Below are 57,671 nucleotides of genomic sequence, written 5' to 3' on the forward strand. Positions count from 1 at the left end.
TTTGGGATGGATTGATCCTATATTGTGTAAATGACAAAATACTGAAAAAGAAATACCATGTGATGGTAGAAAAGGAAACCGTACATATGCTGCACTACCTAAAATTTGCGGGGGCTTTTTCTATTACCAAAAAATCCAGGGATGTTGTTGAGTCGCTTAATTATGCCGCAAAATTATTGGATGACCCGCAAAACCTGGTACTCATCTTTCCGCAGGGTAAACTGTTTTCAAATTATGTAGATGACGTGCGGTTTGATAAAGGGGTATTCAGAATAATGCAAAAAGCACAGACAAATTTCCAACTATTGTTTGCTTCAACATTTATTCAGTACTTTAAGCATAAAAAGCCCACTGCAACCGTTTACTTAAAAAGCGATTCGCAAAAGTATACTAACGTAACCGAGCTGAAAGCGGCTTACCAGCAATATTACAGCAGCTCAAAACTGCTTCAAACCGAATTTGACATATAAAGTGACCGTAATTATATTAATCACCCTTTTCTTTATCATCCTGCGTTTTACGGTAACGCTGTTCAACTTTATATCCGATCCTAAATTGCGGCGCGTAGGCAAGCAATACAGTGATAAAGTATCCATCCTGATACCTGTTCGTAATGAGGCAGATAATATTTTAACCCTGCTCAACTCTATCCATCAGCAAGATTATCAAAATTATGAGGTTATCATTCTCGACGATGGATCAACCGATGGTACTTTTGCGGTTTGCTCCGCCTTCGTCAAAAAACATCCGGAGTTTAAAGTAATTAAGGGAGGAGAGCTACCCAACGGCTGGATAGGTAAAAACTACGCGTGCTACCAGGCAGCCCAGCAGGCCGATGGTAAATATTTGCTTTTTTTGGATGCTGATGAGCAAGTAAAACCCGGCCTTATTAACAGTGCCGTATGCCGCATGCATTTGAACAAGTTGGGCTTACTTAGCCTTTTCACCAACCAGGAAATGGTAACCATGGGCGAAAAACTGGTAGTCCCCCTGATGCATTTTATATTGCTAAACCTGCTGCCTGTAAGATTGATTTCACTGGTGAAAAATCCATCCATAGCGGCGGCCAGCGGGCAATTCATGTTATTTGACGCCATGATTTACCATCACGAGCAATGGCATAAAGCGGTTAAAGACAAAGTAGTGGAGGATGTAGAGATCATGCGGCTTATAAAGGCCAGGGCTTACAACGGCGAGGCTCTGCTGGCCAATGGAATGATAAGCTGCCGCATGTATAAAAATTATAATGAAGCGATTAACGGTTTCAGCAAGAATTTTTTAGCGGCCTTTAATTACAGCGTTATCGGCTTTTTAATTTATTTAACACTGGTTATCATTTTTCCGGTGATACTTATCATGACCTTAAATTTACCGCTGATCCTATTCATGTGGGGCCTCATTATCTTAACCCGTATTATGATTTCATTAGCATCTGGACAAAACGCGCTATATAATGTGGTGCTGCATCCCTTACAAATGATCAATATGCTGCTTATTGCCATATTATCTATCCAAAAGCATTTAACCAAAACAAACGTTTGGAAGGGACGCAGAATTTGAACAGTCATTTATCTACAGGCAGCGTAAAAACCGAACGCATCGCTATTATTATAATTGTGTTGTTTCATGTAGTGGGATTGATCGGTTTTGTCATTCCATCCTTAACGGTGTTGTTTATAAAATTAGTGCCCTGGCATTTGTTGTTGATGGCGGGTGTAATTGTTTACAGTTATAATCAGCTCAGCACAAAATTTTTATTATTTGGCCTGCTTGTTTTCACAATAGGCTTTTCGGCCGAACTCATCGGCGTACATACTGGCTTGCTGTTTGGCAACTATAGCTATGGCGAAACACTCGGCATTAAACTGTTTAATGTACCCCTGATGATCGGGGTAAATTGGTTCTTGCTTATTTTTTCAACAGGAGTACTGATGCAAAGAAGCCGTATTAAGAACATTTTTACCCGGGTTATAGTGGGGGCCCTTGTCCTTACTTTTCTTGATATGCTCATAGAGCCGGTAGCCGTTCATTTTGATTATTGGCATTGGATGGAAAATAGCATTCCACTTAAAAATTATTTCTGCTGGTTTATATTAAGTGCTGCAATGCTTTTCGTGTTCGAAAAGTTTCAATTGAAACCCCAAAGCAAAGCTGCTGCGGCATTGCTTATCATGCAGTTTGTGTTTTTTATAGTACTGGAATTGATGAACTAAAGACAGGGATGACCCTTCCCGGGTGTCGTGCAAAACAGCTACATCCTTGAGATCGTGTCAAATAATTAGCAAATGCAACAAAATCAAATAATCAACAGTTATATTTGCAACACCATGGGAACGTACAATTTACAGGTTACTATCGATCAGGACTCGGGCTTTTGCTTTGGGGTGGTTTACGCCATTGACATGGCCGAGGAAATACTGGCCGAAGACGGTTACCTGTATTGCCTGGGCGATATTGTGCATAACGATGAGGAAGTAGATCGTTTAAAAGCTCAGGGCTTAAGGATAATTGACCATAGCCAGCTCCAGGATTTGCATAACGAAAAGGTGCTTATCCGTGCGCATGGCGAGGCTCCGGATACTTACCGTACTGCTTTAGATAATAACATTACCCTCATTGATGCTTCATGCCCTGTTGTGTTAAAGCTGCAAAACCGCATAAAAACATCTTACGATTCCAATGAGAAGATCCTGATATTTGGTAAACATGGCCACGCTGAAGTAATTGGCCTTGAAGGGCAAACCAACAACGAAGCCCTGGTTTTCCAGGATATTGCCGAGCTGGATAACGTGGAACTGCCCCACAACATTACGCTTTACAGCCAAACTACCAAGAGTATGGAAAAGTTTTACAGCGTAAAGGATGAGTTGATTTCAAGGGGATATGATTTAAAGGCAAATGACACCATCTGCCGCCAGGTATCAAACCGGGATAAGGATCTGCCAAAGTTTGCAACCAGATTTGATAAGATCATATTTGTTTCGGGCAAAAAATCATCAAACGGGAAGGTTTTATATGAAGTTTGCCGCAAGCATAACCCCAATACCTATTTTATCTCATCGGCCGATGAACTGGACTCTTCTATGTTCTCGCAAAATGATACCGTTGGTATAGCCGGCGCTACATCAACCCCTATGTGGCTGATGCAAAAGGTAAAAGATGCCATTGAAAATCTTTAACAGCACGCTTTTTGCTGTTGTTTAAATCACATGCAAAAAAGTCCTTCAAATATTGGTTTATTGGTAGCAATCATCGTAATTGGTTGCTGGGTAACATCCATTACCTTATTAATGCAATGGCATTTCAGTTTTGCGAATCCGCTGGTTTACCTGCTTATTTTGGTGCAAATGCATTTGTACACCGGCTTATTCATTACCGCGCATGATGCTATGCATGGCACTATATTGCCAAATAAGGGTATTAATAACTTTATTGGCTATCTGTGTACTTTTCTATATGCATCGTTCTGGTATCCGCAGCTTTACACCAAACATCATTTACACCATAGCAACGTACACACCACGCAGGATCCCGACTATCATAACGGGGGTTTCTGGAGCTGGTATGTAACTTTCATCCGCAACTATTTGTCTATCTGGCAAATTGTGGTAATGGCTGCCTTATTCAATATTTTAAAATTGTGGATCCCGCAGGCCAACCTCTTACTATTTTGGGTGGCCCCGTCTTTATTGAGCACTTTACAGTTATTTTACTTTGGCACCTACCAGCCACATAAAGGCGAGCATAATAATAAATATTTCGCGCGCAGCCAGGCTAAAAACCATATCCTGGCCTTTTTCAGTTGTTATTTTTTTGGATACCACTATGAACACCACGATTCTCCGGGTACGCCATGGTGGATGTTATGGAAAACCCGAATCGAACAAAAGTGATCAAGGTAAATTATAGCGTTATGCTAAGCCTGTTGCCGGGCAGAAAACAGAAACGCAGTCTAAGTTTAACTTAAAAACAAAGTTTCCTTTATTGCGGGTATAAAGTTGTTTTTAAGCGCGGTATCAAAAAGTAGTTTAATGGCTTTTCTTCCTTCATCGCCCAGTTTAACAGAGTATTTGTTTACATAAAGTTCGATGTGCTTGTACATCACCTCTTCGCTCATTTCCTGGGCATGTGACCGGATAAACTCGAGGCCCGATTTTGGATTGGCAAAAGCAAACTCAACCGATTTTCGTAGCACTCTGTTCAATTTATGCTGAACATCTAATGGCAAGTTGCGGTTTGCCACAATACCACCCAAAGGAATAGCGCAGCCCGTTTGCTTTTCCCAATGATCGCCCAGGTCGATGATTTTTTTTAAACCCTTATCTTGGTAAGTAAAGCGATTTTCGTGAATAATAAGGCCGATATCTACCCTTCCCTCCAAAACAGCATTTTCAATGTCCGAAAAAACAAGCTCTATTTTGTTAGTTGCATTTGGGAAGGCATTGCCCAATAAAAAATTAGCGGTGGTGTACTTGCCAGGGATTCCGATTTTGAGGTTCGGGTTCCCGGTTTCGAGTTGCGTGAGCAATTTTTCAGGATCATCTTTACAGATCAGCATTGGCCCAACTCCAAATCCTAAGGCGCTTCCTGAATCAAGCAGCACATATTTATCGGCCACGTAGGCAAAGGCATGGTAACTTAGTTTGGTAACATCCAGTTCGCCGCGAAAAGCTTTTTGGTTAAGGGTTTCTACATCATCATAAAAAACCTCAAACTCCAAACCCTCGGTATCAATTTTATGATGAATCAGGGCGTCGAAAATAAATGTATCATTAGGGCAGGGCGAAAAACCGAGGGTTAGTTTCATGTTGTTAATGGGTTCGCGTACTATGCTGTACACTTAATGCACGCTGTATAACAAAAAGTTAAATGTAAAATCAGATCTATGAATTAATTATGGCATCAATCAGATCGATGGCAAAGGTATTCAGATTTTTTATGGCAAGACCTATCTGCCAGCTATCGCGGTTGCGTTTTTCTACATAATTTGACACAGCCCTGATTTGCATACATGGCGCATTAACCTGCCCGCAGGCGTAAAAGAAAGCAGCACCCTCCATACTTTCAAGCTGCGGATTTAAGCGGGCCTGCACTTTTTTTATAGAAAACTCATTTCCATGAACTGTATTTACAGTGATGGCCCGTACCTTTTTCAAAAAAAAATTGCTGTAAACTTCGTTAAGAGTAGTTGTAGGCTTATAAGTTATTTCGCCAAACCCCAATGTATTCATGGGTATAAATTGCTCATCATCTTCGGCACCCATTTCTGCAAAAGTATCTTCGGTAACTTCAAGCACATGGCCCGGCTCAATGTTCCTGTCAAAGCTGCCGGCAATACCCAGGTTTATAACCAAATCGTATTTTGAGTGTGCAAAATGATGGCCAAGGGCAAAAGCAGTGGGGACCATACCGGCACCGGTTACAAGCAAATCTATTTTATTACCAAAGTATTTACTAAGGGGGGCTACCTCTGGCGCCGTTGCGGCAACTACTAATATAAGCATATTGCTTTAAAATGTTTTATGAAGTTTTTTGGGTACTAATATAAAACAACTCGCCTGTTTTTGTTTTGTATATTTGCATCCACTTACTATTATGATGATACATATAACGCGCAAAGAACATTTTAATGCCGCTCACAGGATGTACCGTGAGGAATGGAGCGCTGAAAAAAACAATGAGGTATTTGGCAAATGTGCCAATCCTAACTGGCATGGTCATAACTACAACTTGTTTGTAACGGTTAAAGGCGAAGTCACGCATGCAACTGGCTATCTGATTGACCTTAAAGAGTTAAAGATTATCATTAACGAGTTTGTTATTGAAAAGCTTGATCATAAAAACATCAATAAGGATGTTGAGTTTATGGCAGGTAAAATGGCATCAACGGAGTTGCTTTGCATTGAGATATTCAATCAGCTTAAAGCGCCTATTGAAGCTTATGAGGGTGTGTTTTTACACTCGGTAAAATTATATGAAACAGAAAACAATTCGGCCGAGTACTTTGGCGGATAACTTTATAAAATGATTGACGAAAACCACATCCCCGACCGTGATGATGATATTGACGGTTATACTAAAATAGACAGGTACAATCCTCAACTGATTGAAAGCTTATCAGCCAACTACCTTAATGTTTTAAAACAGATTGGAGAAAATCCCGAACGCGACGGTTTGTTAAAAACCCCTGAGCGTATTGCCAAAGCCATGCTGTTTCTTACGCATGGTTATGATCTGGATGCGAAAACAATACTGAGCTCCGCGATGTTTAAGGAGGATTACAGCCAGATGGTTATCGTTAAGGATATTGAGGTATACTCGATGTGTGAGCACCATATGCTGCCTTTTTTTGGCAAAGCACATATAGCTTATATTCCTAACGGATATGTTGTAGGCCTGAGTAAAATACCACGCATTGTTGATGTTTTTGCCCGCAGGTTGCAGGTACAGGAACGGCTAACCAACGAGATTCGTGACTGTATCCAGGAAACACTTAATCCTTTTGGCGTAGGTGTTGTAATTGAATGCCGGCACCTGTGCATGAGTATGCGCGGGGTACAAAAGCAAAACTCAGTAACTACCACATCGGCATTTACCGGTGAGTTTTTAAAAGAAAAAACGCGCACCGAATTTTTGAATTTGATAAGCGCGAAACTGGGTTAAAAGCCCCCCGGCCCCCTAAAGGGGGAGTAGGATGGGTTAAGAAACAATAATTATAAACATAAAAATCCCCCCTTTAGGGGGTTAGGGGGCATATGAAAGCATATATTTTTCCGGGGCAGGGTGCCCAGTTTGCAGGTATGGGTAAAGATCTTTACGATCAATCAGAAAAAGCCCGTGAACTATTTGAAAAAGCCAATGAGATATTAGGTTTCCGCATTACTGATGTAATGTTTGATGGAACAGCCGAAGACCTGGTACAAACCAACGTTACCCAGCCGGCTATATTTCTACACTCGGTTATTTTAGCAACCGTTTTAGGTGACGATTTTAAACCAGAAATGGTTGCCGGCCACTCATTAGGCGAATTTTCTGCCCTGGTAGCTGCCGGTGCACTGTCATTTGAGGATGGTTTGCGCTTAGTAGCCGCCCGCGCCAATGCCATGCAAAAAGCCTGCGAGCTGCAGCCATCAACCATGGCCGCAATTTTGGGTTTGGATGATTTTATTGTTGAAGACGTTTGCCAACAAGTAAGCGATGTGGTAGTAACTGCAAATTACAACTGCCCTGGTCAACTGGTAATATCCGGTACTATTGCAGGGGTTGATGAGGCTTGCGAAAAACTGCTTGCCGCCGGCGCAAAAAGGGCTTTAAAACTTAAAGTTGGGGGTGCATTCCATTCGCCGCTAATGGAATCGGCAAGGGTTGAGCTTGAAGCCGCCATTGTTGCTACCGAAATTAAACCGCCTGTTTGCCCTATATATCAAAACATAGATGCCAAACCATATACTGATCCGGCGCTTATAAAACAAAATTTAATAGCCCAGCTTACCGGCGCCGTAAGGTGGACACAAACGGTTAAACACATGCTGGAAGATGGAGCAACCTCCTTTACCGAGGTTGGCCCAGGCAATGTATTGCAAGGCCTTGTAAAAAAAGTTGACAGGGCAGTGGTTACCGGCAGCGCCGCTTTACCACAATAATTTTTTAAAGGCACTGTATAGTGCCTTTTGTTTTTTTAATCGTTTTATCTGATAGTAATTTGACCACATCCGGAAAAATACGTTTGTTGCTTACCCTGATAGGTATTGGGTTATGGTTTGCGGCCATTGTTGTCCAAAAAACATACACGCCAATAAATAACCTGCTGCAAACCGCGCAAACACTTGAGGATAATCTGCATAAAAAAGAAGCTTATATAAATGCACAGCTAAACGACAAAGCTCGGTTTAGTAAATTTAAAACACTTACCGATAATGACCAGGATGCTCTTAATAGCATTAATGATTTTACCACTAAAAGAAGCATCTGGTTTGTAACTGCTTATAAAAACCGGTTAAGCTTTTGGAGCGGCATTAAAGTATTGCCAGATAGCTTAGGTGGGATTAAGGAGGGATATTCATTCATAAAACAACCTAACGGCGATTATGAAGCTATTAAAAAAACAGACGGTGATTTTTCTATCATCTTTTTCATTCCTGTAAAAATTAATTACACATTTACCAACCAATATCTTCAAAACACATTTGCCAGGGATCTTACTACCAGTAACAATATTGAGATTGCCAATTTTACAGATAAAGATGTTTATGAGGTACGCAGCAGTAATTATAGTTACCTTTTTTCTGTAAAGCAAAAGGCCGGCGGTGTTAATAATGCCTTTATTTATTATGAGTTATCCATCTGGATTTTAACAATCCTGACACTTTGTGTTTTGATACACAATATTTGCTGCCACGTGGCGGCAAATGGATACCCCTGGTCATCCGTAGTATTTATGGCGCTGTTTATTGTGCTGTTCCGCTATGTGAACTTACATTATCACCTGCCCGATTTTAATGGAATGCTTAAGGTATTCGATCCTAAGCTCTATCATTCGGGCGTTTTATATCCCTCTCTGGGCGATCTTTGCATCAATATATTATGTGTGTTTTGGTTTGTTGCTTTTGTGTATTTGCAACGGCGCAGGCTGTTCACCTTTGCATATGGCAATATTGCCGGCTATATTACGGTAACAGGCTGTATATTATTGCTCATTGCCGTTTCCACTTCTTTATTGAGGTTGTTTTATGACATTGTTGTTAACTCAGACATTAGCTTTAATGTAAACAATGTGCTCAGCCTTTCCTCATTCAGCGTACTGGGGGTTGTAATGCTCTGCTTTAGTTTCCTCATTTTTTATCTTATTGATGAGGTGGTGCTTTTTCTTTGCCTTAAACTAAATGTGCCAAGAGCGCATCAGCTGTTCCTGCTGGTAATAAGCATTATCATTACTACTGTTGTTTTTGCTTTTTATTATGAGTTTACTTTGTTTTACGTGTTATGGATGCTTTTGGTCATTATCAGGGCCTATGGTTTTATATATCAGCATAGTAAGCTTACCACCAGTTCGTTTTTGGTTGTTATCTTAGTATGCGCGCTTATTTCGGCCATAAAGCTTAATCATTTTGAGCGTGTTAAAGAAGAAAGTGTACGTAAGGGATTGATAAGTAAACTGGAGGAGCCGGATGACCGCTCGGCAGAAAGCTCTTTTAAACGAGTGGAAGGAAGGATTGTTACTGACACCGCTATCATACGCTACTTTAAAGAGAATGTACATAATATAGAGTACCTTAAAACACGTTTTCAAAAACTTTATTTTGATGGCTACTTATCAAAATACGGGCTTAAAGTACATGAATATGATGCAGTAGATCAGCCAATATCCGACGATAATTTTTCGCTGAATGTGTTTAAGGACCAGGTTGTTTATAGTTCATTTAAAGTATCATCTTATTTTTACCGCATCACCGAATCGTTCGGGTTTCAGAGTTACTTTGCTATACTGCCTATTAGCTATAACCACAAGAAATTGGGCACATTGGTAGTTGAGTTTAAATCAAAGCCGCTGCAGTCATTAGGAGCCTTTCCCGAACTATTGATTGATGATAATTTCAGAAGTGAAGATGAGCTTAAAGATTATTCATACGCTTACTATATTGACAATAAGCTGCAAAGCCAAAAGGGAAGCTATGTTTACTCCCTTAATAATACCGATTTTAACGGTACGCTTAAAAAGTATACTGTAAAGACAACTAAGAACAATAATCCTGAATGGTACAATACCTTTACCAAGTATGAGCACCTGGTATATAAACCCAGCAAGCGTAATTTAATAGTAGTGAGTAAAGAGGTAAACCCATTATATGATGGAGTAACCTCCATTACCTTCTTTTTTATGGCGCTGCTGATATTTAGCGCCTTCATCATAATTGCAAGAGGGGCCTGGGTACGAATCAGGATATTGAGCATCAAGGATGATAAGATCCGCTGGAATTTCAGGATGAATTTTGATAAGGTGCTCTATAAAACCCGCATCCAGTTTGTGATGATATTTTCGGTGGTTGTTACGCTTATAGTGGTTGGCTTTATCACTTTTATATCCATTAGTAACCAATACCACAATCAGCAGGACAGGCAGATACGCGATAAAATAACCCGCATTACGGAGGCATTTCAAACAGGCGCCCTAAATAAATATATTTATAATGTAAATGAAAAAAGCCAGGTAGATTTCAATGATCTGGCCAAAACCTATTCAACCGATCTTATTTTATTTGATACCAATGGTGTACCGCTGGTAACCACACAGCCCAAAATTTATGAATACGGCCTGGTAGCAAAAAAAATGAATTCAAGGGCTTATATCTTTTTAAGCAAATTGCAAAAAACCGAATTTGTGAATGAGGAACGAATAGGCGAGCTGAGCTATAAGGCGGCGTACGCCCCTGTGATGACCTCCGGCAATAAAACCATTGCCTATGTGCAATTGCCTTATTTCTCTAACGAGGCCGACTACAAAGAGAGGATCAGTTCGTTACTTAATGTAATGATCAATGTATATGCATTGGTTTTTATCGCTATTGGTTTGTTTGCCATTATAATTGCCAGGCAAATAACCGCGCCTTTAAGCTTTATACAGGACACCCTGAGCAAAACCATCTACGGCAAAAAAAACGAGCCTATAAAATGGCAGCGGAATGACGAGATTGGAGCCTTGGTTAAGGAGTATAATAAAATGATATCGGCCCTGGAAAACAGCGCCAACAGGCTGGCCCAATCTGAACGGGAAAGTGCATGGCGCGAAATGGCCAAGCAGGTGGCGCATGAAATTAAAAACCCGCTAACGCCGCTAAAACTGGGCTTGCAACTGCTGGATAAATCATGGAGGGATAAAGACCCTAAATTTGATCAAAAATTTGAGCGCTTTAGCAAATCATTTGTTGAGCAGATAGAAAGCCTGTCGTCAATAGCATCTGAGTTTTCGGCGTTTGCTAAAATGCCCGATACCCGCATTGAGCCTACCAATATTTTTGATATGCTAAACCAGGCCGTTACCATTTTTAAACAAATGGATAATATCCACATTTCATTTCAACCTCCCGAAACCCCCTTTATCATCAATGCCGATCGTGATCAACTGCTGCGGTGTTTTAATAACCTGTTAAAAAACGCCATTGAGGCCACGCCACCGGATAGAAAAGGGTTGATAGATATTAATTACCTGGTAACCAGCAAAAATGTATTACTTACCATAAAGGATAATGGTAATGGCATCCCCGAAAACATGCGAGAAAAAATATTCGAGCCCAACTTTACCACTAAAAGTTCGGGCACGGGCTTAGGACTGGCCTTCGTAAAAAACTCTATTGAAAATGCCAATGGCAAGGTGTGGTTTGAAACTACGATGAATATCGGCACCTCATTTTACCTTAGCTTTCCATCTGCATAAACTTAAAGCTTAAAGGCATTTTTTCCTTTAAGCTTTAACAAATTTCTTCACCGTTTCGGTAACATGTGCCAAATGATGGTTACTGTGCCATGCGTATAGCGCCAATCCCTTTTTAAGCGAAACGGTATCACCCGAGGCTGGGTGTACAAAAGAGCGTTCCCATTCATTTTCGGTAAAGCTTTCAAACAATGCAACCATATGAATATGTATCCCCTCAAGCATTTTTAATGACGACTCAACAGGCAGTCGATAATCTGGCAACAATGCCCAGTCTGCCTCTTCATAGGGTTTTATAACCGGGTTGTTTTCGGTAAGGGCCAGTTTAAAACGGGTAATAGAATTCATGTGACTATCGGCCAGGTGATGGATCACTTGTCTCAACGTCCAGCCGCCGGTGCGGTATGGGGTATCCAATTCCTGGTAATTTAGGCCGGCTATAGCATGGCGCAATTTGCCGGGCAATGTGCGTAGGTCATCAATCCATTCGCGAATGTTATCGTCTGTGTATGATGCCGGGGGAGCGAATTTCCCTATCGGGTATTTCATCTGTTCGTCTGTCATGGGCTTAAAAAAAATTAAATTAGCTATAATTTTATAGTACCACAAGCTTTTAGTATAAATTGCGTTTTGTACGTGTTATTTATACCGATGATAAAAAAGCTCCTTTTAGTACTATTACTATTAAAATGTTCATTTACATACGCGCAAACCATTAAAACCGATATTTTGGTAATAGGGGGCGGCCCAAGTGGTACAGCAGCAGCCATCCAGGGTGCTCGAAGCAAAATAAAAACATTGCTTATTGAACAAGGCCCTCAATTGTGCCCTTCATTAACTTCGGCAAGTATGCTCACTATTGTCCCCGGAAAAGATCTGCCATCAGGTATATGGGGCGAATTTCGTAAAAGAGTTATAGCGTTTTACAAAACCACACCCGGATATGATACCACCTATAATGCCCCCCTCCGCTTTGAGCCATATACTGGTGCTGCTATTCTTAAAAAAATAACAGACACCGTAAAAAATCTCAGCGTAAAGTTAAACGCCCCCGTTACCAGCATCAAAAAAGATGGAGATGGCTGGCAGGCAACTATCAGCCAGGATGGAAAATCGCAGTTGATAAAAGCCAAAATAATTATTGATGCCACTAAAGATGGCATAGCTACCCAAAAATTCAATCCAGACTTTAAAGCTTTTGATTTTTTTTCAGGAAATGATGGGTCAACAGCGTGCCGCACCAGCATAGCAACGGGAAACGGCTTCGCTGGAGAGCGGGGCGATTCCGTTCTACCCGAAAAGAATTACCCGCAATCGCCTGCTTACTGCATCCCGCTTGGTGCTATAGTTGCAAAAGGTGTTGACAATTTACTAATAACCGCTAAGCTTATACCCGAAGATGATATACAATACCTGCCCAATTACCTTACGCTGGGCCAGGGCGCGGGTACAGCAGCAGCCTTTTGCGCGTTCTTTAAAACAACAACTAAAAACTTAAATGTACGCGCGGTACAGGGAGAATTACTTGATTTTAAAGGATACCTGGTACCCTTTGCCGATATCAAACAAAGCGATCCCTATTTCAGATCTATCCAACAGATTGGAGCAACCGGTTTGTTAAAAGGAATACAAAAAGGAACCGGCAATACCTTGCAGGTGCTTTTCTTGCCCGATTCTGCCGTTCATACTGCCGAAATTGAGCCCGTTTTAAATGACATCTACTCACGTACCTTTTTATGGTTTAACAGGGAAAAACCAGCCGAAAAATTCACCGTTGGCAACCTGCTTTCGCTCATTAGCGAAATAACCCTCACTGATCCCAAAACATTGCAGATCAGCATGACAAAGACCTGGAAAACCCAATATAAATTCAACTCGGATTTTGACATGAACCGCCCGGTAACGCGACGGGAGTTTGCTGTACTGGTAAATAAATTCTTGAACCCCTTTGCACGAACGGTGGATATGGCTGGAAGATTGGTAAATTAGGTTTTGTATTATCGATTTGGTGTTCCATCGAAACGGGTGGAACAGTGCGGCGAAATCTGTCTAGTCTTTCTGTCAATCCCAGCCTCTTTTTACTATCCCATACACGTGCTCGTCTAAAATAACACCTTTCTTAAAAATGGCATTGGTCAAAACTCCTTCTTTAACAAATCCGGCTTTTTCCAGTACCCGCATTGATTTTGGGTTATTACCAAGCACCCCTGCCTGTATCCGCATAATATCCAGATTGTTAAATCCGTAATCAACTATCAGTTTTACCGCCCCCGGCATAATACCATTGCCCCAATATTCTTCGCTAAGCCAGTAACCTAATAAAGGCGCTTTTATGTAAATATCTACTCTAAAGTCGAGACCGATAACGCCGGCTACCTCACCATTGATAACGATGGGGAAATTTGTTTGTGGCGTTTCTGCCATCTTTATATCAATAAAGTCGATAGCATCCTGCAGGGTATAGGGCGACGGAAAGCGATCGAACAAAAAATCGGTGATATGGGTATTGTTGGCATGTTTTTGTAGTGATTCCGCATCTTCTTTTTGCCAATCGCGTAAAGTAAAACCCTTTCCTTGTAGTATCATTTTGTAACAATAAGATAGTTAAAATTAGCAAACTTAACCTAAACTGCTAAATTGCATTCGCGTAATTATTACGCGGTATAGTGACTGAAAATGAAAAAAATATTTACCTTATTATTAATAGCGAATACAACAGGTGCGTTTGCCCAAAAACTGGATACGCTAACTATAGAAAAGATCATGCGCGATCCCAAGTGGATCGGGGTGTCCCCTTCAAACATCCGCTGGAGCGATGATAGCAAAAAAATCCTTTTTAGCTGGAATCCGGATAAAACAGGTACGGATGAATTATTTTCAGCTACCCCGCTTAATACCAAACCCGAAAAAGTAAGCACAGCCGATAAGCGCACCTTGCCCGACAATGGCAACTGGAATAAAAAGCACACTCAAAAGGTTTTTGAAAAAAATGGCGACCTGTACTTAGAAGATATAAAACAGGGCAAAATAGCCCAGCTAACCCATACCGAACTGCGCGAAAGTTCTCCTGTTTTTAATGGTGATGAAACCCGGATCATATTTTCGCAAAACAATAACCTGTTTGCCTTAAAACTTAACGGCACCGGGCTTGAGCAGCTGACCAACTTTGTGAAAGCAAAAACTAAAAAAAGCAAAGATGATCTTAATGAGCAGGAGCGCTGGTTAAAAAAGCAACAGGTTGAGCTTTTTGATATTATTAAGGTGCAGGCCAGGGAGGAAAAGCAGGATTCTGTAGAAAATGCCAGCCTGCAGCCAAAGCAATTAAAGGAGTTGGCTTTTGGCGATAAAAGAGTTAGCCGGGTTAAAATCAGTCCGGATGAACGGTTTGTAACCTATAGATTGACCAAACCGGCGGAGGATGTCAAAAACGCCATAGTGCCTAATTATGTAACTGAATCTGGGTTTACGGAAGATATTCCCAACCGGTCAAAAGTGGGGAGGCCATCATCAACTTCAGAAACTTATATTTTCGACAGGCAACGGGATACAGTTTACCGCATTAATACCAATGATATTCCCGGTATCAAAGACCTGCCCGATTATGTGAAAGATTACCCTAAAGAGCTTGAGGAACTTAAAAAGCAAAATGCCGACAGACAAGTGACTATAGAAGGGGTGTTTTGGAGCGATAACAGCGCGAACGCGGTTGTGGTTATCGCTGCCCAGGACAACAAAGATCGTTGGATCATGCGTCTTACTTCCGCCACTGGCAAACTCACCCTGCTTGACCGTCAGCGCGACGAAGCCTGGATTGGCGGCCCCGGCATTGAAAACTCAGCCGCCGGAAACGTAGGGTTTATTGACGATAACCATTTTTATTTCCAAAGCGAAGCCAGCGGCTATTCGCACCTGTATACTATTGATGTAAATACGGCAGCCAAAAAGCAACTCACCAGCGGCAAATGGGAAGTGCAAACCCTGCAGCTATCTGCCGATAAAAAGAAATTCTACTTTACGGCCAATATTGACCATCCCGGTGCAACAAACTTTTACAGCATCCCGATTGATGGTGGTTCCCCAACTAAAATAACCGGCATGAAAGGCGGTAACGAGGTAACGCTATCGCCCGATGAAAAATGGCTGGCTATCCGTTATTCTTACTCCAACAAACCATGGGATTTGTATGTGCAGGCCAATAAGCCAGGCGCAAAAGCTGTGCAGGTAACCAATTCGGTAAGTGCTGAGTATCGGTCATACCCATGGCGCGACCCGGAGATCATTACCTTTAAAAACCGTTATGGCAGCGATGTGTATGCACGGCTTTACCTGCCTAAAAAAGCCGATCCGGCCAAGCCTGCGGTAGTGTTTGTGCATGGCGCTGGCTACCTGCAAAATGTAACCTATTCCTGGAGCTATTATTTCCGCGAGTTTATGTTCAACAACATGCTGGCCGATAATGGGTATACCGTGATTGATATTGATTATACTGCAAGTGCCGGTTATGGCCGCGACTGGCGTACCGGCATCTACCGCCATATGGGGGGTAAAGATTTAACAGACCAGGTGGACGGTGTAAAATATTTAGTTGAAAAATATGGCGTAAACCCAAAACATGTGGGGTTGTACGGAGGATCATACGGTGGCTTTATTACCCTGATGGGGATGTTTACCGAGCCCGATGTTTTCGCGGCCGGCGGAGCGATCCGCTCGGTAACCGATTGGGCGCATTACAACCACGAGTATACCGCCAATATTTTGAACGAGCCTTTTACCGATGAAATAGCCTACCGCAAAAGTTCACCTATATATTTTGCCAATGGCTTAAAAGGAAATTTACTGATGCTGCATGGTATGATAGATCAGAATGTAAACTACCAGGACATTATTCGCCTATCGCAAAAGCTGATTGAGCTCCACAAAGAGAACTGGGAACTGGCATCATACCCCGTAGAAGATCACGGCTTTGAACAACCCAGCAGCTGGGCGGATGAGTACAAGCGGATTTTTAAGTTGTTTGAGCAAACGTTGAAGAAATGATTGATAGCTGATATTAAAACAATATATGGACAGGCTTAGAAATACAGCTATCATTATTTTGGCCATTAGTTTATTTTCCTGTAATTCATCATCAAAAAAGCCTGTATTAAAACCGGAGGCGAAGTTAACCGCGCAAACAGATCAGAAGCATTTAGTTGATTCATCGAAAAATAAAACAGAAAATATTGATAAGCCCAATCAACAAAACACTAAATTATTTTTCACCTGCTTTACAGTCAATTTGCATGATTTTTTAATATACAGCAATTTAAATGGTTTAGGGGAGCTGAATTATAATGGTGATACATCTGAAGTCACCATCAATATTGATAAAAAAAATAGCTGGTCGGCCAGGATTAAAAAAGATACCCTTCATTTAAATGAAGACCCGGATAATAGCTTTAGAGATAATCTTATTGAAATATTATCCCTAAATAAAAAGAACAGGTTTTCAGTTTCTTATTCTTTAGGTATAAGCCTCGACGAACGAATGGATAGAGAACGGAAAATAAGATGGACGGGTAACACAGAGTATAAACGGTTGACGGATTCAGCCGGTTGCTTTTTCAAAGTACCGCTATCTGAATATGACGACGCCGGAAAGAATGAAATAAAAAAAAGATTGAATTTAAGTGATACTTTGGTTATTTATCCAGGCGAATTTGAAGAAAAGGCAACACTAATATATAAAAACAGGCCTTGCGTTTTCACTCCAAATACTATAAGCCTGCGTATTGAAAGGTTTGTTGGCAATACATTAAAAGAGACAAAGTTTATAACGATTCATTTTGACCAATCTGGTTGATCTATAAGTTATATACGTTGTATTTACCTAATTTCTGTTTAATTTTAAATATCGCCTATTAAAGCTGATAAACGAACATGAATAAACTATACTTTCCCATTGGCTGTGAACCCACAGTTTACCATTGTAAATTACGTTTCGGCAAGTTACCAGTGGAGGCACAGTCAATGGCGATAGCCTACCATTGCAAGCGGCTTTTCCGTAAGTTGCTTGTGAGGACACAAGCAACGGGGGAGGAAATGATGAGCTCCCAAACAAAGCAAGGCCAGGTGCGATTCCTTCCCTGGGGAACGGGAGGTAGGGGTTTAATAAACAATGCATATCAACTCGCCCGACGAAACCCCTCTCTGCCTTCGCGTAATCCATCGCCCCCCTCCCGTTGGGAGGGAATTACCATGGGGATTTCAACAATGTTTTTGGTAACGATAATGCTTTTCTCCACTGCCTGCTCCTCCAACAAAACCAGTAGCAACCAGGTCAAAATAAGCCTCACATCCGATAAACATTCCATCAGCATAACCGGTCTTGACCGGGCCATAGTTCAGGATATCAACCGCGATTCATTGGGCGGTAACTGGCAAAGCCTGGTGCCTGTATATAAAATGCCTGCTGATACCGATATGAAGAACTATCAGCCCATGCAGCCCGGCAAATATCTGGTTAAAGATAGTATTGTGGTATTTACACCTGATACCCCTTTTGTGGCCCGGCAAATGTATTTTGTGCGCTACTATAAATTTGATACAAATACAAAAGCCAATGATTATATCATGGGCCGTAACAAGCTGGGCGATTTACACTATACAGATTTGATTTTTAAGCAATAAAGGGTGTTTGATAGTTGAAAAATTAATAAATTTGATTATATTTGCATTCAATTAATAAAAGAGGGGGCAAATAGCCCCCTCTTTTATTTTATCAATTAAAAATTATCAATCAAAAAGGCGGGTAATGAACATTGAAAAAAAAGTAAGGGAACTGGTAGAAGAAAAGATAGCCGATAAGCCAAATTTGTTTTTAGTGGATGTTAAAATGCACTCAAACGGAAAGCTGATCGTTTTAATAGATGGGGATAACGGACTTGGTATTGACGACTGTGTACAGGTAAGCAGGCATGTAGGCTTCCATCTGGAAGAGGAAAATGTAATAGAAACTGCTTATAACCTGGAAGTATCATCGCCGGGTATTGATTATCCGCTATCATCGCCAAGGCAATATGCCAAAAACATGGGGCGCACACTGGCCATTAAAATGGCTGATGGCTCAAAAAGAGAAGGTGTTTTATCAGCAATAACTGAGGATGCCATCGTTATAGAAGAAAAAATAAAAGAAAAAGGGAAAAAGGCCGAAACTGTTGAAAGCGTTATCCCTATTAATCACATAACAGAAACAAAAGTTTTAATATCATTCAAGTAGAAAATGAGCAATATTAATTTAATTGATTCTTTTCAGGAATTTAAAGATTTCAAGAACATTGACCGCCCAACCATGATGAGCGTTTTGGAAGACGTTTTCAGAAGCATGATCAGGAAAAAATACGGCACAGATGAAAATTGCGACGTAATTGTTAACACTGATAATGGTGACTTAGAGATCTGGCGTACCCGTAAGGTTATGGAAGATGGCTTTAGTGAAGATGATGACCTGGAAGTTGAATTAACAGAGGCAAAATTATTTGATGCAGACCTGGAAGTTGGTGATGAGCAAATTGAGCAGATCACGCTGGAAAGTTTTGGCCGTCGTGCTATATTAGCGGCACGCCAAACACTGGTTTCAAAAATTTTAGAACTGGAAAAAGACGAGATCTTCAAAAAATATAAAGATCGCGTTGGTGAAATTGTTACAGGTGAGGTTTACCAGGTTTGGAAAAAAGAAACCCTGGTACTGGATGATGAAGGTAATGAATTGTTGCTTCCAAAAACAGAACAAATCCCGGCCGACTACTTTAAAAAAGGCGATAGCGTAAAAGCGGTTGTTTATAAGGTAGATATGTTGAACAGCAACCCTAAGATCATTATTTCGCGTACAGCACCAGAGTTTTTGCAACGTTTGTTTGAGCTTGAAGTACCTGAAATTTTCGACGGATTGATCACCATTAAAAAAATTGTTCGTGAGCCGGGCGAGAGAGCTAAGGTAGCCGTTGAATCATATGATGATCGTATTGATCCGGTTGGTGCCTGTGTGGGTATGAAGGGTTCACGTATACACGGTATCGTTCGTGAGTTGAAGAATGAGAATATTGACGTAATTAACTTTACCAACAATATCCAGTTATATATTCAGCGTGCATTATCACCTGCCAAAATCACTTCTATTAAATTAGATGATGAGAAAAAAACAGCAGCAGTATACTTAAAACCTGATCAGGTATCTTTAGCCATTGGTCGTGGCGGACATAATATTAAATTAGCTGGTAAATTAACCGGTTATGAAATTGATGTTTACCGTGAGGCTGACGAACATGATGAGGATGTGGATATTGAAGAATTTACAGATGAAATTGATAGCTGGATAATTGATGAATTTAAACGAATTGGTTTAGATACAGCAAAATCGGTATTGGCTTTAACTGTTGGCGAATTGGTAAAACGTACCGATCTGGAAGAAGAAACGGTAAAAGAAGTGCTATCAATATTGAATGCTGAGTTTGAATAAGCATAATAACCAAAATTAAAATCGTATTTTTGCGATAATTAGCAGAGAAAATATAATAAATGTCAGAAGACAAATCAATAAAATTAATTAAGGCAGTAAAAGAACTCAACATTGGTATGGGTACCATTGTCGATTTTTTGGCTACAAAAGGTTACAAGGTTGACAAGCAACCTATGGCCCAGCTGAATGGCGACATGTACAACGCATTGTTGAAGGAGTTTGCTGTGGACAAAAGCATTAAAGAGGAAGCTAAGCAGATCAGTATCGGAAAGATACGGAAAGAAGATCCTGCGCCGTTTCCGGAAAAGCCAGTCGAAAACCGCCGTTCAAGGGATTTTGAGAACGAAGAAATATTGATCAAAAACACCGGTCAGTACACTTCACCGCAAACAGAAAAACCAAAACCGGTTGAGCCTGTTGCACACGAAAAAACCGAGGATCGTAGCGATGTATTGCCAGGTGTTAAGGTAGTTGGGAAAATTGACCTTAATAACTTAAATGCGAAGCCACAACCTGTTGCTGAAAAACCAGCGGTTGTTGAGCCCAAAGTAGAGGCTCCGAAGCCAGAAGTAGTAGCTCCGGAACCGAAACCTGAGCCAAAAGTTGAGGCCCCAAAAGAAATAGTAGCGGAAGTTCCTGTTGTAGAAGCTCCGAAACCGGTTGTTGCCGAAACCCCCAAGGTTGAAGCTCCAAAGGTAGAGACTCCGGTAGTTGAAACGCCAAAGGCAGAGACCCCAAAGGTTGAAGAGCCTAAAGCTCCGGTTGTACAGGCTCCTGTTACACCGGCAGTGGTTGTACCAGCCCCGGTTGCAGAAAAACCAGCCGAAGCTCCTGTTGTTGATACTGAGGATGAAGTTATTAGGGCAAAAGCCGAAAGACTTACCGGCCCTAACATTATTGGTAAAATACAATTACCTGTTAGTGCGCCGAAGCGTAATCCTATAGCATCATCATCAAACGCCAACAGCGCTGATCATAAACGCAAAAGAAAACGTAAAGATAACCAGGGAAATCCACAGCAAGGTGGCGGTGGTAATCATCCTCCGCATAACCAGCAAGGTGGCGGCGGCGGTAACCATCCTCCGCACACACCGTCAGGTGGTGGAACTATTAATCCAAATCGTCCTGATTTCAGGAACAGGACTAATGGTGCGCCCGGAAATGGCGGCCCAAGCCAGGGTGGCGGCAATCGTCCTGATTTCAGGAATAACCGTAATGCCCCTCAAAGCACAGGCCCTAAGGAAGAACCATCTGAAAAAGATATACAGGATCAGATTAAAGCAACACTTGCCCGCTTAAGTGGTGCAGGAAAATCAGGAAAATTTGCACAACGGGCTAAGTTCCGTCGTCAAAAACGTGATGATGTTGCCGCTACCGCCGAAGAATTGGCAATGGAGCAGGAACTGCAATCCAAAGTACTGAAGGTTACCGAGTTTGTTACAGCGAATGAGCTGGCCAGCATGATGGATGTATCTGTAACGCAGATCATCTCCACTTGTATGAGCCTGGGCATGTTCGTATCTATCAACCAAAGGCTTGATGCAGAAACATTAACCATTGTGGCTGATGAATTTGGTTACCAGGTTGAGTTTGTTAAACCACAGGATGAAGAGGCCAACCTTGATCAGCCTGATGATCCGGCAGACCTGGTTGCACGTGCGCCAATCGTTACCATCATGGGTCACGTCGATCACGGTAAAACATCATTGCTTGATTTTATCCGCAAAACAAACGTTATAGGTGGCGAAGCCGGGGGTATTACCCAGCACATTGGTGCCTATGAAGTAACATTGCCTGATAATAAAGGAAAAATAACATTCCTGGATACACCGGGTCACGAGGCGTTTACCGCCATGCGTGCAAGGGGTGCACAGGTTACAGATATTGTAATTATAGTAATTGCCGCTGATGATAGCGTGATGCCGCAAACCCGCGAGGCCATAAACCACGCGCAGGCTGCAGGTGCTCCAATCATCTTCGCTTTCAATAAAATTGACAGGCCAGGTGCCAATGCGGATAAGATCCGTGAGCAACTATCGGCTATGAACATTTTGGTTGAAGAGTGGGGTGGTAAATACCAATCGCAGGAAATATCGGCTAAAACCGGTTTAAATGTTGACTTGCTATTAGAGAAAGTATTACTTGAAGCAGAGATATTAGAACTTAAAGCCAACCCTAATAAACGTGCTGTAGGTACGGTTATTGAAGCAGCTTTAGATAAAGGTCGTGGTATTGTTACCACTATCCTGGTACAGGCAGGACGTTTAAAAGTGGGCGATCCAATTTTAGCGGGTTGCTACAGCGGGCGTGTTAAGGCATTAACCAATGAGCGTGGCCAAAGGGTTGAATCTGCAGGGCCATCAACACCGGTACAGGTGTTGGGTATGCAAGGTGCACCAACGGCAGGTGATAAGTTTAACGTATTGGAAAATGAAGTTGAGGCACGTGAAATTGCCAACAAACGTTTACAATTACAACGCGAACAAGGCTTACGTACACAGAAACATATTACACTTGATGAAATCGGCCGTCGTTTGGCAGTTGGTAACTTTAAGGAACTTAATATTATTGTTAAGGGTGATGTGGATGGATCAATAGAAGCTTTATCAGATTCATTACTGAAACTTTCTACCGAGCAGATACAGGTTAACATCATATCAAAAGCTGTAGGTCAGATCTCCGAATCAGACGTATTGCTGGCTTCTGCATCTGATGCCATCATTATAGGTTTCCAGGTTCGTCCGTCAGGAAGTGCCCGTAAACTTGCCGAGGCAGAGCAGATCGATATCAGGCTTTACTCTATCATCTACGATGCTATCAATGAGATAAAAGCGGCGATGGAAGGTATGCTTGCACCAACATTTGAAGAGAAAATTGTGGCTAACGTTGAAATACGTGAAACCTTCAAGATTAGCAAGGTTGGTACAATTGCAGGTTGTATGGTGTTGGATGGTAAAATTAACCGTAACAGCAAAATACGTATAGTACGTGATGGTGTAGTAATTTACACCGGCGAACTTGCTTCACTGAAACGCTTTAAAGATGATGTGAAAGAAGTATTAACCGGTTACGAGTGCGGTTTAAATATCCACAACTTTAATAATATTGAAGTAGGCGACATTGTTGAAGCTTATGAAAATGTAGAAGTTAAACGTAAGTTGTAATACAATACTTACTCATAAATACAAAGGCCGGTCTTCAACAGATCGGCCTTTTTTTGTACCATTGGGCAGCCATTCATACATAGCGGCGTAATTTCCCAAGCCCCGGCACCAGGGAAGTCGCTTTTAAAAAGGAGGCGCCTACGGAGCCAAGACAATCACATCTGTCCTAAAATGCGGATTATTTAGGCTAAAGTCATCATTGTATATCCTTTCTATCCGTTGGTTGAAACCAACGGCAATGAAGAATTGAAGGCAAACAGTGGTTTAATTCATTGCCGTCCCATTTATGGGACGGATAAATAAAGAGCCTCGGTGGCTTTAGCCAAATTATAGCCATGCTAACAACCTTGTGTACATACAGTAGGGCTCGGCATAAGGCAACGGCCGTTTCTACCGGCCCATTGCGTAATTACAATGCTAAACAATCTGCACGTCTACTCTTGCAGCAGCCCTTCCACCAGCGCTTTCCACTGCGGGCCTGACAGCCCTTCCCGCGCGGTAAGGGCAATGACGGTATTTCTGACAGTATCATAAATATTAGTATCCCTATTATTAATTACTTCGTTACGCCCATGCACAGCAGCGCTAACGTGGTTTAAGTACCGCTCAACAATAAAAGTGTTAGTTGCACCATGATCATAAAAATTGGCGACTGCCTGTCCTGGTTTCCTGGGGTTCACCACGGGCCTTACGGTAATGGTTATAAACTCGCTTTCGGCTTCTGCATTTCCAACTTCCTGTATATCTTCAATCATAACCCAATCGAGGCCGCCCCCCGCTATAGAGCCTGGCGCAGGTAAATCAACATAAAAATAATCGCCTTTCTCCGCCATTCGGTATAATTCATTCCCCTGCGCATCTGTAAGCGAAAATTTTGATGAACCTGGTCCGCTGAGCTGATGCCAGTTGGATATATCCTTTAAACGGCTTTTAGCCAGTAAAAAAAGGGCATGTGCCTGTTGTCGGGTTTTCAAATCGGCAAAGTGAATAAAATCGGTTATTCCGCCATCGCGCTGTTCAGGAATACCTTCGTATGCATCGTCCATCTCTCTAAAATATAAATATTTAACATGCAGTGTTACAAAGGGTTTTAGGCTTGCGTAATATTATTAAGTGCTCATTTCGTGTAACATAATTAATACATTAAATATTAGATGGGTTTTCCATTCAATATTTGATTATTAATAAAAGTAATGTACATTTCATCTTTATAAAACCTAAATGATAAATAAACCACTCCTGTGCTTTTTTATCGTCTGCCTTTTTTTAAGTGACCGTGCCCTAAGCCAAACGGTGACCGACGATAGTACTATGCAAAAAATTGCGGTAGGCCACTTAGTTAGCACTTACAACTCCTCCATAGGCCAAATGTCTCGCCTTTACAACGGACCAGAATATGAGTTTTACGATCCATATATAAAAAGCAATGCCTTTTTTTTGGATATAAATGCATTCAGGCCAGGCTCGGTTAATTACGATGGCATATTTTACCCGAACATAGCCATGATGTATGATTTGAACAAAGACAAAGTTGTTGTATTGCTATATAACGGATTTTCTAAATATAGCTTGTTGAAATCAAGAGTACAAAGCTTTGATCTTCTTGCACATCATTTTGTATATGTGGCTCCGGATTCGCTAAACAAAGCGGCATCAATAGATACAGGATTTTACGATGAGGTATACAAGGGCAACCTCCAGGTTTTAACCAGGTGGTCAAAAAGTATTCAAACCATCTCTACGCAAACAACGCTCGAAACTTTTTTTACTGCTGCCTCCAAAAATTATTTTCTTAAAAAAGGCAATAACTATTACAGCATAAGCGGGCAAAGCTCTTTCCTGAAAATATTAAAGGATAAGAAAAAAGAACTGCAGCAATACATCAAGGCTAATAAAATTAAGTTTAGAGATAATCCTGAATTGGCCATGCGTATGATAGCTGCAGAATACGATCAACTGGTTAGATAAAGTTACGCGGTGTTATAAATAAAGTATAATCAAGATCTAAAGTCTTTTTTATGGTTTGATATTCCATGCATAAACCTTAAGGGGTATAGTAGTATAGTGTGAACATTAAAATATACTGATGAAAAAAATTTACTTTTTAAGTTTTTGCTTTTTGATCCTGCTAAAAGTGGGATATTCCCAACAAACAACGGTACAAACTATAAGTGTAAACTTTCAACAGGCCACTATTGAGCAGTTTGTTACCGAGCTTGAGGCAAAAACCGGATATCACTTCTATTATGAGCCTACAAAATTTGATAGTTTAAAGGTAACTGTACAGGCAGATAATAAATCTATAGAAACTGTGCTCGATGCGGCTTTTAAAAACACTGCATTTCATTACGCAATTACGGTTAATCACGAGGTTTTTCTCACAAAAGGACGCGAAATACAACTATCGCTTGCTGCCGGCTTTTTTGGAATTAAAACAGGAGCAGAAACCCAAAAAAATAATGTTGCCACACAAGTTAAAGATTTTGCCGATACCAAAGAAAAAGTTGTTCCTGAAGCGACTACAGAAAACAAGCTGTATGAAATTGGTACCAAGACAAACACAATTGGTGCCGGAAATGCCACCTTATCGGGCTATGTACGTGATGGCAAATCGGGCGAAGCCGTAGTAGGTGCCAGTATATATGTTACCAATACCAAAACTGGCGTAGCCTCAGATCAGTTTGGGTATTTTACCCTTTCGCTGCCAAAAGGAAGGCAAATTTTAAGTGTGAGGGGCTTGGGCATGCGCGACACACGCCGCCAGATTGTGCTTTATTCGGATGGTAAAATGATCATCGAAATGAAGGAACAGGTGACCAGCTTAAAAGAGGTAAAAATATCGGCCGAGAAGGTAGCCAACGTTCGTAATGTGCAATTAGGCGTTAACCGGCTCGATATCAAAAGCATTAAACAAGTGCCCACCGTTTTTGGTGAAGCAGATGTATTACGGGTGGTGCTAACTCTTCCCGGCGTACAATCAGTGGGCGAAGCTACCACAGGCTTTAACGTTCGTGGCGGTTCGGCAGATCAGAACCTTATTTTAATGAACGATGCTACCATTTATAATCCATCACATTTCTTTGGTTTCTTCTCCTCGTTTAACCCCGATATAGTAAAAGATATAGAGCTATATAAAAGCAGCATCCCCGAAAAATTTGGCGGGCGCTTATCATCCGTACTCGATGTTACCAACCGCGAGGGTAATAAAAAGAAGTTTACAGGATCGGCAGGCATTGGTTTAATTACCAGCAGGCTTAATGTTGAAGGGCCTATTTTTAAGGATAGAACTTCATTTTCATTTGGTGGCCGCACCACCTATTCCGATTGGTTATTAAAGCTATTGCCAGAAGCATACAAGCACAGCCAGGCCTCATTTTATGACTTAAACCTTGATATAAGCCATCAGATAGATGATAAAAACAATATCTATGTATCCACTTATCTAAGCAAGGATAAATTTAAATTAAACAGCGATACTTCCTATAGTTACAGCAACAGGAACGCCAACATTAAATGGAAGCATAATTTTAACGATAAGTTGTTTAGTGTTATAGGGGCAGGTATTGACAGGTACCAATATAATATAGCCAGTTTTGATAACCCTGTAAATGCATACAAACTCAACTTTGATATTAATCAAACTAATTTCAAGGCCGATTTTACCTATTATCTAAATCGTAAAAACACGGTTAATTTTGGATTGAGTTCTATCTTTTATAAACTGCATCCGGGTAATTACCAGCCCAATAATCCCAAATCACTGGTGGCGCCGGATGTGATCCCAACGCAGCGTGCGCTGGAAAGTGCATTGTATGTTGGCGATAAATATGATTTTACCGAAGATTTCTCCGTAAGTGGCGGCGTACGCTATTCTTTATATAGTTTCCTGGGGCCACAAACGGTATACAATTATGCGCCAAATTTACCTAAAACAAGTTCAAACTTGCTGGATAGCACCAACTATAGCAGCGGCAAGTTCATTAAAACATATTCAGGGCCCGAGATCAGGCTTTCGGGTAGGTATCAGTTAGGAGATAATACATCGTTAAAAGGGGGGTACAACACGCTAAGGCAATACATTCATTTACTATCCAATACCACCGCTATTGCGCCAACCGATGTATGGCAGCTGAGCGATCCTAATATAAAACCACAATACGGCGACCAGGTATCACTGGGGATATACCGTAACCTAAAATCAAACACGATCGAAACCTCGGTAGAAGTTTATTATAAACGGTTAAGAGATTACCTTGATTACCGCAGCGGCGCCAACCTGGTACTTAATCATCATATAGAAAACGATGTGCTGGCTACACAGGGCAAAGCGTATGGTATTGAGTTTTTGATTAAAAAAACCACAGGTAAAGCAAATGGCTGGATAAGCTACACCTATTCCCGTACATTTTTAAGGCAAACTGATCCTAATGAGGGCGAACTAATTAACGGCGGACTTTATTATCCTGCCAATTTTGATAAACCGCACGATTTTAATTTCATAGGTAACTACCGGTTTTCGCACAGGTTTAGCATATCATTAAATGTTACCTATAGTACAGGCAGGCCAATAACATTGCCGGTTGCCAAGTATGAGTATGGCGGATCGGAGCGCGTATACTATTCAGACCGTAATCAATATCGAATCCCGGATTACTTCCGGTCGGATTTTTCAATGAATATCGAAGGCAATCATAAGGTGCATCAACTAACGCATAACTCGTTCACTATAGGCGTTTATAACCTTACCGGGAGGCAAAATGCCTACTCAACCTATTTTACCGAGCAAAGCGGCGTAATAAGTGGCTATAAGCTTTCGATATTTGCAAAGCCAATTCCGTTCATCAATTACAATATCAGGTTTTAACGGGTATGAACAAAAGGGGTAATTATATGGTTTTTTTAGCATTGCTCACCGCAATAGTGGCCTGCCGTAAACCTTATACTCCTAAAGCTATACTGGCTCCCGGCAGTTACCTGGTGGTTGAGGGAGTTATTAACAGTGGTGCCGATTCAACAATTATAACTTTAAGCAAAACGATAAACATTGCAATCAAAGACTCGTCGGCTTTTGAAACAAATGCACAGGTAACGGTGGAAAATGAAGGCGGCACAAGCTATCCGTTACAGGAGTTTAAAGCCGGGCGCTATCTCGCTATCGCCCTAAATCTCGACAAAACAAAAAAATACCGCCTGCATATTAAAACGGCTGCTTCTAATGAATATGCATCTGATTACGTTGCTGTAAGGCCGACGCCACCTATTGATAGCATTACTTATAGAATAACAGACAAAGGTTTGCAGGTTAATGTTAATACCCATAACCCGGCCAATAGTACACGATATTACCGCTGGGCGTATGAAGAGGCCTGGCAATTTCACGCGCAACGCAACTCGGAATCAATAGTTAAAGGAACAGATATTGTACCAAGAAAACCCGAAGAACAGATCTATTATTGCTTTGCAGGCGATAAATCAAGCAATATAGTTTTAGGTTCAACAGAAAAATTACAGCAGGATATTATTTCACAAATCCCGATTACAATTATTTCGCCCCGGTCAGAAAAATTACAAATAAAATATAGCATCCTCCTTAAACAGTACGCCGTAACAAAAGAGGAATATCAATTTTGGGAAAACATTAAAAAAAATACCGAACAACTTGGCAGCATCTTCGATGCGCAGCCATCGCAATTAAAAGGGAACATACATGGCATTACCAACCCTTCAGAGCCGGTTATTGGCTATATAGGCGTAACCAACACGCAAACTAAAAGGCTATTTATTACAAACAACCGTTTTCCGGATAATTACTACCCCGTTTATGCCGATGAATGTGAAGTAATCAGCGCTTTCTTTATAAATGCCCTCACGGGGGCAAATGACGTTGACTTTTTCATATTTAGACTGGGCTATATCCCGGTATCGCCAATAATTAGTCCGCGGGGTGTAACCATAGGTTATAAGGCAGCGCCAATTGAATGCGTTGATTGCAGACTAAGAGGCCACATTGATGCACCAGATTTTTGGGAATTATGATAGAGAATAAATATATATGGTTTTTTATATTACTGGGCTGCGTTATTAGCGGTTGCCGAAAACCGTATACTCCACCAGCCATAGTTGCACCGGGCAGCTACCTTGTGGTTGAGGGAGTTATAAATAGTGGCGCAGACTCAACCATTATTACTTTAAGCAAAACGGTAAACCTTTCACAAAATCCGTCCTCGGCTTTGGTGTCAGGTGCACAGGTACATGTCGAGGCCGAAGGAGGAGCAAGTTATCCCTTAGCGGAACTTAATACAGGGCGTTATGTAGCGATTTCCCTAAATCTGGATAACTCAAAAAAATATCGCCTCCACATTAAAGCGATAGGGAATGAATATGTGTCTGATTATGTAGCTGTAAAACCAACACCACCTATTGATAGTATTGGTTATAAAATAACCAGCAAGGGCCTGCAAATTAATTCAAACACCCATGATCCCAGTAACAATACCCGCTATTACCGCTGGGCTTATGAAGAAACGTGGCGCTTTCATTCTCAATTCAATTCGGGGCTGATAGTTAGGGACGGAAAGATAGTATACAGAAATAATGATGAGATGATCTATTATTGTTATGCCGGCGATAGATCAAGCAATATTGTTTTGGCGTCATCGGCAAAATTGAGGCAAGATGTAATATCAGATAACCCCATAATTTTAATCCCTCCAACTTCAGAAAAACTGGAAATACGATACAGCATCCTCCTAAAACAATATGCGCTCACAAAAGAAGAATATGCTTTTTGGGAAAATATAAGGAAAAACACAGAACAGCTGGGAAGTATATTTGATCCGCAACCATCAGAAATTAACGGGAATATTCATAATGTTACCAACCCTGCCGAACCGGTTATTGGTTATGTAAGTGTAACTAATGTACAAACCAAGAGGATATTTATATCAAATAGTGTTTTCCCTTATGAATGGCGACCCGAGTATAATGGTTCCTGCCAAATTGATTCGGCTTTTTTTACAAACCTACACACAGGATCAAATGATGTGGAGAACCGAATTATTGAAGGTACGCTAATACCAATTTCAACCATAAGCCCGGATGGATTTCATATTATTGGATATACGGCATCAAGTGTTGAATGTACTGATTGCAGAGTGAGAGGGAGAATAGAGGCCCCCGTTTTTTGGAAATAATTTATTAAAATGATGAAGCCTAAATATATGTTGTATTTGCTGGTGCTGGGCGTCATGATCACCACGTGCAAAAAACCTTATAACCCAACAGTTATCTCCAGTAACAATAATTACCTTGTTGTTGAGGGTGTAATAAACGCGGGCAGCGACCCTACAGTTATCAGCCTGAGCCAGACAGTTAATTTAAGCGACGGCGTACAAACCTCGGCGTTGAATGATTATGCGGTTACCATACAGGATGAGGCAGGTAATTCAATAGCGTTAATTTCACAAGGCAATGGTAAATATGCTTCCGGGGGCGGGTTGAATCTTAATCAATCAAAAAAATACAGGCTCCATATAGCTCACAACGAAAAAGAATACGCATCCGACTATATCGAGGTAAGAAAAACACCACCTATTGATAGCGTTGGTTTTGTACCCAAGGGGAGCAACCTTAATTTATACGTTAGCACTCATGATGCCACTAATAGTACCCGCTACTACCGTTGGGATTTTGAAGAAACATGGAAGTTTCATTCCCGGTATGAATCCGGCTTTCTGGTTGATCCGGTTACCAAATCAATAAGAGCCCGCAAAGAAAGTGAAGCATCATACTATTGCTATACAAATGATTTATCAAGTAACATCCTGATAAGTTCATCTGCCAAACTCGTGTCCGACGTTATATTTCAGGCTCCGTTAACAACTATTCCATCCACATCAGAGAAGATATCGGTTAGGTATTCTGTTTTGGTAAAGCAATATGCCCTAACCAAAGAGGCATATGCGTTTTGGGAAAACATCAAAAAAAACACCGAACAACTTGGAAGTATATTTGATGCCCAGCCTTCGCAACTGCAGGGCAATATTCATAGCGTAACTAATGCTGCAGAGCCGGTAATTGGCTACATCAGCATTACAAACGTGCAGCAAAAACGGATCTTTGTCGATAACAGTCAATTACCGATAACCTGGTTTCCTAAATACCCATATAGCTGCGAGATTGATTCGGCGCTTAATTTCAATCCTAAAAACATGCTCCATGAAGTACAAGGAAGCATTATTGACGGAGGTGGGATTCCTATTGCGCCAATAGTGTATCAAGGTTTTGTGATAGGATATATTTTTTCGACGCTGGAATGTACAGATTGCAGGATACGGGGACTATCACAGCCACCAGCATTCTGGAAACCATAAACAAAGTTATGCTATTAAAAAATTTACGGTGAGCACTATGAAATATCACTTACATGAAAACATTAAACAAACCAGTTTTTGGCTATGAAAAATTTTAAGGAAACTGCTAAAATTACAGCCTTATCAATTGGGATACTGCTGCTTTGGCAAACAACTTGCTTTGCGCAGGCGATAAATCAGATCAGGAACAGCTTTAACCAATACCAGCAGGCAACAGTACAGGAAAAAGTTTTTGTACATACGGATAAAAGCACCTACCTGCCCGGCGAAATTATATGGTTTAAGATTTATGCCGTTGACGCTGCTTTACACAGGCCATTTAGCCTGAGCAAGGTAGTTTATGTTGATGTGATAGATAATGGCCACAGCGCTGTTGTACAGGCTAAAATTGCCATGAAAAATGGCGCAGGCAGTGGGTCATTATATATTCCGGTATCTGTAAGCAACGGCAATTACAAATTGAGGGCCTATACCAATTGGATGAAAAATTTCAGTCCCGATTATTATTTCGAAAAAAGCATCACTATCATAAACCCCTTAAAATCGCCCGATGTACTGGCAAAGGAAATTGCCCCTGCTTATGACGTTCAATTTTTTCCGGAAGGCGGCAACCTTGTGACCGGCTTAACCAGCAAAGTAGCCTTCAAAGTTACCACAACTAATGGAGAGGGTCTTGCCCTGTACCGCGGAGCCCTAATTGATCAGCATAATGATACCGTAGTCCGTTTCCAGCCGTTAAAATTTGGTATGGGCAATTTTACGTTTACGCCCGTTGCTAATAATACCTATAAAGCAATCATTAAAACCGGCTCAGGCATTTCCGTTGTTAAGGAACTGCCTGAAATTAACAGCCGGGGCTATGTGATGCAATTAAAAGATAACGGACCAAGCCTGGAGGTTACCGTGAATAGCAATGCTACAGGCGGCGAGGTATTCCTTTTTGCGCATACCAGGCAATTGGTAAAAGTTGCGGAGAGTAATTCATTTAACTCCGGATTGGCCAGCTTTACAATTGACAAAAGTAAACTGGGCGATGGCGTATCTCATATTACCATTTTCAACAGTGCCCAACAACCCGTTTGTGAAAGGCTTTATTTTAAACGCCCCAAACAACAGCTACTTATAGATGCCGCTGCCGATCAGCCTCAATACTCCACCCGCAAAAAAGTAACTATTAATGTAGCGGCAAAAAGATTATCAGGGGCGGCAATGCCAACAAACATGTCGCTATCTGTTTATCGCGTTGATTCCCTACAGCATATAGATGCCGATGATATATTTAGCTACCTATGGTTGCGATCAGATCTGCGGGGAGGCATTGAATCCGCCGCTTATTACTTTAAAAATACCAATACAGAAGCCGATGCAGCTATGGATAACCTGATGCTTTCGCAAGGCTGGCGAAGGTTTGTTTGGAGCAGTGTATTAGCGAATACTCCCCCTGCATTCTCTTTTTTACCCGAGTATGATGACCACCTTGTAACCGCAAAAATAGTAAGCACCATAACAGGCACCCCCGCAAAGGAGGTGGTAGCTTATTTAAGTGTGCCGGGTAAAAGGGTACAATTATACGTTTCAAAAAGCGATTCGTTAGGTAGACTGGTATTCAATACAAAACAATTATATGGTCCCGGCGAAGTTGTAGCCCAGACAAACTCTGAAAGGGATTCTACTTTTCGGATAGATGTATTAAGCCCTTTCTCTGAACAGTATGCCAAATTTAGCTGGCCAAAGTATAGTTTACTGCCAAACGCGCAAAAAGCTTTAGAAGAGCATAGCCTTGCTATGCAAGTACAAAATGTATATGCAAATAATGAAATTAAGCGATTTTATGATCCGAGTGTTGATAGCGCGGGCTTTTATGCGCGCCCCTATAAAACTTATCTCTTAGATAATTATACTCGCTTCACCACTATGGAAGAGGTGCTGCGCGAGTATATAAGAGAGGTTAACGTAGTGCGTTCTCAACGCCGTTACCATATCAAGGTATTGAATGAAAAAGGCTTTTTAGAAGGTGACCCATTGGTGATGCTTGATGACGTACCGGTATTTAACATTGATAAGGTAATAGCTATCGACCCCTTAAAAGTGCGCAAACTGGAGGTTATAAGAGAAAGATATTTTTACGGTCCATCAGTATCTGAAGGGGTATTAAGCTACACCACTTACAAAGGCGACCTTGGCGGTGTTGAAATGGATCCGCATGCTGTAGTGCTTGATTACGAAGGAATGCAGTTAAAGCGTGAATTTTATTCGCCGGTTTATAATACCGAAAAGACAGAGAAAAGCCGGGTGCCTGATTTTAGGAGCCTGTTGTTTTGGTCGCCGGATGTTTACACAAACCAGGGCGGAAAAGGTGTTGTATCGTTTTATACCTCCGATCAAAAAGGCAAATATGTAGGGTCAATACAGGGAATAAATGATAATGGGGAGGCAGCAAGCCAATATTTTAGCTTTGAAGTAAAATAAAAAAATATTTTTTTCAAATAATTTAGAAACTGTAACGATTACAAATTGAGTCTTGTTTGTTTTGATATAGAGGATATTACACCAGTGATAAAGAATAATCAGGCGCCGTTTTGCTACAATAAGCAGCATACAAAAACACCCAAAATCACTTTTTTTGAAAAAAGGACTTGTGTAATATAAAATGGTGTGTATATTTGCACACCCAAACGGAGTGGTAGTTCAGCTGGTTAGAATACATGCCTGTCACGCATGGGGTCGCGGGTTCGAATCCCGTCCATTCCGCTAAAAGGGTGTCAAAACCCATCGAGAGCGCTTAAATCAATGATTTAGGCGCTTTTTTTATGCCATAAACGCCCGTTTCATACCAAAGAAAATGGACCCCTCGGTTAGCTATTCGGTTACCTGTCGGAAGTCATTAATTTAGGTAACCGAATAGCTTGCAATTGATTGATTTTGAATGAGTTAAAACACGTTAAATCAATTCAAAATTTATTATTCGGTTCAAATTCAAAATGATGGCTATGAAGAATTCAAGAAGTTTTTCAGTCCTTTTCTGGACAAACAAAGCAAAAGCAGACAGCAACGGCCTGGCTCCCCTGTACGCAAGGGTGACTGTAGATGGCAAACGAGCGGAAATTTCTCTGAAAAAGAAGTTAAATCTTAAAAAATGGGATGCGAAGAGTGGTTTTATGAAGGGCAGCGGAGATGAAGTCCGTATCACGAACAGGTATATCAATGAGGTCAGTAACGATCTCTTCGAGATATATGCTGCACTGAACAGGAATGGCGGATCCATTACTGCCGAAGAGATCAAGAACAAGTTTACCGGACAGGAAGCCCTCCCGCCTCCCGGCAAAACTTTACTGGAAGCATTTGATGAACATAACAGGGATGTGGAAAGTCTTGTAGGCAAAGATTATGTTAAAGGGACGCTGACAAAGTATAAGACGATAAGGGGTAAAGTTGACGAGTATATCAAGTATCAGTACCATAAAGATGACCTGTCACTGGAAGAGCTTGATTTTACCTTTATAAGCAACTTTGAAAGATTCCTGAAAATTCAGGCAGGTATCGAGCATAATACGGTCATGGGATACATTAAACGGGTTAAACGGATCATGACCATAGCCGTCAACAATCGCTGGATATTCTCTAATCCTTTCATGGCCTTTAAATGTACTACACGAAAAATAGCCCGCAACGAACTGACCGAAGGAGAGCTGTTACGTCTGGCTTCAAAAAAATTTAAGATAAAACGCCTGGAAGAAGTCAGAGATTGCTTTCTCTTTAGCTGTTATACTGGCTACGCTTTTGTGGATGCTCAAAAACTTACTCCCGGACATATCATTACACGAAAAGGCGGTGAAATGTGGATCGAGACCCGCAGAACGAAAACGGAGATCACCGCAAATGTTCCATTGCTGCCACAAGCAATAGCCATCATCGACAAATATAAGGATCATGAGCTGTGTATTGTGGCCAACAAACTGCTTCCTATGAAAAGCAATCAGAAAATGAATTCGTATTTAAAAGAAATTGCTGACTTGTGCGATATTGATAAGAATCTGACTACCCACATAGCAAGGCACACATTTGCTACAACCGTTACACTTGGTAATGATGTCCCTATTGAAACAGTCAGTAAGATGCTCGGCCACACCAAGATCACTACGACACAAATTTACGCCAGGGTCCAGGAGAAAAAGATAAGCCGTGATATGCAACAATTAAAAGAAAAATTAGCGGTATAATGATCTTCCTTTTATAAGCTATGATATCATATTAAAAGCAATATGCAAAATTGCATATTGCTTTTAGAAGTTTGTAAAAGATGTTTTATCCAAATTGCAACAGTTCGGAGCCCCCAACCTATTAAATATTACCGGAGTGTGTAGCAATGACAAGACCGGCTAACAACCTGTTCTATATATGTTGATCGTCGAGCGACAATAAAAATAGATTCGAGCCCATTATGGGGAGTTTTTCAGCCTAGCGGTAAGAAAAAATTAACTGACTCGAGATTGCCTCGTTATTACAAATCAGCATCCAAGACATTTATAATTCGAATAATACCTCAATGCGTATTTGTAAAATGTTTAGGCAGCAATAAGGATGTATCATCGGGCCGAGAAAGTAAAATACTTTTCTCGTCGAGTGTTTGTTTCAATCTTTTGTCTCCAATCGTATCCAGCAGTTCATTTTTCAAATAAAAAAAGCGAATTGCATTGCCGGGTGATTGCCATTTAATTATTTTACAACTACAAGCTGCGTTTTGCGGCGTATTTATAATCTCCTCTATCCGTCCCCTTTTGCCTTGTTTGATGAAAAGCTCCCGTATGCCGATGATCCTATTTTTTTTCCCTTGGTCAAAGTTCCAGGAAGCGGATATGACATCCACATAAGGCCTGCCTTCATCCAAACGCATCAATGATAGTTTAGGCGACTCGATGCTATCCCGGGCGTTAACGACATGCGAGTGAATGGAAACCAGCCAGGCTGCCTCAAATTGCATATAGCCCGCATGTTCGAAATTGGACCCGTAACGAATGAATTTGAAGTAACCATCCTGGTATTTTACATCCATGATATTAGAAACAATTTTATGGAACCGCCCGGCATCATACGTCCGGGCCTGCGGCGATCCGGTATAGCACAGCCAGATTCCCTCCAGGCTGTCGATCTCGGCGCTTGAGGGCCGGTAGGGCAAAATGCTTAAATCACGGAAGAGTTTTTTTCCCTTTGAATTTTCTTCAGCCCAAAGAATCCCTCCAACTAATAAAATACTACAAAGCAGGATTACAATTGCCCGATAAGTTTTGATCTTTCTTAACAGCGATAATCTACTGCCTTCAATAGGAAGCACATCAATATTTGGCATCTCAACAGTTGCAGCCTCATCCACTAACCCTGCATCAACTGGTTTTTGTGCAAAACCCTTTCTGCCCTGTCCATACAAATAAATGTAACAGGCATCAACCAAAAATGGGCGTGGGTTCGACACGATCCCATTAATAGCATCTTTTAGCTGACCGCCGGTTATGTCATATTTACGAAATGGGTAAACGGCAGACACATTGTTTTCACCCGGCGGGTAATAATTATGGCAAAACGTTTCACTGGTATTTGGTAGGCTGTTACTGATTTCGCTCAACGTCCGCGCCAGGTCTTCATAATTCTTTCTGTTTGTATTTCGCTTAATACCCTGGCCGGTTGCTGCCTCGTATTTCAGCACCACCTTTGTCAGCAGGTATACAATTTCGTCCTTTCCCGTTTTGAGCTTCATATGATTTTTAGGCATTTCAGGTTTGCTTCCGGTTTCGGAAACGTTTCGGAAATTAAGCGATAAATTTATATACAATTCAGCAATCTAAAAAAAGATGGAATTGATGATGTAAATATAGATTTGTCATTCCTGATAAAACCAATTATGATGAAAAGAAAAACAACACTGTTGTTAATGGCAGCCATCTGCTTTTTAAATTTAACGGCCCTTTGCCAAAGTAACGATCCTATAAAAGCAGGTGAAGGTATTGCGGTCACTTCTACTGATAACGGAAAAGTCAGGGGCTATGTTCATAATGGAATTTTCAGCTTTAAAGGAATCCCCTATGCGGAAGCTGACCGTTTTACGGCACCACGCAAACCCAAAGCCTGGAATGACGAGCGGAGCTCGATGACCTATGGGCCGGTTTGCCCCACCGATCCGACTACGACAGTGAACGATGCGTTTGAATTTGCTTTTAACCACGATTTGGGTTATTCCAATGAGCATTGTCAAACATTGAACGTATGGACGCAGAAATTAAATGACGGGAAGAAACGCCCGGTGATGGTGTGGTTGCATGGCGGCGGCTTTACGGCCGGCTCGTCTATTGAACTGCCATCCTATGACGGGGAGAACCTGGCTAAGAAAGGGGACGTTGTACTTGTTTCGATAAATCACCGGTTGAATGTCCTGGGTTTCCTGGACCTTTCTGCTTATGGGGATAAATATAAAAACTCAGGGAATGCCGGTCTGGCTGATATCGTTGCGGCCTTGCAATGGGTAAAAGACAACATCGCGCAATTTGGCGGCGATCCGGATAACGTCACAATATTCGGGCAGTCGGGCGGCGGCGGAAAGGTAACCTGTATGATGAATACAGCCAGGGCGAAAGGCCTATTTCACAAAGCGATCGTAGAAAGCGGCAGTTATATCACTTCTTTTACTGAAAAATCCATTTCGCAACGGGTTGCGGCAGCTTTACTGGATGAATTACATTTACAGGCTTCCCAGGTCGACTCCCTGCAAAAAATACCCTATGATCAATTGAATGCCGCCGGTAATAGGGCGCTAAGAAAAGTAGGAACAGAGTTGAGAAAAGAAGGAAAACCGGCAAACGTGGGCTGGAACGCGGTACTGGATGGCGATATGTTCCCTAATCAGCCAACCGATCAGGCCGCCATGGACCTTTCAAAAAATATACCGCTGCTGGTGGGTACCACTAAAAATGAGTTTGCAGCTTTCGCGCCGACCCCGAAGGGCCAAACCATAGAAGATGTGAAGGTTATTTTACAGAAAAAATATGGCGACCAGACCGACGCATATATGGCAGCTGTGAAGCAAGCTTACCCAAATACCAGCAAGCCGTTTGAATACAATGATATCGAATTCGGTTTTCGCTCATTAGCCATCAAACAAGCCGATCAAAAATCCGGTTTAAGCGGTGCGGCACCGGTTTACATGTACCTGTTTACCTGGCAGTCTCCGGTTAATGATGGCAGGTACAAAGCTATGCATTGTATGGATATCGCTTTCCAGTTTGATAATATACGCCGCTGCGAGGAAATGACCGGCGGTGGCAAGGATGCCTATGCACTTGCTACGAAAATAAGCAGTGCTTGGATCAGTTTTGCCCGGAGTGGTAATCCCAATACGCCAGGTTTGCCAAAATGGCCCGCCTATACGTCTGCAAATGGTGCAACAATGATCCTGGATAACAAATGTGAAATGCGTGATCACCCGGATGCCGAACTGCTTAAAATAGTCAATGCTCCAAAAAAACAATAAAAATTATCAACGATGAGAAGACTCTGCTATGTTTTTGCGCTCGCCATGTTTTGCAGCCCTTTATGCTATGCTTCAAAGGTGGATACCGTTGAGATACCGAGCGCGGCGATGAATAAAACTTACAAGGCTGCTATCGCGTTCCCGGATAGTTATTACAAAACCAAAAAGGATTTCCCGGTACTTTACTTGTTGCACGGCGGCTTTGGGCATTTCAACGACTGGCTGCTGAAAACGCCCGATAAGATGCTGGTGCGCAACCTGGCCGACCAATACAATATGATTATTGTAATGCCGGAAGGAGAAATATTCAGTTATTATATCGATAGCCCGGTTGATCCCAACAGCAAATTTGAAACCTATATTATAAAAGAGGTCGTTCCTTTTATCGACAGCAAATACCACACGGTCAAAGACAAAAAGGGACGGGTAATCACCGGCTTATCCATGGGCGGTTATGGTTCGCTTTACCTTTCTACCCGCCATCCCGAGTTATTTGCGGCGGCCGGCAGCATGAGCGGGGCGCTCGACCCGAATATGACCACCTGGAACCTGACCCCGGAACGGTTTAATGGGCTTACAAAGTTTCTGGATAAAATAATGGGGCCGATGACGCCGGATAGTTACCTGCCTTATTCTGTGGTAAATATGGCTGATCAAATCAGAAAAAACGGATTGCCCATCGTAATGGATATCGGGGTAGAGGATTTTCTGCTTGAACCCAACCGCGAATTGCACCGGCGCCTGGTATATAACCATACCCTGCATGATTATACAGAACGGCCAGGCGGCCATACCTGGGAATTCTGGCAGGATGCCTTGCCTTACCAGGTTTTGTATTTTAGTAAACGTTTAAAAGCCAATGGCGTAATGCTCTAATCTATGCTATCCATCCTCGGCTTTTTAACCATCTGTGTCTTTTTAGGGTTGATCCTGACCAGGCGCCTATCGGTATTGCTTTCATTGATCCTGGTACCGGTTTTATTTGCATTGATCGGTGGTTTTGGGGCGAAAGAAATAGGCGAAATGGTACTGGGCGGGATCAAACAGGTAGCACCCACTGGCATCCTGTTGATCTTTGCCGTATTATACTTTAGCCTAATGATTGATACCGGGTTATTTGACCCGGTGATCAGGGGCATTATTAACCTTGCCAAAGGCGACCCGTTGAAAATTACCCTGGGAACCGCCATTTTGGCCATGCTGGTTCACCTGGATGGAGATGGTACGGCCACTTTTATGATCACCATCACTGCTTTATTCCCTATTTACAAAAAGTTGGGGATGAAAAAGCTGATACTCCCCTGCATCGTCGCGCTCAGTGCGGGCGTTATGCATTTGGTGCCCTGGTCGGGCACTGTAGCCAGAGCTTTAAATGTGATGAAAACTGACCCTGCACATTTGATCATTCCGATTCTCCCGTCCATGATCGGCGGAATTCTTTGGGTGTTATTTGTGGCATTTTGGCTTGGCAAAAAAGAGCGTAAGCGTTTAGGCGTTGTTCATCTGGATTACGATCACCACCAGGAACTTTCTGACGAACAAAAAGAAAGCCGCCGGCCCGCATTATTCTGGTTCAATGCGGTTCTGACCATCGTTTTGATCGCGGCGCTTATTTTGTCGCTGGCGCCGCCATCGGCTTTATTCATTATCGGTTTTGCCGTAGCGATACTGGTTAACTATCCCTCGCAGGCCGAACAAAGAAAAAGGATACAGGCACATGCAGCCAATGTATTTTCTGTTTCCATCATAGTATTTGCGGCAGGGGTATTTTCCGGTATTCTTACGGGAACCAAAATGATTGATGCCATGGCATTATCGATGGTTTCCATCATTCCCAAAGAGCATGCAGGTTATTTGCCGGCATTGGTCGGCGTCACCAGTATGCCATTGAGTTTGGTTTTTACCCCCGATGCCTATTATTTTGGCGTAATCCCGGTTTTAAAAACGGCGGCCACCCATTATGGCATAAATTCCATAGAAATAGGTCGGGCAGCAATTTTAGGACAGATGACAACGGGTTTCCCGTTAAGCCCCTTAACCGCCTCAACTTTTGTTTTAGTGGGATTGTCGGAGGTTGAATTGTCAGATCACCAGAAATTCACTTTCAAATGGGCCTTCGGTACCACTATAATTATGACCATAATAGCAATAGCATTTGGGGCGATAAGCATATAAATGAAACAGAGAGATAAAGTCCGTATAGGTTGTGGTGCAGGTTTTTCGGGAGACCGGCTCGAACCCGCCGTGATCTTAGCCGAAAAGGGTGATTTGGATTACCTGGTGCTGGAGTGCCTGGCCGAACGTACCATCGCGTTAGCTCAAAAAAGGAAAGCGACAGACCCGGCGCAAGGGTATGATCCGCTGCTGGAGCGACGCATAGCGTTGCTGTTGCCCTTGCTAAAAAAAAATAAAATCCGCCTCATCACCAATATGGGGGCGGCAAATCCGGTCGCGGCAGCGGGTAAAATTATTGAAATAGCAAAAAGACAAGGCATCTCCATCAAAGTAGCGGCAGTTACCGGCGACGATGTTTTGAAATCTATCAGCGGCGATGAGATCGCTATGGAAACAGGCAATCCTATTTCCCGGTCAGGACAAGTCATTTCAGCGAATGCCTATTTAGGTGCGGATGCTATTTTACCAGCGCTGGAAACAGGCGCCGATATTATCATAACCGGGCGTGTTGCCGATCCATCGTTATTTGTCGCGCCACTGGTACATGAGTTTGGCTGGTCTTTGGATGATACTGATATCATTGCTAAAGGAACTGTAATTGGGCACCTGATGGAATGTGCGGGCCAAATAACCGGCGGCTATTTTGCTGATCCGGTTAAAAAGCCAATGGAGAATATGAGCACATTGGGGCATCCGTTTGCAGATGTTTGCCCGGATGGCAACGCAACCATAAGCAAAGTTGATGGAACGGGAGGAAGTATAACCTTAGCAACGGCTAAAGAACAACTACTGTACGAGGTAACAAATCCCCATCAATATATGACACCCGATGTGTCAGCAGATTTCACCACAGTTTATTTGAAACAGGATGGAAAAGATCGTATCAAGGTGACTGGCGGTAATGGCAACAAAAAACCATCGACACTAAAGGTTAGTATTGGGTATAAAGCAGGTTTTACAGGAGAAGGCCAAATTACTTATGCTGGTGCAAATGCATTGGAAAGAGCCCGGTTAGCGGGTGAAATAATTCAGCAAAGATTAGTTGATCAATTCCCCGATCTAAGAATCGACTTTATCGGCCATACGTCGGTTCATTCCACTTCGCTGGCAAATGGCTATCAGCCTTATGAAGTACGTTTACGCATTGCCGGCAAGGCCAATACCGCTAATGAAGCAGCCACTATAGGCGAAGAAGTGGAAGCACTTTACACCAATGGCCCGGCTGGTGGCGGAGGAGTTCGGAAATATGTAAATGAAGTGATTGGTATTGTATCGATTCTGATCGACAGAAACAAAACAAAGCCATCAATAAAAGTGAAAAGTTATGAGCATTAAACTTTATGATATAGCGCACAGTCGCGCGGGAGATAAAGGCAACACATTGATTTTATCGCTGATACCTTATGAAGAAAAGGATTATCAACTGCTCTGTAATCTGGTTACTGCGGATAAAGTGAAGGAACATTTCAAAGAGGTCATACATGGCGAAATAGTCCGGTATGAGCTTCCTAATATTTGCGCGCTGCAGTTTGTATGCCTGCAGGCTTTGGCAGGCGGCGTTACTACTTCCTTAGTGATGGATACCCACGGCAAAACCTTAAGTTATGCACTGCTGGAGATGAATCTTGAATTGCCAGAAACTGCCTGATATTAGCTTTAAAACACCAACGACACTCCGCTTTTTAGACCTTCCTGATAGCGTTCCTTATCAAACTTGTAAAGGAAGGGCGACCTATGCCTTCCTATTTTGCGGGTTTCGTCTAATTTAGTAACGATTTTAGTCAGCAACAGTTTTTTGGTGAAGTTACGATCATCAAGTGATTTACCCAATATGGTTTCATAAAGGCTGTGGATCTCGGGTAAGGTGAATTTCTCCGGTAATAACTCGTAGCCGATTGGAAAGTGGGCGATGTGCAACCGCAAAGCAGATAATGCTTCATTGATGATATGCCCGTGATCAAACATCATGGGCGGCAGTTCATTAACCGGCCACCATCTGGAATCTGCCTCCAGTTCCCCTTTCGTGGATTCTACTTTCGAAAACTCGGTAAGCGTGTAGAACGCTACGGAAACAAAATAGTCAAAGATCCATGAATCCGCCGGAAGGTCAAAACCTGTTATTTTCTCAATAAATTGGGGTGTAAAGCCATTATCGATTACACGCTGAGGGTTCCCGAATGAACCGAATTGCTTCAGGTAAAGACCTTTGATACCAGTGCGGTCAAAAGCAATTCTGCTGGCGGCATCTTCGATGGACTCTGTTTTTTTGATGTACCCACCCGTCACTGTCCATTTTTCTAAAGTGTAAGGTTGTTGCAGCAGTACTTTTAATTCTTTTTCATGATACCCAAAAATTACATTGTCTACAGCTACGTTCCTGAGGAATTGGTCGGAATATTCGGAGTAACTGGCGAAGCCTGGGGGTATAATCATGATTCAAATTTGCTGTCCAAAGATACAAAAATTATTAATTCCGTTAAAAATACGGAATTAATTTGGATATATGAAAGTGTCGCCATACCTTTATTCCGTTTTTAATACGGAATAAAAAATTATGAAAAGCATCCAATTCTTTTTTATTTTACTTGCCTTGCTATTGTCAGCTGGAATTACCCGCGCTCAGAGGAGCGGTGAAATATCATTTGACAACAATTGGCGTTTCAGAAAAGACACCTTAAATGGTGCACAAAATCCGGCGTATAACGATTCGGGTTGGCGTATTTTAAACTTGCCGCACGACTGGAGCATTGAAGATCTCCCAAATCAAAAAGAAGGTGAAGTTCAGGGACCTTTTACCAAAACATCCGTGGGCAAAGCCGCGACAGGATTTACCGAAGGTGGGATCGGCTGGTATCGTAAAACTTTTACTTTAAACAATAATTACAAAGGAAAAAAAACATATATCCTGTTTGACGGCGTCTACATGGATGCGGACGTCTGGATCAACGGGCACCATTTAGGCAATCATCCTTATGGCTATACGTCATTTTCTTATGACCTTACTAATTATTTAACAACCAATGGCAAATCAAATGTAATTGCCGTGCGGGCTAAGAATTTAGATAAGAATAGCCGCTGGTATTCAGGCTCGGGTATTTATCGTCACGTCTGGTTGTTGGCTGTCAATCCAATCCATACAAAACTTTGGGGGAATTATATCACGACACCCGAAGTCTCAAAGGATAAGGCAACAGTAAAAGTTCAAACTTCGATAGAAAACAAATCATCAAAACAAAAGGCAGTAATTGTAAAACTCGATCTGCTTAATCCTTCAGGCCAGGTTGTGGCTTCACGAAAAATGCCGCTGACCGTCTCGGCTGATAGCAGCGCTGACTTAACTCAAAACTTGATCGTTATCGATCCAAAACTGTGGCAATTGGATAATCCAATGTTATATAAGGCCAGGGTAACGCTGACCGCGGACAACAAAACAATCGATCAAACGATCACGCCTTTCGGTATTCGCAGCCTGCAATTTGATGGGCAAAAGGGCCTCCTGCTTAACGGACAAGTGATAAAATTGAAAGGCGGATGCATTCATCATGATCTCGGCCCTTTGGGAGCAGCCAGTTTTGATTGTGCTGAAGAAAGAAAAATAGAACTGATAAAAAACGCTGGGTACAACGCAATTCGCCTGAGTCATAACCCGGCTTCACCAGCATTGCTTAATGCCTGTGACCGCCTGGGCATATTGGTACTCGACGAAGCCTTTGATATGTGGGAACTACCAAAAAATCCACAGGACTATCACCTTTATTTCAAAGATTGGTCGCAAAAGGATTTGGCCTCCATGATCCTACGTGACAGAAACCATCCATCAGTGATGATGTGGAGCATTGGTAATGAAATTTATGAAGCCCCTGACTCATCGGGCATTCAAAATGCAAAGCGACTTTCAAATGAGGTCAGAAGACTTGATCCAACAAGGCCAGTTACTGATGCCATCGTTTTCCTACCACCCTATACCAAAAAACCGTGGAAGGATTATGAGGCGCATGTAGCCAACCTCGATGTTGATGGCTACAATTACTTCCTTGACCCATCTATTTATTTTCAAAGGGACAGCGCGACCCTCCACAGGTTCGAGACCGAACGGGCCAAACACCCCAATAAGTTGTATATGTCAACAGAATATCTTCCAAATGCAGCATTGGAAAACTGGGATGCGACTGAAAAATATCCCTGGTTCCTGGGCGGGTTTTGCTGGACGGCTATGGATTATATAGGTGAGGCCGGAATAGGTAAATCGATACTGGTTCCTGAATCTCAAAAGTTACCAACGGGGCTGATGGGTATGGGCTTGTTCTACCGCAACAACTGGCCGGTATTTAATGCCTACTGCGGCGATCTTGACCTGATCGGCGACCGCAAAGCGGAATCCTATTATAAGAATGTAGTATGGCGCAACAGCCCGATAGAACTTCTGGTGCACCGCCCGATTCCTGAGGGACAGAAGGAAGTGATAGCTACCTGGGGCATGCCGGACGAAATCAAATCATGGACCTGGCCCGGCCGAGAGGGCAAGAAAATACAGGTTGACGTATATACGCGTAGCAAAACCGTAAAACTTGAACTAAACGGGAAGGTGATCGCGGAGCAGACTGTTCCTGAGGGATCGATTACGGCGACATTCGAGGTCGAGTATCAGCCCGGAACATTGGTAGCTAAAAGTTATGACAATGGAAAGGAAACCTGCTCAAGCGTATTGTCCACCACTGGCAAACCAACTGCAATCCGGCTTATTGCTGATCGTAAAATAATAAAGTCAGATCAGAACGACCTTTCATTTATAAGTGTCCAGATTGTTGACAGCAAAGGTAATGTTGTTCCTTCAGTCGATGACACAGAAATCAATTTTAAACTTTCAGGCAATGCGACGATTGCTGCTGTTGGGAATGGTAACCCATCGGATATGTCCAGTTTTCAGCAGCCGCATAAAAAGGTTTATCAGGGCAGAGCACAGGTGATCCTTAAGTCATCATCGAAACGAGGCCTTGCGACTTTAACAGCCTCGGCTCCCGGATTAAAAGAAAATACTATTCAAATAAAAATCAATTGAACATAAAAAATAAAAGATCATGAAAAAGTTAAGCTTCGTTTTTACAGTAATCGTCGGACTATTTATCTCCGTAAATGTTAACGCTCAAACCAAACCGGATTATTATCCAGGCAAGTGGAATGTCCTTGTGATGGGCACCCCTAACGGCGACTCTAAGATGACTTTCATTCTCGAAAGGAAGGATGGCAAGTTAACCGGCGCTGTGCAGGATTCAACCGGTAAGGAAATAACTAAAATTACTTCTATAGAGGAGAAAGATAAAACCGCAACCTTAGCATTTACTGTTCAAAGTTATGATGTTACACTTTCGCTTGACCCGGTAGATGACGACCATGTAAAAGGCAGCCTGATGGGCATGTTTGACGCAAAAGGAGTACGTGTAAAGGAAAATAAATAACCTGAATAATTTAACCACATTCCTAAGTAGTTACCATGAAAACTGTACAGTTTCGTCAAGTTATTGCCGTTGCCTTTTTATTGGTTGGCCATGCCGCATTTTCACAGGAAAAGTTACCCCAACTGGGGCATGCCCCGGTTAGTGAGATCGTTAAGTTGATGACACTTAAGGAAAAAGCGTCTGTAGTTGCCGGAACCGGCATGCGCTTCCAGGGCCACGGCACCGTCATTGGAGAAGCCGACGGACGTGTACCTGGTGCTGCCGGAAATACCATGAGCATTAATCGTTTCGGCATTCCGGGTACGGTTCTTTCTGACGGGCCTGCCGGAGTACGTATCGATCCTTTTCGCAAAGGTGATAGTACGAAATCTTATTATGCGACGGCCTGGCCGGTTGGCACCTTACTGGCTTCTTCATGGGACACGACTTTGGTTAAAAAGGTTGGCGTAGGATTTGGTAATGAAATTAAAGCGTATGGCGTAGATGTGATCCTGGCACCCGGTATGAACATTCAGCGCAACCCATTGAATGGCCGCAACTTCGAATATTTTTCGGAGGACCCCTATGTTTCCGGATATATGGCTGCGGCTATGGTAAATGGCATCCAATCAAACGGGGTAGGCACCTCTATAAAGCATTTCGCAGCTAACAACCAGGAGAGCAACCGTAATGCGGTAAATGCGATCATCAGTGAGCGGGCGCTTAGGGAATTATACTTGCGCAGTTTTGAGATCGCTGTTAAGCGGTCGCAGCCAATGACGGTGATGAGTTCCTATAATAAGATCAATGGAACCTATACTTCTGAAAGCAATGACTTACTGACCAAGATACTGCGTGAAGAATGGGGATTTAAAGGCATGGTAATGACGGACTGGTTCGGCGGTAAAGATCCTGTTGCTCAAATGAAAGCCGGCAATGACCTGCTTGAACCAGGTACACCCGGGCAGCAACAAGCTATTATTGATGCCGTAAAAAATGGAACGTTAGACGTCAAAGTGCTCGATCAAAATGTGGAGCGGGTATTATTGTACATCCTTAAAACTCCCTCGTTCAGAAAATATCAATATTCTAACACACCCGATCTTAAGTCACACGCAACCTTATCCAGGAATGCGGCAGCGGACGGCATGGTACTATTAAAAAATGACAATTCCGCTCTTCCGCTAAACAAAAGCCAGAAAGTGGCATTGTTTGGTATCGGATGCTACAAACCGGTGATTGGTGGAACTGGAAGCGGAGCCGTTGTGGTAGCTTACACTGTTGCTCTTGAAAAAGGCCTTTCCCAAATCGGCTATGTGTCCGATACGGCTTTGAAAACGATTTATGTTACCCAGATCAAAGCTGACCTGAAAACGCACCCCGAAAAAAACATGGTATTGGGTAGCCCGCATTTGGTGCCGGAGCCTGAATTAACAGCGACAGATATCAGCTCTGCAGCAGACCAGGATGATATCGGTATTTTTACCATCAGGCGGAACGCCGGTGAAGGCGCTGACCGAAAAGTGGAAGATTTTTATCTTTCAGAAGCCGAGAAAACACAACTAAAAGCTGTGGGTGATGCTTTCCACGCCAAAGGGAAAAAGCTGATAGTTGTATTGAATATTGGTGGCGCCATAGAAATGGAAAGCTGGAGCAAAAATGTTGATGCCATTTTATTAGCCTGGCAACCCGGACTGGAAGCAGGAAACGCTATTGCCGATGTTTTGAGCGGAGCGGTTGATCCATCAGGCAAGCTGGCAACAACTTTCCCGGTTAAATATGAAGATGAGCCATCTGCAAAAAGTTTTCCGGGTACACCCGCTAACCGCCCGGCTGAAAGTATATACGACGAAGGAATATATGTTGGCTACCGGTATTTTAATACATTCAGCGTAAAGACCTCGTATCCGTTTGGCTATGGCCTAAGCTATACCAGATTTGCCTACAGTAATCTAAAATTGAGTGCGGCTACCTTCAGCAAAAAACTAACTGCAACAGTTACCGTCACCAATTCCGGAAAAGTTGCAGGTAAAGAGGTTGTGCAACTTTATTTAAGCGCCCCGCATAAAACATTGGACAAACCTTCAGAGGAATTGAAGGGATTTGGCAAAACAAGGTTACTTCAGCCTGGTGCCTCACAAACACTAACTTTTACAATTGATCCTAAAAATCTTGCTTCTTTTAATACTGAAAAGTCAAGCTGGATAGCTGATGCCGGAAAGTATATCGTAAAGATCGGGGCTTCGAGCGAGGATATCAGAATGACTAAGCCATTTGCATTAGCTAAAACCTTGATCGTTGAAAAGGATCATAAAGCAATTGTTCCACAGGTCACCATCAATGAATTAAAAAAACTGACAAAATGATACCATCAAAAAAAATATCATCCAATATCCTCTTGTTTTTATACGTTTGCGGATTTTCGTTATCGGTTCGGGGACAGCAATCGACAAAGTTGCCACAGTTGGGAAAGTCTTCTGTAAAGGAAGTGATTGCCGCTATGACGCTTGAGGAAAAAGCTTCGTTGGTTGTGGGTGGAGGACTCAATATCCCACCTGCAATGAGGAAGAATAAAATGTTTGCCGGCATGGTTGCAGAGCCGGGTACTTTAGCAGCAAATACGGTTAACCCCATCCCGGGTACTGCCGGAAACACGATTGCGATACCGAGGCTGGGTATACCCTGTATCGTGGTAAACGATGGCCCGGCAGGCTTACGCATGATAGGGGGCTTTGGGGGACAGAAGTATGAATGCACGGCGTTCCCGGTAGGTACGCTGTTAGCATCAAGTTGGGATAAAGATCTGATCTTTAAGACCGGGCAAGCGTATGGCAATGACGTATTGGAATATGGGGTCGATATATTGCTCGCACCTGGCATGAACATACAGCGAAATCCGTTATGCGGCAGGAATTTCGAATATTATTCTGAAGACCCATTGTTATCAGGCACCATAGCTGCTGCCATGGTAAACGGCATTCAGTCGCAGGGAGTAGGCGTATCCATAAAACATTTTGTTGCGAACAATCAGGAGACAGACCGTCAAACCGTAAACACGATTGTAAGCCAGCGGGCACTTCGCGAGATATATCTTGAAGGTTTCAGGGTCGCATCCAGGGAATCACACCCATGGACCGTCATGTCCTCCTACAATTTACTAAACGGAAAATACACATCCGAAAACTCCGATCTGCTAACTACAGTATTAAGAAAAGAGTGGGGCTACAACGGGCTTGTGATGAGCGATTGGGGTGCCGGAAAAGACGCAGTTGCTCAGATGAAAGCAGGCAACGATCTGCTGATGCCCGGCCCTAACCAGGTTAGCACCATAATACAAGCTGTTAAAGATGGCAAATTGGATGAGAAGGTGCTCGACAGAAATGTGGAAGATATCCTTAATCTTATTGTCAAGACACCCCGTTTCAAAAACTACAAGTATTCAAATAAGCCTAATACCGTAGCAAATGCAGCAATGTCGCGAAAGGCGGCTACCGAGGGAATGATCTTACTGAAAAACACCGATAGTGCGCTTCCGTTTACCGAAAAAACAAAAAGTGTAGCCCTGTTTGGAAATACTTCATACCAGGCATACATAGGAGGTTCAGGCAGCGGCTATGTAGCCGTAGCTTATTCCGTAAACTTAATAGATGGTTTGAAGAATGCTGGTTATGTAACCGACGAATCCCTGAAAGAAAAATACAAGACCTATATGACGAAAAATGCTCCCAAAGGTGGCGATATGATAGCGAACATAATGGGTGGCAAAAAACGTGCGCCTGAGATGCCTGTAGCAGACTCGCTGGCTGAAGAAATGGCTGGGAAATACGATATAGCGATTTTTACCCTTGGGCGCAACTCGGGAGAGGGTGAAGACAGAAAATTGGATAACGATTTTAATCTTTCGGATGCAGAAACGGCTTCAATAAACACTATTTGCAAGGCATTTCATGCCAAAGGGAAAAAGGTTATTATAGTACTTAATATCGGCGGGATTATAGAAACAGCCAGTTGGAAAAGCAACCCTGACGCCATATTGCTTGCCTGGCAGCCAGGGCTTGAAGCGGGAAACGCTATTACAGACTTACTCAGCGGCAAAGTAAATCCTTCCGGTAAACTGGCGCAAACGTTCCCTATATCTTATGCTGATGTTCCATCGGTGAAGAACTTTCCCGGTATTGAAGTAAAAGATGATTCGACCATAAAAAGAAAAGTGGTTTATGAAGAAGGTATTTATGTAGGTTATCGCTATTATAACACCTTTAAGGTGAAACCTGCCTATGAATTTGGCTATGGTTTATCTTATACCAATTTTACCTACAGCAACCTCAAATTGAGTTCAAAATCATTCACCGGCAAGATCGCGATAAGTGTTGACGTAAAAAATACAGGAAAAGTTGCCGGAAAAGAAGTTATACAGGTTTACCTGAAAGCACCCAAAGGAGATCTGGATAAACCTGCGGAAGAATTGAAGGGGTTTGCTAAAACCGGATTATTAAAACCAGGCGAATCGCAGACACTCACTTTTACTATCAATGCTAAAGACCTTGCTTCGTTCAACACAGACCAATCGGCCTGGGTCGCGGATCCGGGACGATATGAAGTAAGGATCGGCGCTTCCAGCGAGGATATTAAACAAACTACGTCGTTTACATTGAATAGAAGAACGATCGTTGAAAAAGTTACCAGGGTGCTGATGCCTCCAATGGCCGTTGCTGAGCTTAAAAGTCCAAATCAAGAATAACGAAAATGAAAGCTAAGAACAAAACGATAATAGTTACCGGAGGCGGCAGCGGTATGGGCCGCGAACTTGTGCTGAACCTGCTGGCAAAAGGTGCAAAAGTAGCTGCGATAGACATCAACGAAAAGACTTTGCAGGAAACTGCAGCATTGGCGGGTGACAGGAATGTAAATTTAAGCCTGTTTGTGACCGATATTACAGATAGAGCGGGGGTGGAAGGCTTATTAGAGAAAGTGATAAGCAAGTTCGGTGCGGTGGACGGTATTATTAACAACGCCGGTATCATTCAGCCGTTTATCAAAGTAAATGACCTCAGCTACGAGGTGATCGAACGGGTGATGAATATCAACTTTTACGGTACGCTTTATTTGATCAAGACTTTTCTGCCACACCTGCTTACCAGGCCTGAAGCGCATATTGTCGACATATTCAGCATGGGTGGTTTTTTACCGGTCCCGGGTCAAACCATTTACGGTGCATCCAAGGCAGCTGTAAAATTGCTGACAGAAGGACTTCATTCCGAATTGTCGGGCACGAATGTAAGAGTGACTGTAGTATTTCCAGGCGGTGTTAGCACCAATATCMTRTCCAATTCGGGCCTTGCCGACCGACTGCCCTCTTCCCCAGAAGGGGCGCAGAAGATTCTTTCTGCTGATAAGGCCGCAGCGATGATTATCGCAGGGATGGAGCAAAACCGTTACCGGGTGTTAGTGGGCAAGGATGCTAAAATACTGGACCTCCTTTATCGCTTGAACCCTGCGTATGCGGCAGGACTGATCGCAAAGAAAATGGGTGCATTACTTTCTTGAAAATAAAGATAATTCATATTCGATCATGGATACAAAGAACCGGTGTTTACCGGATGTGATCATTAATTAACTCAATACAAAATCGTAAGTTTAAGCATTGTTAGCTCAAAGCTGAACAAAGAAAGCAAATGGGAAAAACGTTGAAAAAAACTGCTCATAAAATAAATACTACGATCATTTGCAAAAACTGTGGTGGCCAGGTATCGGGCAATTTTTGTAGTAGTTGTGGACAACGGGCAGACACCCAGAGACTGAACATGCATTTTATTTTGCATGAGCTGCAACATGGACTGATTCATTTTGATAAAGGGGTTCTGTACACTGCTAAGCAGCTTCTGACAAGACCCGGTCACACTATCCGCGAGTTTTTGGAAGGAAAAAGAGTCAGGCATTTTCAACCACTATCCTTTGATATTGTGCTTGCCACTTTTTATGGATTACTCTGGCATTACTTAATTTTCGACCGGCTTCACGCGAGTCTAATTGACCCCAGAAAGGACATAACAAGGGATTCCGGGAAAATCATTACCTGGATAACTGAGCATTTTGCTTTTGACGGTCTGATCCTGATCATAACCAGCACCATGGTTTCCTATGTCATTTTTAAAAAACGGAAATATAATCTTGCAGAACACCTCGTTTTGAATACATACTTAATGGGATTGTTTTTAATTGTTAGCCTACTCGTTTTCCCCATTGTTTATATTTTCGGTAACCCATTAACTCTCCAATATGGCATAGTTCAACAGTTTTTTTTACTCATTTTAATGTGCTGGTGTTATTCCCAGTTCTTCAACAATACTTCGAAAGCTAAGATAATCGGCCTCACTTTAGGCGCCTTTTTTATTATTTCGCTTCTAAATCTGGCTATTGGATATTTTGCCGGTTGGATTGTAACGCAGTTTTAGGGGCAGAAATAAAAAATGAAGTATTACAAATACTAGAAATAAAAGATTTATAAAAATGGCTTCAATTATTCATTTGATTTTGTGGCAAAGTGGATCCCCGGGGGAATTGACCCCTCTGAATTTCATTTGAGACTCGTGCCAAATCTGCAAACTAATAAGTAAATGATTCGAATTTAGTCCTGCTGGGACTCAAGGTAGATAGGAGAGCCCTATGGGATTCGAACCGTCATTAAGCAACTTATAATTCGCTTAAAATCTTTAATTGCACTACTAAATGGTTCGAATTATGTCCAGTCAGGGGAGCAAAAGCCGATGAGCTAAAAACTTGGCTGCTTTGTTATTAATATCGCAAAATACTCACGTTGTTGATGCTCTGCGTTCCCATCTTTTTAAAATTTGGCCCGCGTAATGTTCGAGCCCAGTTCAGTGTTTAACTGACATATGGTAGTAATTGATTCTGAAAGCAATCATTTAAAGAAACTCATTTTATAGGTTACTAATGTTGCTTTAATTTCTGAACGCGATTTTATTACTCCTGATTACAGCTACATTTTGGTTTTCATAGCAACGCATAGACGGTGTTGATAACCAACGTTTTCGTTACTGCTTATAATTTGAGTCTGCGAAAGTAAGAGCTAAACGTAAAAGCAGCTTTCCGGTTATGGAAAGTTGCTTAACTATAATCTTTTAACTAATTCTAATAACCGGTTTGATAGTTACCCCTTTTTCTGAATCCTCCGCGGCCTGATTGATTTCTTCGAAAGGATACACCTTAATCAGTTTATCGAACGGAAACTTGCCTTCCCGGTAGAGCGCGACCAGCTTGGGTATAAAGATATCAGGTATACTATCGCCTTCCACGATACCTTTAACGTGCAAGCCCTTTGCCACGATGTAATTGGCATCCAAATCAAGCGTCCTGGCCGAGGCACCTACAATTCCGCATATGCCATTGGATACCAAAGACAGTACCGCATTGTTGATCACGTCTGTCCTTCCTGTGGTATCAAATGCGTAATCCGCTCCGTATTCGACGATAGCCTTAATGCTGGCCACCACATCTTCAGTTTTACTATTGATAACATGGGTGGCACCCAATTCTTTAGAAAATTCAAGTCGCGCTTCGTTAATATCGACAGCTATAATAGTAGTACATCCTACAACCGCTGCCGCCATGACTGCAGACAGGCCTACCGCACCGGTGCCAAACACAGCGATGCTGGAACCGGCTTGCGGATGCAATGCATTCAAAACCGCACCCGCACCGGTCTGGATGCCGCAGCCCAGCGGCCCGAGGATTTCCAGCGGGGCTTCCTTATCTACCTTGATCACGTTGTTTTCCGGTGCAATTGCATAAGTACCAAAAGAAGATTGCGAAAAGAAGTTATCGTTCAAATCGCGTCCCCCCGTATGATGGGCATGGGACCCGTCCAGGCGACAACCGCTGAAGTTCAGTTCACCAAAATAATAGCAATAGGAAGGCAAGCCCTTTAAACAATTCGGGCACTTGCCGCAGAATCCGAAGGTCATTACTACGTGATCTCCGGCTTTAACTTTAGTCACGTCCTGCCCAACGGCCTCCACAATACCTGCGCCCTCGTGACCAAGTACGATTGGTAAGGGAGATTTGAAGATCTGGTCTCTGACAGCCATATCTGTATGGCACATTCCCGTTGCAATCACCCGAATAAGCACCTCGTTATGTCGAGGCTCGTCCAACTCCATCTTTTCCAATTGAAAGTCGCCCCCTTTTTCTCTGATTACGGCTGCTGTGATTTCCATATTACTTTGATTTGTATTTCTGTTTAAACATTAAGTCCCTGGGGAAACCTGGTAAAATAAGTTTCCAGGCTCATCGGCTCCCGGCCGGTAATATCTTTAACTGCGGTGCTTACCGGCGCAACCTCTCCGGCAGCAATGGCCTGATAAGATCCTATCCAGGTCTCCACCTCCCATGCGGGAGCGCCGAGTTCATTACGCCATTGCGTTCCTTGCTCAACCGTTTCTTCGACATAGGTATAAGCATTTCCGGTCAGCGCGCTCAAGCGTTCTGCCGTTTCCGCCAGTGTTAATGCTGCCGGCCCAGTCAGAACATAAGTGCCGGTAAACTGGCCTGGGGTCTGAAGAACTGCCGAAACGCAGGCTGCCGCATCTTCGCGGGAAACCCAGGCAACTTTACCGTTTCCCCCTGGCCCTTTCATAGTTCGGCCTTTTCCGAACATGTCGGGTACCAGATCAAGGTAAAAACTGTCCCTTAATATCGTGTACGGAATTCCGCATTGCTTGATGAAAGTTTCTGTCTGGAAGTGATCGCGGGACATGGGAAACCTGCTGTCCGGCGCGGCACCCTGAAAAGAGAGATAAACCAGGTGTGATACACCGGCCCGCACAGCTGCGTCTATTGCATTCTTATGCAGTAAAGCACGTTCCCCTGGCGCTGCATAGCCCGATACAATAAAGGCAGTTTGGATGCCCTCAAAAGCATTTGCTAAACTGGCCGGATCACTGTAGTCGCCACGCACTTTTTCTGCACCGGTAAACGCCCCGAGTTTTTCCGGCTTTCTGGCCATCAGCCTGAGTTCCTGACCGGAAAGCAGCTCCGCCACCCGTTTTCCAATGTGGCCGCTTGCGCCGGTGATTAATATCCTGTTCATTTGTTTTTCCTTATTTAGTTTAACATCTTCAATAAAAAGGTTTTAGCGAAAAAAAAGTTCTTTTAAATTTGTGCCGACACTTTTAAAATCCCTGGCCTTGTGCAGTAACGGGGAGGCCCGAGTAATGCACATGCACGATCCGCCATCTGCCATTTTCTTTCGCCAGCAGCTGCGTCTCCCTGCCTCGCGTCACGAGGGGCTGGCCGTTACTGCGGAAAGTTGCGTGAAACTCCCAGTAAAATTCCAACCACGCCACATCGGGGGTCAAGGGATGGATACTGAGCGATACTGTTTTCAGATCACGCTTGCTGAACATTGCGCCCATGGTCGTTCCATAGAAATTGGTTTTGATCTGTTTCCAGCCACGTTCGTGACCTCTTGGGTGAATAAAGGTAATACTGTCACTTGTTGACCAGATACCTTTGGCCAGTGTGGTATCAGCAAGATCAATCGACCGGCAGTACGAGCGTACCATCTGGTGAATGGCAGCCGTGTCATTTAATAGGAAGTTTTGATCTGAGGTCTTAGCCTGGCTATAACCGGATAAAGCAGCCATTGCGAGAATGGCTGCCAGTATATTTCGGAATGCGTGGATCACGACAGTTAAAAATTAAATTTTCCATTGTTGTTTTTCCATTCGGCTTGGGGAGCAATGGTTTCAATCACATCCCAGTGTTCGGCGATCTTACCGTTCTCTACACGGAAGAGGTCATAAAAAGAGGTATGTTTACCGCCCAGGTGGCCTTCACTTACGACAAGAACAAAATTGCCTTCACCCAGTACTTGATGAATAGCATCATATTTCATGGTGATGCCTTGCTTAGCCATCTCGCCAAGGGCCTTACCTAAACCAGATAGCTGGTCAGGGATCAGCGGATTGTGCTGGATATACTGATCACCATTGAAGTAACCGGCAAGCTTGTCCATCCGGCCATTGACCAAAATGTCATCCACAAAGTTTCTGACCAATGCTTTATTACTTGCAGTTTTACCCAGGTCGGTCGCTTGGGTTGGACCATCGGTCATGGTATGGCCGCTTGGATTGGGTGATGCAGGTTTATCCTGAAGGTTATCCCAGTGCTCCACTACTTTGCCGTTTTCGTAGCGGAAAATGTCAAAGCCTATCTTCGGCCCAAAAAAGTTGTAATCCGTGTGGGCAAAAACATAATTTCCGTCCTGAAAGACGCGGATCGTGTGTACCTTGGCCGAACCTGCTGGTAAGGCTTGCAGAGCAGCGCCAAAGCCTGCCAGTCCGTCTGCGATTGCCAGGTTGTGCTGTTTATAGCTGCTGGCGTTAATTATCCCAACCGGTGCTGCTGCACCTGTTTCAATGGCTTTGAGTAAATCTACGGTTTCTTGTTTGTGGTTCATCTTTTCTGCTTTTGTTGTTTTTACTTTCTGCTGCGCAGCACTATGTTGTATAGTTAATGCTGCTGTTAACGCAACGAGGGTATATTTCAAATACTTCATTTCTTTGCTTTTGTGATACAAAGATGGGATGTATAAGCCCGGGTAAAAAGGTAGAAAAGCGCCTTTAGATGATACTTTTAGGCAGATGTTTGAGCAGTTAGTTTCTCCCGGAACTCAACCGGTGTGGAGCCGTTATGCTTACGGAAATATTTGATAAAGTTGGTAGGTTCGTCAAAGCCAAGCGCATACCCGACCTCTTTTATCGTGTCATGCGTATGTGCCAGCATTCTTTTGGCTTCCAGCAGGATGCGGTCGTCGATCATCTGCTTGGCCGTTTTCCCAATCACTTTAGATGTAGCCTGGTTCAGCCGTTTTTCAGTAACGCTCAGCCGGGACGCAAAATAATGAACCTGCTTGCGGGTTTTGTATTCTGCTTCGATCAGGTCGTTGAAAAGCAGCACATAGTCCAGGTCTGCACCTTTCCTGACTTCTTTAAAACCTTGTTTACGTCTTTCTCTTTCCGCGTGGAGCAAAAAGTTATGGAGGTAACCCCTCAGTACAT

General features: G+C 42.6%; 46 protein-coding genes and 1 tRNA gene (2 of these 47 cut by a window edge). 35 read left to right on the plus strand and 12 right to left on the minus strand.

The window, feature by feature from the left end; genetic code table 11:
• The 5 genes from AC1D0K_RS17190 to AC1D0K_RS17210 all read left to right on the plus strand — a co-directional run.
• Nucleotides 1-470: the 3' portion of a 1-acyl-sn-glycerol-3-phosphate acyltransferase gene (locus AC1D0K_RS17190; protein WP_477391216.1), read on the plus strand. It extends 151 nt beyond the left edge of the window; only the last 470 of its 621 coding nucleotides appear in the window; its start codon lies off the left edge, out of view; its stop codon occupies nt 468-470.
• 1 nt (nt 471) lies between these two features.
• Nucleotides 472-1,560, plus strand: coding sequence for a glycosyltransferase (locus AC1D0K_RS17195; RefSeq protein WP_477441268.1), 1,089 nt, complete (start codon nt 472-474; stop codon nt 1,558-1,560).
• Nucleotides 1,539-2,213, plus strand: a complete 675-nt coding sequence (locus AC1D0K_RS17200) for a carotenoid biosynthesis protein (protein ID WP_477391220.1) — start codon at nt 1,539-1,541, stop codon at nt 2,211-2,213. Before AC1D0K_RS17195 ends, AC1D0K_RS17200 begins: the two co-directional genes overlap by 22 nt.
• A gap of 114 nt (nt 2,214-2,327) precedes the next feature.
• Nucleotides 2,328-3,179 (plus strand): 4-hydroxy-3-methylbut-2-enyl diphosphate reductase, encoded by an 852-nt coding sequence (locus AC1D0K_RS17205; RefSeq protein ID WP_477391222.1) that lies wholly within the window; start codon nt 2,328-2,330, stop codon nt 3,177-3,179.
• Between the two features lie 30 nt (nt 3,180-3,209).
• Nucleotides 3,210-3,893 (plus strand): fatty acid desaturase, encoded by a 684-nt coding sequence (locus tag AC1D0K_RS17210; protein WP_477391224.1) that lies wholly within the window; start codon nt 3,210-3,212, stop codon nt 3,891-3,893.
• Nucleotides 3,894-3,958: 65 nt separating this feature from the next.
• On the opposite strand, the gene AC1D0K_RS17215 is transcribed toward AC1D0K_RS17210, so the two are convergent.
• Complete coding sequence (locus AC1D0K_RS17215) at nt 3,959-4,807, minus strand: menaquinone biosynthesis family protein (RefSeq protein WP_477391226.1); 849 nt, start codon at nt 4,805-4,807, stop codon at nt 3,959-3,961.
• 76 nt (nt 4,808-4,883) lie between these two features.
• Nucleotides 4,884-5,504 carry a futalosine hydrolase gene (gene mqnB, locus AC1D0K_RS17220; protein WP_477391228.1) on the minus strand — a complete coding sequence of 207 codons (621 nt, stop codon included), beginning with the start codon at nt 5,502-5,504 and terminating at the stop codon, nt 4,884-4,886.
• A gap of 94 nt (nt 5,505-5,598) precedes the next feature.
• On the opposite strand from mqnB, the gene AC1D0K_RS17225 reads away from it, so the two are divergent.
• From AC1D0K_RS17225 to AC1D0K_RS17240, 4 genes are all read left to right on the plus strand, one after another.
• Nucleotides 5,599-6,015: a 6-pyruvoyl trahydropterin synthase family protein gene (locus tag AC1D0K_RS17225; RefSeq protein WP_295714878.1), complete on the plus strand. Its 417-nt coding sequence runs from the start codon at nt 5,599-5,601 to the stop codon at nt 6,013-6,015.
• Nucleotides 6,016-6,024: 9 nt separating this feature from the next.
• Nucleotides 6,025-6,663, plus strand: coding sequence for a GTP cyclohydrolase I FolE (gene folE, locus AC1D0K_RS17230; RefSeq protein ID WP_295714852.1), 639 nt, complete (start codon nt 6,025-6,027; stop codon nt 6,661-6,663).
• 92 nt (nt 6,664-6,755) lie between these two features.
• Nucleotides 6,756-7,643 (plus strand): ACP S-malonyltransferase, encoded by an 888-nt coding sequence (gene fabD / locus AC1D0K_RS17235; protein WP_477395700.1) that lies wholly within the window; start codon nt 6,756-6,758, stop codon nt 7,641-7,643.
• A gap of 59 nt (nt 7,644-7,702) precedes the next feature.
• Nucleotides 7,703-11,431 (plus strand): ATP-binding protein, encoded by a 3,729-nt coding sequence (locus AC1D0K_RS17240; protein ID WP_477395698.1) that lies wholly within the window; start codon nt 7,703-7,705, stop codon nt 11,429-11,431.
• Between the two features lie 27 nt (nt 11,432-11,458).
• On the opposite strand, the gene AC1D0K_RS17245 is transcribed toward AC1D0K_RS17240, so the two are convergent.
• Nucleotides 11,459-11,992 carry a YfiT family bacillithiol transferase gene (locus tag AC1D0K_RS17245; protein ID WP_477395696.1) on the minus strand — a complete coding sequence of 178 codons (534 nt, stop codon included), beginning with the start codon at nt 11,990-11,992 and terminating at the stop codon, nt 11,459-11,461.
• Between the two features lie 87 nt (nt 11,993-12,079).
• Here AC1D0K_RS17245 and AC1D0K_RS17250 point away from each other — a divergent pair, with 87 nt between their 5' ends.
• Nucleotides 12,080-13,417, plus strand: coding sequence for an FAD-dependent oxidoreductase (locus tag AC1D0K_RS17250; protein WP_477395694.1), 1,338 nt, complete (start codon nt 12,080-12,082; stop codon nt 13,415-13,417).
• A gap of 72 nt (nt 13,418-13,489) precedes the next feature.
• Here AC1D0K_RS17250 and AC1D0K_RS17255 read toward each other — a convergent pair whose 3' ends face one another.
• On the minus strand, nt 13,490-14,014 hold the full coding sequence (locus tag AC1D0K_RS17255) for a GNAT family N-acetyltransferase (protein ID WP_477395692.1): 525 nt from the start codon (nt 14,012-14,014) through the stop codon (nt 13,490-13,492).
• Between the two features lie 90 nt (nt 14,015-14,104).
• Here AC1D0K_RS17255 and AC1D0K_RS17260 point away from each other — a divergent pair, with 90 nt between their 5' ends.
• The 6 genes from AC1D0K_RS17260 to infB all read left to right on the plus strand — a co-directional run bounded on the left by AC1D0K_RS17260 (nt 14,105) and on the right by infB (nt 23,089).
• Entirely contained in the window at nt 14,105-16,465 is a 2,361-nt protein-coding gene (locus AC1D0K_RS17260) for a prolyl oligopeptidase family serine peptidase (RefSeq protein WP_477395690.1), read from the plus strand.
• A 25-nt stretch (nt 16,466-16,490) separates the two neighbouring features.
• Nucleotides 16,491-17,270, plus strand: a complete 780-nt coding sequence (locus tag AC1D0K_RS17265) for a hypothetical protein (protein WP_477395688.1) — start codon at nt 16,491-16,493, stop codon at nt 17,268-17,270.
• 77 nt (nt 17,271-17,347) lie between these two features.
• Nucleotides 17,348-18,097 carry a hypothetical protein gene (locus AC1D0K_RS17270; RefSeq protein ID WP_477463085.1) on the plus strand — a complete coding sequence of 250 codons (750 nt, stop codon included), beginning with the start codon at nt 17,348-17,350 and terminating at the stop codon, nt 18,095-18,097.
• 124 nt (nt 18,098-18,221) lie between these two features.
• Entirely contained in the window at nt 18,222-18,686 is a 465-nt protein-coding gene (rimP, locus tag AC1D0K_RS17275; protein WP_295714876.1) for a ribosome assembly cofactor RimP, read from the plus strand.
• 3 nt (nt 18,687-18,689) lie between these two features.
• On the plus strand, nt 18,690-19,925 hold the full coding sequence (nusA, locus tag AC1D0K_RS17280) for a transcription termination factor NusA (protein WP_295718532.1): 1,236 nt from the start codon (nt 18,690-18,692) through the stop codon (nt 19,923-19,925).
• Nucleotides 19,926-19,984: 59 nt separating this feature from the next.
• Complete coding sequence (gene infB / locus AC1D0K_RS17285; RefSeq protein WP_477395683.1) at nt 19,985-23,089, plus strand: translation initiation factor IF-2; 3,105 nt, start codon at nt 19,985-19,987, stop codon at nt 23,087-23,089.
• Between the two features lie 434 nt (nt 23,090-23,523).
• Here the strand turns inward: infB and AC1D0K_RS17290 are convergent, their stop codons facing one another.
• Complete coding sequence (locus AC1D0K_RS17290) at nt 23,524-24,135, minus strand: hypothetical protein (RefSeq protein WP_477395681.1); 612 nt, start codon at nt 24,133-24,135, stop codon at nt 23,524-23,526.
• A gap of 175 nt (nt 24,136-24,310) precedes the next feature.
• On the opposite strand from AC1D0K_RS17290, the gene AC1D0K_RS17295 reads away from it, so the two are divergent.
• The 8 genes from AC1D0K_RS17295 to AC1D0K_RS17330 all read left to right on the plus strand — a co-directional run bounded on the left by AC1D0K_RS17295 (nt 24,311) and on the right by AC1D0K_RS17330 (nt 35,681).
• On the plus strand, nt 24,311-25,057 hold the full coding sequence (locus AC1D0K_RS17295; RefSeq protein ID WP_477395679.1) for a hypothetical protein: 747 nt from the start codon (nt 24,311-24,313) through the stop codon (nt 25,055-25,057).
• Between the two features lie 118 nt (nt 25,058-25,175).
• Nucleotides 25,176-27,953, plus strand: a complete 2,778-nt coding sequence (locus tag AC1D0K_RS17300) for a TonB-dependent receptor (RefSeq protein ID WP_477395677.1) — start codon at nt 25,176-25,178, stop codon at nt 27,951-27,953.
• Between the two features lie 5 nt (nt 27,954-27,958).
• A complete protein-coding gene (locus AC1D0K_RS17305; RefSeq protein WP_477395675.1) occupies nt 27,959-29,125 on the plus strand; it encodes a DUF4249 domain-containing protein in 1,167 nt (388 codons plus the stop codon).
• Nucleotides 29,122-30,282: a DUF4249 domain-containing protein gene (locus tag AC1D0K_RS17310; RefSeq protein ID WP_477395673.1), complete on the plus strand. Its 1,161-nt coding sequence runs from the start codon at nt 29,122-29,124 to the stop codon at nt 30,280-30,282. The genes AC1D0K_RS17305 and AC1D0K_RS17310 overlap by 4 nt, the downstream gene beginning before the upstream one ends.
• A 9-nt stretch (nt 30,283-30,291) precedes the next feature.
• Nucleotides 30,292-31,461, plus strand: coding sequence for a DUF4249 domain-containing protein (locus tag AC1D0K_RS17315; RefSeq protein ID WP_477395671.1), 1,170 nt, complete (start codon nt 30,292-30,294; stop codon nt 31,459-31,461).
• Between the two features lie 84 nt (nt 31,462-31,545).
• Complete coding sequence (locus tag AC1D0K_RS17320; RefSeq protein WP_477441275.1) at nt 31,546-33,930, plus strand: hypothetical protein; 2,385 nt, start codon at nt 31,546-31,548, stop codon at nt 33,928-33,930.
• 208 nt (nt 33,931-34,138) lie between these two features.
• Nucleotides 34,139-34,212 (plus strand) — tRNA-Asp (locus AC1D0K_RS17325).
• 239 nt (nt 34,213-34,451) lie between these two features.
• Entirely contained in the window at nt 34,452-35,681 is a 1,230-nt protein-coding gene (locus tag AC1D0K_RS17330) for a site-specific integrase (RefSeq protein ID WP_477395667.1), read from the plus strand.
• A 323-nt stretch (nt 35,682-36,004) separates the two neighbouring features.
• Here AC1D0K_RS17330 and AC1D0K_RS17335 read toward each other — a convergent pair whose 3' ends face one another.
• Nucleotides 36,005-37,213: a hypothetical protein gene (locus AC1D0K_RS17335; protein WP_477441277.1), complete on the minus strand. Its 1,209-nt coding sequence runs from the start codon at nt 37,211-37,213 to the stop codon at nt 36,005-36,007.
• A 144-nt stretch (nt 37,214-37,357) separates the two neighbouring features.
• Here AC1D0K_RS17335 and AC1D0K_RS17340 point away from each other — a divergent pair, with 144 nt between their 5' ends.
• Genes AC1D0K_RS17340 through AC1D0K_RS17360 form a run of 5 tightly spaced genes read left to right on the plus strand, consistent with a single transcriptional unit; the run spans nt 37,358 to nt 42,803 of the window.
• On the plus strand, nt 37,358-38,980 hold the full coding sequence (locus tag AC1D0K_RS17340; protein ID WP_477463086.1) for a carboxylesterase/lipase family protein: 1,623 nt from the start codon (nt 37,358-37,360) through the stop codon (nt 38,978-38,980).
• Between the two features lie 12 nt (nt 38,981-38,992).
• On the plus strand, nt 38,993-39,856 hold the full coding sequence (locus tag AC1D0K_RS17345; protein WP_477398129.1) for an alpha/beta hydrolase: 864 nt from the start codon (nt 38,993-38,995) through the stop codon (nt 39,854-39,856).
• A 3-nt stretch (nt 39,857-39,859) separates the two neighbouring features.
• Complete coding sequence (locus tag AC1D0K_RS17350) at nt 39,860-41,155, plus strand: CitMHS family transporter (protein ID WP_477398131.1); 1,296 nt, start codon at nt 39,860-39,862, stop codon at nt 41,153-41,155.
• The gene (locus tag AC1D0K_RS17355) at nt 41,156-42,490 is read left to right on the plus strand and encodes an acyclic terpene utilization AtuA family protein (RefSeq protein WP_477441281.1); all 1,335 of its coding nucleotides are present in this window, start codon (nt 41,156-41,158) and stop codon (nt 42,488-42,490) included. It begins immediately after the preceding gene.
• Nucleotides 42,480-42,803, plus strand: coding sequence for an AtuA-related protein (locus tag AC1D0K_RS17360; protein ID WP_477398135.1), 324 nt, complete (start codon nt 42,480-42,482; stop codon nt 42,801-42,803). The genes AC1D0K_RS17355 and AC1D0K_RS17360 overlap by 11 nt, the downstream gene beginning before the upstream one ends.
• Nucleotides 42,804-42,811: 8 nt before the next feature.
• Here the strand turns inward: AC1D0K_RS17360 and AC1D0K_RS17365 are convergent, their stop codons facing one another.
• The gene (locus AC1D0K_RS17365; protein ID WP_477398137.1) at nt 42,812-43,588 is read right to left on the minus strand and encodes an NUDIX hydrolase; all 777 of its coding nucleotides are present in this window, start codon (nt 43,586-43,588) and stop codon (nt 42,812-42,814) included.
• Between the two features lie 121 nt (nt 43,589-43,709).
• On the opposite strand from AC1D0K_RS17365, the gene AC1D0K_RS17370 reads away from it, so the two are divergent.
• From AC1D0K_RS17370 to AC1D0K_RS17395, 6 genes are all read left to right on the plus strand, one after another.
• Nucleotides 43,710-46,214: a glycoside hydrolase family 2 TIM barrel-domain containing protein gene (locus AC1D0K_RS17370; protein WP_477398139.1), complete on the plus strand. Its 2,505-nt coding sequence runs from the start codon at nt 43,710-43,712 to the stop codon at nt 46,212-46,214.
• Between the two features lie 19 nt (nt 46,215-46,233).
• Complete coding sequence (locus AC1D0K_RS17375) at nt 46,234-46,611, plus strand: hypothetical protein (RefSeq protein WP_477398141.1); 378 nt, start codon at nt 46,234-46,236, stop codon at nt 46,609-46,611.
• Between the two features lie 35 nt (nt 46,612-46,646).
• Nucleotides 46,647-48,956 carry a beta-glucosidase gene (locus AC1D0K_RS17380; protein ID WP_477398143.1) on the plus strand — a complete coding sequence of 770 codons (2,310 nt, stop codon included), beginning with the start codon at nt 46,647-46,649 and terminating at the stop codon, nt 48,954-48,956.
• Entirely contained in the window at nt 48,953-51,331 is a 2,379-nt protein-coding gene (locus tag AC1D0K_RS17385; protein ID WP_477398145.1) for a glycoside hydrolase family 3 C-terminal domain-containing protein, read from the plus strand. Before AC1D0K_RS17380 ends, AC1D0K_RS17385 begins: the two co-directional genes overlap by 4 nt.
• Before the next feature lie 5 nt (nt 51,332-51,336).
• Nucleotides 51,337-52,137 carry an SDR family NAD(P)-dependent oxidoreductase gene (locus AC1D0K_RS17390; RefSeq protein WP_477463087.1) on the plus strand — a complete coding sequence of 267 codons (801 nt, stop codon included), beginning with the start codon at nt 51,337-51,339 and terminating at the stop codon, nt 52,135-52,137.
• A 128-nt stretch (nt 52,138-52,265) separates the two neighbouring features.
• The gene (locus tag AC1D0K_RS17395; protein WP_477396214.1) at nt 52,266-53,045 is read left to right on the plus strand and encodes a DUF3667 domain-containing protein; all 780 of its coding nucleotides are present in this window, start codon (nt 52,266-52,268) and stop codon (nt 53,043-53,045) included.
• Between the two features lie 687 nt (nt 53,046-53,732).
• Here AC1D0K_RS17395 and AC1D0K_RS17400 read toward each other — a convergent pair.
• The 5 genes from AC1D0K_RS17400 to AC1D0K_RS17420 all read right to left on the minus strand — a co-directional run.
• Nucleotides 53,733-54,827 carry an NAD(P)-dependent alcohol dehydrogenase gene (locus tag AC1D0K_RS17400; RefSeq protein WP_477396212.1) on the minus strand — a complete coding sequence of 365 codons (1,095 nt, stop codon included), beginning with the start codon at nt 54,825-54,827 and terminating at the stop codon, nt 53,733-53,735.
• 23 nt (nt 54,828-54,850) lie between these two features.
• Nucleotides 54,851-55,699, minus strand: a complete 849-nt coding sequence (locus AC1D0K_RS17405) for an SDR family oxidoreductase (RefSeq protein ID WP_477396210.1) — start codon at nt 55,697-55,699, stop codon at nt 54,851-54,853.
• Between the two features lie 82 nt (nt 55,700-55,781).
• On the minus strand, nt 55,782-56,297 hold the full coding sequence (locus tag AC1D0K_RS17410) for a YybH family protein (protein WP_477396208.1): 516 nt from the start codon (nt 56,295-56,297) through the stop codon (nt 55,782-55,784).
• Nucleotides 56,298-56,302: 5 nt separating this feature from the next.
• Nucleotides 56,303-57,160 carry a nuclear transport factor 2 family protein gene (locus tag AC1D0K_RS17415; RefSeq protein WP_477396206.1) on the minus strand — a complete coding sequence of 286 codons (858 nt, stop codon included), beginning with the start codon at nt 57,158-57,160 and terminating at the stop codon, nt 56,303-56,305.
• Between the two features lie 86 nt (nt 57,161-57,246).
• Nucleotides 57,247-57,671, minus strand: the end of a protein-coding gene (locus AC1D0K_RS17420; RefSeq protein ID WP_477396204.1) for an AraC family transcriptional regulator. It continues 454 nt past the right edge of the window; only the last 425 of its 879 coding nucleotides appear in the window; its start codon lies beyond the right edge, outside the window — the gene reads right to left on this strand; the stop codon is at nt 57,247-57,249.

It is taken from the genome of Mucilaginibacter sp. P1_A3 (assembly GCF_056406855.1).

Excerpts from the sequence above, each read along its gene's own strand:
- AC1D0K_RS17365 (WP_477398137.1), bottom strand. The coding sequence starts at position 43,588 with ATGATTATACCCCCAGGCTTCGCCAGTTACTCCGAATATTCCGACCAA.
- AC1D0K_RS17335 (WP_477441277.1), bottom strand. The coding sequence starts at position 37,213 with ATGAAGCTCAAAACGGGAAAGGACGAAATTGTATACCTGCTGACAAAG.
- AC1D0K_RS17370 (WP_477398139.1), top strand. The coding sequence starts at position 43,710 with ATGAAAAGCATCCAATTCTTTTTTATTTTACTTGCCTTGCTATTGTCA.
- AC1D0K_RS17345 (WP_477398129.1), top strand. The coding sequence starts at position 38,993 with ATGAGAAGACTCTGCTATGTTTTTGCGCTCGCCATGTTTTGCAGCCCT.
- AC1D0K_RS17295 (WP_477395679.1), top strand. The coding sequence starts at position 24,311 with ATGATAAATAAACCACTCCTGTGCTTTTTTATCGTCTGCCTTTTTTTA.
- AC1D0K_RS17355 (WP_477441281.1), top strand. The coding sequence starts at position 41,156 with ATGAAACAGAGAGATAAAGTCCGTATAGGTTGTGGTGCAGGTTTTTCG.
- nusA (WP_295718532.1), top strand. The coding sequence starts at position 18,690 with ATGAGCAATATTAATTTAATTGATTCTTTTCAGGAATTTAAAGATTTC.
- AC1D0K_RS17330 (WP_477395667.1), top strand. The coding sequence starts at position 34,452 with ATGAAGAATTCAAGAAGTTTTTCAGTCCTTTTCTGGACAAACAAAGCA.
- AC1D0K_RS17215 (WP_477391226.1), bottom strand. The coding sequence starts at position 4,807 with ATGAAACTAACCCTCGGTTTTTCGCCCTGCCCTAATGATACATTTATT.
- AC1D0K_RS17245 (WP_477395696.1), bottom strand. The coding sequence starts at position 11,992 with ATGACAGACGAACAGATGAAATACCCGATAGGGAAATTCGCTCCCCCG.
- AC1D0K_RS17310 (WP_477395673.1), top strand. The coding sequence starts at position 29,122 with ATGATAGAGAATAAATATATATGGTTTTTTATATTACTGGGCTGCGTT.
- AC1D0K_RS17290 (WP_477395681.1), bottom strand. The coding sequence starts at position 24,135 with ATGGACGATGCATACGAAGGTATTCCTGAACAGCGCGATGGCGGAATA.
- AC1D0K_RS17260 (WP_477395690.1), top strand. The coding sequence starts at position 14,105 with ATGAAAAAAATATTTACCTTATTATTAATAGCGAATACAACAGGTGCG.
- AC1D0K_RS17360 (WP_477398135.1), top strand. The coding sequence starts at position 42,480 with ATGAGCATTAAACTTTATGATATAGCGCACAGTCGCGCGGGAGATAAA.
- AC1D0K_RS17340 (WP_477463086.1), top strand. The coding sequence starts at position 37,358 with ATGATGAAAAGAAAAACAACACTGTTGTTAATGGCAGCCATCTGCTTT.
- AC1D0K_RS17320 (WP_477441275.1), top strand. The coding sequence starts at position 31,546 with ATGAAAAATTTTAAGGAAACTGCTAAAATTACAGCCTTATCAATTGGG.
- infB (WP_477395683.1), top strand. The coding sequence starts at position 19,985 with ATGTCAGAAGACAAATCAATAAAATTAATTAAGGCAGTAAAAGAACTC.
- AC1D0K_RS17315 (WP_477395671.1), top strand. The coding sequence starts at position 30,292 with ATGATGAAGCCTAAATATATGTTGTATTTGCTGGTGCTGGGCGTCATG.
- AC1D0K_RS17375 (WP_477398141.1), top strand. The coding sequence starts at position 46,234 with ATGAAAAAGTTAAGCTTCGTTTTTACAGTAATCGTCGGACTATTTATC.
- AC1D0K_RS17395 (WP_477396214.1), top strand. The coding sequence starts at position 52,266 with ATGGGAAAAACGTTGAAAAAAACTGCTCATAAAATAAATACTACGATC.
- AC1D0K_RS17210 (WP_477391224.1), top strand. The coding sequence starts at position 3,210 with ATGCAAAAAAGTCCTTCAAATATTGGTTTATTGGTAGCAATCATCGTA.
- AC1D0K_RS17405 (WP_477396210.1), bottom strand. The coding sequence starts at position 55,699 with ATGAACAGGATATTAATCACCGGCGCAAGCGGCCACATTGGAAAACGG.
- AC1D0K_RS17265 (WP_477395688.1), top strand. The coding sequence starts at position 16,491 with ATGGACAGGCTTAGAAATACAGCTATCATTATTTTGGCCATTAGTTTA.
- rimP (WP_295714876.1), top strand. The coding sequence starts at position 18,222 with ATGAACATTGAAAAAAAAGTAAGGGAACTGGTAGAAGAAAAGATAGCC.
- AC1D0K_RS17250 (WP_477395694.1), top strand. The coding sequence starts at position 12,080 with ATGATAAAAAAGCTCCTTTTAGTACTATTACTATTAAAATGTTCATTT.
- folE (WP_295714852.1), top strand. The coding sequence starts at position 6,025 with ATGATTGACGAAAACCACATCCCCGACCGTGATGATGATATTGACGGT.
- AC1D0K_RS17350 (WP_477398131.1), top strand. The coding sequence starts at position 39,860 with ATGCTATCCATCCTCGGCTTTTTAACCATCTGTGTCTTTTTAGGGTTG.
- AC1D0K_RS17270 (WP_477463085.1), top strand. The coding sequence starts at position 17,348 with ATGAATAAACTATACTTTCCCATTGGCTGTGAACCCACAGTTTACCAT.
- AC1D0K_RS17205 (WP_477391222.1), top strand. The coding sequence starts at position 2,328 with ATGGGAACGTACAATTTACAGGTTACTATCGATCAGGACTCGGGCTTT.
- AC1D0K_RS17255 (WP_477395692.1), bottom strand. The coding sequence starts at position 14,014 with ATGATACTACAAGGAAAGGGTTTTACTTTACGCGATTGGCAAAAAGAA.
- AC1D0K_RS17385 (WP_477398145.1), top strand. The coding sequence starts at position 48,953 with ATGATACCATCAAAAAAAATATCATCCAATATCCTCTTGTTTTTATAC.
- mqnB (WP_477391228.1), bottom strand. The coding sequence starts at position 5,504 with ATGCTTATATTAGTAGTTGCCGCAACGGCGCCAGAGGTAGCCCCCCTT.
- AC1D0K_RS17380 (WP_477398143.1), top strand. The coding sequence starts at position 46,647 with ATGAAAACTGTACAGTTTCGTCAAGTTATTGCCGTTGCCTTTTTATTG.
- AC1D0K_RS17300 (WP_477395677.1), top strand. The coding sequence starts at position 25,176 with ATGAAAAAAATTTACTTTTTAAGTTTTTGCTTTTTGATCCTGCTAAAA.
- AC1D0K_RS17400 (WP_477396212.1), bottom strand. The coding sequence starts at position 54,827 with ATGGAAATCACAGCAGCCGTAATCAGAGAAAAAGGGGGCGACTTTCAA.
- fabD (WP_477395700.1), top strand. The coding sequence starts at position 6,756 with ATGAAAGCATATATTTTTCCGGGGCAGGGTGCCCAGTTTGCAGGTATG.
- AC1D0K_RS17225 (WP_295714878.1), top strand. The coding sequence starts at position 5,599 with ATGATACATATAACGCGCAAAGAACATTTTAATGCCGCTCACAGGATG.
- AC1D0K_RS17305 (WP_477395675.1), top strand. The coding sequence starts at position 27,959 with ATGAACAAAAGGGGTAATTATATGGTTTTTTTAGCATTGCTCACCGCA.